The sequence below is a fragment of the Actinosynnema sp. NPDC049800 genome (assembly GCF_040656635.1).
Taxonomy (GTDB): Bacteria; Actinomycetota; Actinomycetes; order Mycobacteriales; family Pseudonocardiaceae; genus Actinosynnema.
Genome location: NZ_JBFAMT010000006.1, coordinates 57,672 through 115,342 on the forward strand (window position 1 = coordinate 57,672; position 57,671 = coordinate 115,342).

The 57,671-nt window shown below is 72.7% G+C and carries 46 protein-coding genes (2 of these 46 cut by a window edge); 28 read left to right on the forward strand and 18 right to left on the reverse strand.

Annotated elements, in window-relative coordinates:
- A protein-coding gene (locus tag AB0I91_RS10310; RefSeq protein ID WP_499636408.1) for a sigma-70 family RNA polymerase sigma factor crosses the window boundary here: on the reverse strand, positions 1 to 1,023 show its beginning. It extends 1,059 nt beyond the left edge of the window; 1,023 of the gene's 2,082 nt are visible here — the first part of the coding sequence; it begins with the start codon at positions 1,021 to 1,023; its stop codon lies off the left edge, out of view.
- A 249-nt stretch (positions 1,024 to 1,272) separates the two neighbouring features.
- Here AB0I91_RS10310 and AB0I91_RS10315 point away from each other — a divergent pair, with 249 nt between their 5' ends.
- The 6 genes from AB0I91_RS10315 to AB0I91_RS10340 all read left to right on the forward strand — a co-directional run bounded on the left by AB0I91_RS10315 (position 1,273) and on the right by AB0I91_RS10340 (position 11,022).
- Entirely contained in the window at positions 1,273 to 2,733 is a 1,461-nt protein-coding gene (locus tag AB0I91_RS10315; RefSeq protein ID WP_499636410.1) for a pectinesterase family protein, read from the forward strand.
- Between the two features lie 187 nt (positions 2,734 to 2,920).
- Entirely contained in the window at positions 2,921 to 4,183 is a 1,263-nt protein-coding gene (locus tag AB0I91_RS10320; RefSeq protein ID WP_499636412.1) for an RICIN domain-containing protein, read from the forward strand.
- A gap of 191 nt (positions 4,184 to 4,374) precedes the next feature.
- Positions 4,375 to 4,869, forward strand: a complete 495-nt coding sequence (locus AB0I91_RS10325; protein ID WP_499636414.1) for a (2Fe-2S)-binding protein — start codon at positions 4,375 to 4,377, stop codon at positions 4,867 to 4,869.
- A complete protein-coding gene (locus tag AB0I91_RS10330; protein WP_499615375.1) occupies positions 4,866 to 6,881 on the forward strand; it encodes a xanthine dehydrogenase family protein molybdopterin-binding subunit in 2,016 nt (671 codons plus the stop codon). Before AB0I91_RS10325 ends, AB0I91_RS10330 begins: the two co-directional genes overlap by 4 nt.
- A 58-nt stretch (positions 6,882 to 6,939) precedes the next feature.
- Positions 6,940 to 7,620, forward strand: coding sequence for a hypothetical protein (locus AB0I91_RS10335; RefSeq protein WP_498773058.1), 681 nt, complete (start codon positions 6,940 to 6,942; stop codon positions 7,618 to 7,620).
- A gap of 189 nt (positions 7,621 to 7,809) precedes the next feature.
- A complete protein-coding gene (locus AB0I91_RS10340) occupies positions 7,810 to 11,022 on the forward strand; it encodes a S8 family serine peptidase (protein WP_499636416.1) in 3,213 nt (1,070 codons plus the stop codon).
- A gap of 63 nt (positions 11,023 to 11,085) precedes the next feature.
- Here the strand turns inward: AB0I91_RS10340 and AB0I91_RS10345 are convergent, their stop codons facing one another.
- On the reverse strand, positions 11,086 to 11,496 hold the full coding sequence (locus AB0I91_RS10345) for an SSI family serine proteinase inhibitor (protein WP_499617880.1): 411 nt from the start codon (positions 11,494 to 11,496) through the stop codon (positions 11,086 to 11,088).
- A 201-nt stretch (positions 11,497 to 11,697) separates the two neighbouring features.
- On the opposite strand from AB0I91_RS10345, the gene AB0I91_RS10350 reads away from it, so the two are divergent.
- The gene (locus AB0I91_RS10350; protein WP_498773052.1) at positions 11,698 to 12,483 is read left to right on the forward strand and encodes an AAC(3) family N-acetyltransferase; all 786 of its coding nucleotides are present in this window, start codon (positions 11,698 to 11,700) and stop codon (positions 12,481 to 12,483) included.
- Between the two features lie 18 nt (positions 12,484 to 12,501).
- Here the strand turns inward: AB0I91_RS10350 and AB0I91_RS10355 are convergent, their stop codons facing one another.
- Positions 12,502 to 13,302 (reverse strand): hypothetical protein, encoded by an 801-nt coding sequence (locus AB0I91_RS10355; RefSeq protein WP_499636418.1) that lies wholly within the window; start codon positions 13,300 to 13,302, stop codon positions 12,502 to 12,504.
- Positions 13,289 to 14,149 carry a LysR family transcriptional regulator gene (locus tag AB0I91_RS10360; protein WP_498773048.1) on the reverse strand — a complete coding sequence of 287 codons (861 nt, stop codon included), beginning with the start codon at positions 14,147 to 14,149 and terminating at the stop codon, positions 13,289 to 13,291. Before AB0I91_RS10360 ends, AB0I91_RS10355 begins: the two co-directional genes overlap by 14 nt.
- Before the next feature lie 70 nt (positions 14,150 to 14,219).
- Between AB0I91_RS10360 and AB0I91_RS10365 the strand changes: the two genes are divergently transcribed.
- The 5 genes from AB0I91_RS10365 to AB0I91_RS10385 all read left to right on the forward strand — a co-directional run bounded on the left by AB0I91_RS10365 (position 14,220) and on the right by AB0I91_RS10385 (position 19,565).
- Positions 14,220 to 15,104 carry a DMT family transporter gene (locus AB0I91_RS10365; RefSeq protein ID WP_498773046.1) on the forward strand — a complete coding sequence of 295 codons (885 nt, stop codon included), beginning with the start codon at positions 14,220 to 14,222 and terminating at the stop codon, positions 15,102 to 15,104.
- The gene (locus AB0I91_RS10370; protein WP_499617882.1) at positions 15,101 to 15,937 is read left to right on the forward strand and encodes an alpha/beta hydrolase; all 837 of its coding nucleotides are present in this window, start codon (positions 15,101 to 15,103) and stop codon (positions 15,935 to 15,937) included. Before AB0I91_RS10365 ends, AB0I91_RS10370 begins: the two co-directional genes overlap by 4 nt.
- Before the next feature lie 97 nt (positions 15,938 to 16,034).
- Entirely contained in the window at positions 16,035 to 17,699 is a 1,665-nt protein-coding gene (locus tag AB0I91_RS10375) for a glycoside hydrolase family 99 protein (protein WP_499636419.1), read from the forward strand.
- Between the two features lie 35 nt (positions 17,700 to 17,734).
- Positions 17,735 to 18,502 (forward strand): SDR family NAD(P)-dependent oxidoreductase, encoded by a 768-nt coding sequence (locus tag AB0I91_RS10380; RefSeq protein WP_498773040.1) that lies wholly within the window; start codon positions 17,735 to 17,737, stop codon positions 18,500 to 18,502.
- 247 nt (positions 18,503 to 18,749) lie between these two features.
- Positions 18,750 to 19,565, forward strand: a complete 816-nt coding sequence (locus AB0I91_RS10385; RefSeq protein ID WP_498773038.1) for a TIGR02569 family protein — start codon at positions 18,750 to 18,752, stop codon at positions 19,563 to 19,565.
- Here the strand turns inward: AB0I91_RS10385 and AB0I91_RS10390 are convergent.
- Positions 19,540 to 20,463, reverse strand: coding sequence for an SDR family NAD(P)-dependent oxidoreductase (locus AB0I91_RS10390; protein WP_498773036.1), 924 nt, complete (start codon positions 20,461 to 20,463; stop codon positions 19,540 to 19,542). The genes AB0I91_RS10385 and AB0I91_RS10390 overlap by 26 nt on opposite strands.
- Before the next feature lie 112 nt (positions 20,464 to 20,575).
- On the opposite strand from AB0I91_RS10390, the gene AB0I91_RS10395 reads away from it, so the two are divergent.
- Entirely contained in the window at positions 20,576 to 21,115 is a 540-nt protein-coding gene (locus tag AB0I91_RS10395) for a TetR/AcrR family transcriptional regulator (protein WP_498773034.1), read from the forward strand.
- Between the two features lie 138 nt (positions 21,116 to 21,253).
- Complete coding sequence (locus AB0I91_RS10400) at positions 21,254 to 21,826, forward strand: hypothetical protein (RefSeq protein WP_498773032.1); 573 nt, start codon at positions 21,254 to 21,256, stop codon at positions 21,824 to 21,826.
- A 5-nt stretch (positions 21,827 to 21,831) separates the two neighbouring features.
- Here AB0I91_RS10400 and AB0I91_RS10405 read toward each other — a convergent pair whose 3' ends face one another.
- Complete coding sequence (locus AB0I91_RS10405; protein ID WP_498773030.1) at positions 21,832 to 23,334, reverse strand: flavin-containing monooxygenase; 1,503 nt, start codon at positions 23,332 to 23,334, stop codon at positions 21,832 to 21,834.
- Positions 23,335 to 23,403: 69 nt separating this feature from the next.
- On the opposite strand from AB0I91_RS10405, the gene AB0I91_RS10410 reads away from it, so the two are divergent.
- Together AB0I91_RS10410 and AB0I91_RS10415 are read left to right on the forward strand one after the other, a co-directional pair.
- Positions 23,404 to 24,405, forward strand: a complete 1,002-nt coding sequence (locus AB0I91_RS10410) for an AraC family transcriptional regulator (protein WP_498773028.1) — start codon at positions 23,404 to 23,406, stop codon at positions 24,403 to 24,405.
- 180 nt (positions 24,406 to 24,585) lie between these two features.
- Complete coding sequence (locus tag AB0I91_RS10415) at positions 24,586 to 25,452, forward strand: SDR family NAD(P)-dependent oxidoreductase (protein ID WP_499636423.1); 867 nt, start codon at positions 24,586 to 24,588, stop codon at positions 25,450 to 25,452.
- On the opposite strand, the gene AB0I91_RS10420 is transcribed toward AB0I91_RS10415, so the two are convergent.
- Both AB0I91_RS10420 and AB0I91_RS10425 read right to left on the reverse strand, forming a co-directional pair.
- Positions 25,422 to 26,276: a transglutaminase-like domain-containing protein gene (locus tag AB0I91_RS10420; protein ID WP_499636425.1), complete on the reverse strand. Its 855-nt coding sequence runs from the start codon at positions 26,274 to 26,276 to the stop codon at positions 25,422 to 25,424. The genes AB0I91_RS10415 and AB0I91_RS10420 overlap by 31 nt on opposite strands.
- Before the next feature lie 56 nt (positions 26,277 to 26,332).
- Positions 26,333 to 27,016: a class I SAM-dependent methyltransferase gene (locus AB0I91_RS10425; protein WP_498773022.1), complete on the reverse strand. Its 684-nt coding sequence runs from the start codon at positions 27,014 to 27,016 to the stop codon at positions 26,333 to 26,335.
- 82 nt (positions 27,017 to 27,098) lie between these two features.
- On the opposite strand from AB0I91_RS10425, the gene AB0I91_RS10430 reads away from it, so the two are divergent.
- Complete coding sequence (locus tag AB0I91_RS10430) at positions 27,099 to 30,497, forward strand: NACHT domain-containing protein (RefSeq protein ID WP_499636427.1); 3,399 nt, start codon at positions 27,099 to 27,101, stop codon at positions 30,495 to 30,497.
- A 219-nt stretch (positions 30,498 to 30,716) separates the two neighbouring features.
- On the forward strand, positions 30,717 to 32,381 hold the full coding sequence (locus AB0I91_RS10435; protein WP_498773018.1) for a peroxidase family protein: 1,665 nt from the start codon (positions 30,717 to 30,719) through the stop codon (positions 32,379 to 32,381).
- 72 nt (positions 32,382 to 32,453) lie between these two features.
- Here the strand turns inward: AB0I91_RS10435 and AB0I91_RS10440 are convergent, their stop codons facing one another.
- Entirely contained in the window at positions 32,454 to 33,146 is a 693-nt protein-coding gene (locus tag AB0I91_RS10440; RefSeq protein WP_498773016.1) for a FadR/GntR family transcriptional regulator, read from the reverse strand.
- 68 nt (positions 33,147 to 33,214) lie between these two features.
- On the opposite strand from AB0I91_RS10440, the gene AB0I91_RS10445 reads away from it, so the two are divergent.
- From AB0I91_RS10445 to AB0I91_RS10465, 5 genes are all read left to right on the forward strand, one after another.
- A complete protein-coding gene (locus tag AB0I91_RS10445) occupies positions 33,215 to 33,943 on the forward strand; it encodes a (Fe-S)-binding protein (RefSeq protein ID WP_498773014.1) in 729 nt (242 codons plus the stop codon).
- Positions 33,940 to 35,337 carry a LutB/LldF family L-lactate oxidation iron-sulfur protein gene (locus tag AB0I91_RS10450; protein WP_498773012.1) on the forward strand — a complete coding sequence of 466 codons (1,398 nt, stop codon included), beginning with the start codon at positions 33,940 to 33,942 and terminating at the stop codon, positions 35,335 to 35,337. Before AB0I91_RS10445 ends, AB0I91_RS10450 begins: the two co-directional genes overlap by 4 nt.
- Entirely contained in the window at positions 35,334 to 36,257 is a 924-nt protein-coding gene (locus tag AB0I91_RS10455) for a LutC/YkgG family protein (protein WP_499636430.1), read from the forward strand. Before AB0I91_RS10450 ends, AB0I91_RS10455 begins: the two co-directional genes overlap by 4 nt.
- A 163-nt stretch (positions 36,258 to 36,420) precedes the next feature.
- Entirely contained in the window at positions 36,421 to 40,008 is a 3,588-nt protein-coding gene (gene metH, locus AB0I91_RS10460; RefSeq protein ID WP_498773010.1) for a methionine synthase, read from the forward strand.
- Between the two features lie 152 nt (positions 40,009 to 40,160).
- Positions 40,161 to 40,544: a hypothetical protein gene (locus tag AB0I91_RS10465; RefSeq protein ID WP_498773008.1), complete on the forward strand. Its 384-nt coding sequence runs from the start codon at positions 40,161 to 40,163 to the stop codon at positions 40,542 to 40,544.
- A gap of 119 nt (positions 40,545 to 40,663) precedes the next feature.
- Here AB0I91_RS10465 and AB0I91_RS10470 read toward each other — a convergent pair whose 3' ends face one another.
- The gene (locus AB0I91_RS10470; protein ID WP_498773006.1) at positions 40,664 to 41,692 is read right to left on the reverse strand and encodes an aldo/keto reductase; all 1,029 of its coding nucleotides are present in this window, start codon (positions 41,690 to 41,692) and stop codon (positions 40,664 to 40,666) included.
- Between the two features lie 113 nt (positions 41,693 to 41,805).
- On the opposite strand from AB0I91_RS10470, the gene AB0I91_RS10475 reads away from it, so the two are divergent.
- Positions 41,806 to 42,423, forward strand: a complete 618-nt coding sequence (locus tag AB0I91_RS10475) for a TetR/AcrR family transcriptional regulator (RefSeq protein ID WP_499617896.1) — start codon at positions 41,806 to 41,808, stop codon at positions 42,421 to 42,423.
- Here the strand turns inward: AB0I91_RS10475 and AB0I91_RS10480 are convergent.
- Positions 42,407 to 43,018 (reverse strand): hypothetical protein, encoded by a 612-nt coding sequence (locus AB0I91_RS10480; RefSeq protein ID WP_499636432.1) that lies wholly within the window; start codon positions 43,016 to 43,018, stop codon positions 42,407 to 42,409. The genes AB0I91_RS10475 and AB0I91_RS10480 overlap by 17 nt on opposite strands.
- Positions 43,019 to 43,249: 231 nt before the next feature.
- On the opposite strand from AB0I91_RS10480, the gene AB0I91_RS10485 reads away from it, so the two are divergent.
- Positions 43,250 to 44,239 carry a methyltransferase gene (locus AB0I91_RS10485; protein WP_498773000.1) on the forward strand — a complete coding sequence of 330 codons (990 nt, stop codon included), beginning with the start codon at positions 43,250 to 43,252 and terminating at the stop codon, positions 44,237 to 44,239.
- A 78-nt stretch (positions 44,240 to 44,317) separates the two neighbouring features.
- On the opposite strand, the gene AB0I91_RS10490 is transcribed toward AB0I91_RS10485, so the two are convergent.
- The 5 genes from AB0I91_RS10490 to AB0I91_RS10510 all read right to left on the reverse strand — a co-directional run bounded on the left by AB0I91_RS10490 (position 44,318) and on the right by AB0I91_RS10510 (position 49,691).
- Positions 44,318 to 47,407: an efflux RND transporter permease subunit gene (locus AB0I91_RS10490; protein ID WP_499618351.1), complete on the reverse strand. Its 3,090-nt coding sequence runs from the start codon at positions 47,405 to 47,407 to the stop codon at positions 44,318 to 44,320.
- A gap of 339 nt (positions 47,408 to 47,746) precedes the next feature.
- On the reverse strand, positions 47,747 to 48,172 hold the full coding sequence (locus AB0I91_RS10495) for a hypothetical protein (protein WP_499636434.1): 426 nt from the start codon (positions 48,170 to 48,172) through the stop codon (positions 47,747 to 47,749).
- The gene (locus tag AB0I91_RS10500; protein WP_499636436.1) at positions 48,165 to 48,548 is read right to left on the reverse strand and encodes a hypothetical protein; all 384 of its coding nucleotides are present in this window, start codon (positions 48,546 to 48,548) and stop codon (positions 48,165 to 48,167) included. Before AB0I91_RS10500 ends, AB0I91_RS10495 begins: the two co-directional genes overlap by 8 nt.
- A 46-nt stretch (positions 48,549 to 48,594) precedes the next feature.
- Positions 48,595 to 49,041, reverse strand: coding sequence for a GNAT family N-acetyltransferase (locus tag AB0I91_RS10505; protein ID WP_498773456.1), 447 nt, complete (start codon positions 49,039 to 49,041; stop codon positions 48,595 to 48,597).
- 80 nt (positions 49,042 to 49,121) lie between these two features.
- Entirely contained in the window at positions 49,122 to 49,691 is a 570-nt protein-coding gene (locus tag AB0I91_RS10510; RefSeq protein WP_499618353.1) for a TetR/AcrR family transcriptional regulator, read from the reverse strand.
- A 121-nt stretch (positions 49,692 to 49,812) separates the two neighbouring features.
- Between AB0I91_RS10510 and AB0I91_RS10515 the strand changes: the two genes are divergently transcribed.
- Entirely contained in the window at positions 49,813 to 50,589 is a 777-nt protein-coding gene (locus AB0I91_RS10515; RefSeq protein WP_498772990.1) for an SDR family NAD(P)-dependent oxidoreductase, read from the forward strand.
- Positions 50,590 to 50,592: 3 nt separating this feature from the next.
- Here the strand turns inward: AB0I91_RS10515 and AB0I91_RS10520 are convergent, their stop codons facing one another.
- Positions 50,593 to 53,094, reverse strand: a complete 2,502-nt coding sequence (locus tag AB0I91_RS10520; RefSeq protein WP_498772988.1) for a hypothetical protein — start codon at positions 53,092 to 53,094, stop codon at positions 50,593 to 50,595.
- Positions 53,095 to 53,278: 184 nt separating this feature from the next.
- Between AB0I91_RS10520 and AB0I91_RS10525 the strand changes: the two genes are divergently transcribed.
- Positions 53,279 to 54,694: an aminopeptidase P family protein gene (locus AB0I91_RS10525; protein WP_498772987.1), complete on the forward strand. Its 1,416-nt coding sequence runs from the start codon at positions 53,279 to 53,281 to the stop codon at positions 54,692 to 54,694.
- Positions 54,695 to 54,783: 89 nt separating this feature from the next.
- Entirely contained in the window at positions 54,784 to 56,871 is a 2,088-nt protein-coding gene (locus AB0I91_RS10530; RefSeq protein ID WP_499636439.1) for an ATP-binding protein, read from the forward strand.
- On the opposite strand, the gene AB0I91_RS10535 is transcribed toward AB0I91_RS10530, so the two are convergent.
- On the reverse strand, positions 56,868 to 57,671 hold the 3' portion of the coding sequence (locus AB0I91_RS10535) for a glycosyltransferase family 4 protein (RefSeq protein WP_499636441.1). The gene runs 597 nt beyond the window's last position; the window shows 804 of its 1,401 coding nt (coding positions 598–1,401); the start codon falls outside the window, past its right edge; its stop codon occupies positions 56,868 to 56,870. The genes AB0I91_RS10530 and AB0I91_RS10535 overlap by 4 nt on opposite strands.

The following is a 57,671-nucleotide window of genomic DNA, read 5'->3' on the forward strand; positions in this document are numbered from 1 at the left end:
CACCGGGACGTCCGTGACCACCGCCGACGTCGTGGTCGCGGTGGCCGGCCCGGTCGTCGCGGCCGCCGTGGTCGAGAGGGTGGGCAGGGCGATCTCCTCGCGCCGCTCGTCCGGCGGCGTCGGCGTGACCCACACCGTCAACGCCACGGCCGTGCCGCCGACGATGGGCACGGCGGCCAGGACCGGTTTCGTCCACACCAGGTCGAAGAACCGCCGCACCGCCTCGACCACGCCGGCGTGCGCGGGCACGTGCGGCAGCACCGACGGCACCGCCAGCAGGCCGATGCCCAGCGCCAGCTGGTCGGACGAGGTCCGCGGGACGCCGACCGCCGCGCACACGGCGCAGCCGCGCACGTGGCGGGCCAGGCGCTTGAGCCACCGCCGCTCGGGGACGCCGGCCCAGCCCCGGCCGGTGTCGGCCAAGCCGGGGCACCGCGGTGTGGCCCGCCACGCGCGCAGCACGGTGCGGGCGGTCAGCAGCCGTTCCTTCACGCGCCGCACCCGCACCGCGGCGTGCGCGGGGCTGACCGACAGCGCCTCGGCCACCTCGGCCCTGGTCAGCTCCCCGTTGACCTCCTGCCACCACAGCGCCAGCACGCGTTGCTCGTCCGGCTCGAGCCACCGGGTCGCGGCGAGCATGTCCCGCCGCTCCTGCTGCGCCATCACCCGGTCGACCGCGTCGTCGGCGACCCGCGCGCCGAGGTCGGAGGGGTCCGCGAGGCCGTCGAGCGGCAGTCGGCGCGCGAGCGCGGCACGGCGGCCCCGGGCGTGGTTGCGGACCTGCCGGATGGCGGTGGTGACGACCCACGCGCGGAACCGCTCCGGGTCGTCGAGCGCGGGCAGGCCCCGCACCACCCGCAGCATCGTCTCCTGCACCACGTCGTCCGCCTCCGGGTCGCCGGGCAGCGCGCGGTGGACCACGTTGGCGACCAGGGGCAGGTAGGCCGCGAGCAGGTCGTCCAGCGCGCGCCGGTCACCGGACCTGGCCGCCGCGACCACCTCGGCGTCGACCGTCGTGCGCACTCGTGGCCTCCCCTCGACCGGCCGCACGCTGCGCGCGCGACGCGGGCGCAAGAGGCTCGCACAGGTGGTGAAACGTTGTAAAGATCGTCGAACCGTTCGACGCCCCGGCCCGTGCCGCTCGTCCGAACGAGTGAACCCGGCCCGTTTCTGTTATCGCTAACAAGCCGCTGTGTCTGTGCACCGGAGCCTCGTCCCCGGTCGGGACGGGGCCTCACCGTCATCGATGCCGGTCCGAGGAAGGAACCCCCTGTGCAGGGCAGCAGAAGTGAAGGAGCCGACGGCGTTCGGCGGACGTGGTGGCCGGTGTGGTCGCCGGTGGTCGCCGTGCTGGCGTTGGCCCTCGGCGCGACGGTCCTGACGTCGCCCTCCGCCACCGCGGCCACCCCCGTGGCCAACACCACCTACACGGTCGCGGTGAAGAACAGCGGCAAGTGCCTCGACGTGCCCTACGGCGAACCCGTCGACGAACTCAAAGTCCAGCAGTGGACCTGCTCCAACGGCACCATGCAGCAATGGACCCTCCGCGACGCCGGGTCCGGCCTGTTCACCATGACCAACGTCGCCAGCGGCAAGTGCCTCGACATCCCCCACGGCGAAGCCACCCTGTTCCTCCAAGCCCAGCAATACACCTGCTGGGACGGCCAGATGCAGAAATGGCGCCTCACCCCCTCCGGCACCGGCACCTACCAGATCACCAACGCCCAAACCGGACTCTGCCTCGCCAACAAGGACGCCGCCCAGGACAACGGCATCGCCATCGTCCAGGAAACCTGCACCGCCAACAGCAACAAGCAATGGCTCTTCACCCCGGTCGGCTCGACCGCGCAGCCGACCGTGGCCGCGGACGGCACGGGCCGGTACCGGACGGTGCAGGAGGCGGTCAACGCCGCGCCGACCAACAGCTCCGCCCGGACCGTGATCACCATCAAGGCGGGCACGTACCGCCAGGTCGTGACGGTGCCCTCGACCAAGACCAACATCACGTTCCAGGGCCTGGGCTCGTCGCCGTCGCAGACCGTGCTGGTGTTCAACAACAGCGCCTACACGCACGGAACGTTCAACAGCGCCAGTGTGTTCGTGCAAGGCAAGGGCTTCGAGGCGCACAACCTGACGATCTCGAACGACTTCGACGAGAACTCGACGTCGAGCGGTCACCAGGCGGTGGCGCTGCACCTCAACGCCGACCGCGCGGTGTTCAAGAACGTCCGGCTGCTCGGCGACCAGGACACCTTCCTGGTCAACGACAACACCCGCGCCTACATGGCGGACTCCTACGTCGAGGGCACCGTCGACTTCATCTTCGGCGGCGGCACCATGGTCTTCCACCGCACCACCGCGCACGAGAAGCGCACCAGCGGCGGGCCGATCACCGCGGCCAGCACCCCGGCGGCGAAGAAGTACGGCTTCCTGTTCTACCGGTCGACCGTCACCGGCACGGCGAACAACGTCACGCAGCTGGGCCGCCCGTGGCGCCCGGACGCGCAGGTGCTGTACCGGGAGTCGACCCTGAACGCGACCGTGAAGACGGCGCAGCCGTGGACCGACATGTCCGGCAACTCGTGGAAGAACGCGCGGTTCCTCGAATACCGCAACACCGGCTCGGGCTCGGGGGTCAACAGCAACCGGCCGCAGCTGTCGGACGCCCAGGCGGCCGAGTACACCCCGCAGAAGTACCTCGCGGGCAGCGACGGCTGGAACCCCGTGAGCTGACGTCGACCACCACCCCTCCGTTCCCCACAGAAGGACTACCGATGCGCAAGAAGATCCTCGCGCTGCTCGCGGCCTCGGTCGCGGTGGCGGGCGCGGTCGTCGTGGGCGGATCGTCCGCCCAGGCCGCCGTGCCGGGCGCGAACACCACCTACACGGTCGCGGTGAAGAACAGCGGCAAGTGCCTCACGTGCCCTACGGCGAACCCGTCGACGAACTCAAAGTCCAGCAGTGGACCTGCTCCAACGGCACCATGCAGCAATGGACCCTCCGCGACGCCGGGTCCGGCCTGTTCACCATGACCAACGTCGCCAGCGGGAAATGCCTCGACATCCCCCACGGCGAAGCCACCCTGTTCCTCCAAGCCCAGCAATACACCTGCTGGGACGGCCAGATGCAGAAATGGCGCCTCACCCCCTCCGGCACCGGCACCTACCAGATCATCAACGCCCAAACCGGACTCTGCCTCGCCAACAAGGACGCCGCCCAGGACAACGGCATCGCCATCGTCCAGGAAACCTGCACCGCCAACAGCAACAAGCAATGGCTCTTCACCCCGGTGGGCGGCCGGTCCTGGTCCGACACCGCCGACGGGTTCGCCACCGGGACCACCGGCGGCGCGGGCGGCCAGACGGTGACCGCGACGAACTACGCCGACCTGGTGCGGTACGCCGGGTCGAGCACCGCCCACACCATCCGGGTCGACCGGGCGATCACCGTGACCCCGTACGGCACCGAGATCAAGGTCGCCTCCAACAAGACGATCATCGGCGTCGGCACGGCCGGCCAGATCGTGAACGGCGGGTTCAACCTCAACGGCGTGTCCAACGTGATCATCCGGAACCTGACCATCCGCGACACCCGGATGAGCGATGACGACCCGGGGGACGACGGGTACGACTACGACGGCATCCAGGTCGACGCCTCCCGCAACGTCTGGATCGACCACAACACCATCCTGCGCATGAACGACGGCCTCGTGGACCTGCGCAAGGACAGCACCAACGTGACGGTGTCGTGGAACCGCCTCGGCGAGAACAACAAGGCCTTCGGCATCGGCTGGACGACCAACGTCACCGCGCGCATGACCATCCACCACAACTGGATGCACAACAACAACTCGCGCAACCCCAGCACCGACAACGTGGCCAACGCCCACCTCTACAACAACTACCTGCAGAACATCACCGGCTACGGCAACTACGCCCGCGGCAGCACGAAGATGGTCATCGAGAACTCCTACTACGACTCGGTGAAGGACCCGTACTACCGCGACGACGCCGCCCAGCTGCGCCAGTCCGGCAGCATCGTGGTCAACTCGACGGGTCAGCGGGAGACCGGCGGCTCCGCCTTCGACCCGCGGTCGTTCTACCCCTACACCCTCGACGCGGCCGGGGACGTGCCGAACCTGGTGCGCACCTACGCCGGTCCGCAGGCCACCATCGGCCGGTGACCCCGCGCCGGGCGGGCCGGCCCTCCGCCCCCGGCCCGCTCGGCGATCGGCCCGCCCGCAGCACCCCTCGCACCGGCGCGCAACCGCCTGTCGGCCGTACCCGAGCGATGCTCAGTCGGCTGAACGATTGATTGCCTGCTGGTCCTCGCGCCACCACGATGGGGTCGAGCCGAACGTGAAGGGGTGTCCTGGTGGGGCGATACCGGTTGCACGTCAACGGCGAGCGGCGGGACGTGGACGTTCCCGGGCAGACGCCGCTGTTGTGGGCGTTGCGGGAACAGCTGGGCGTGCTCGGACCCAAGTACGGCTGCGGGGTCGGTGCGTGCGGCGCCTGCACGTCCCTTGTGGACGGTCAGGCGGCACGGCCCTGCATCACGCCCGTCAGCGAGGCGCAGGGCAAGCGCGTCACCACCATCGAGGGCCTGTCGGAGGACGGCGACCACCCGGTGCAGCGGGCGTGGCTGGAGCTGAACGTCGCGCAGTGCGGCTACTGCCAGGCCGGCCAGATCATGTCGACGGTCGCGCTGCTGGCCGCCAACCCAGACCCGGACGACGCCGAGATCGACGCCGCCCTGCGCGACAACGTGTGCCGCTGCGGCACCTACACGCGGGTGCGGGCGGCCGTCCGACGTGCCGCCCGACTGGCTTCGGAGCAGCAGCGACCGACCACCGGGGATGAGCGATGAAGATCAGCCGGCGCACGTTCCTGGGTGGCGTGCTGGTCGTCTCCGTCCCGGTCGCGCTGCCCGGTCCGGCCGAGGCGGTCGAGGAGTTCGCGCCCAACGTCTTCGTCCGGTTGGACGACCGCGGCCGGATCACCGCGACCGCGCCCAAGCCCGACTCCGGGCAGGGCGTGCGCACCGTGGTCGCCCTGCTGGTCGCCGAGGAGCTGGCGGTCGGCCTGGACGACGTCCGGCTGGAGCAGGCGCACGGCGACACGGCCCGGTTCGGCTCGCAGGGCGTCGGCAACTCCTTCTCCGCCCGGCAGCTCTACGAGCCGATGCGCCGTGCCGCCGCGACCGCACGTTGCCTGCTGGTCGCGGCCGCCGCGCAACGGTGGGGCGTGCCGGTCGAGGAGTGCGCCGCCCGGGACGGCGCGGTCCACCACGGGCGGCGCGTGCTGCGGTACGGGAGCCTGGTGCGGGACGCGGCGGCGTTGGACCCGGCGACCGTGCCCGTGACGACGACGCCGCCGCAGCGGTGGCGCCTGCTCGGCCGCACGCGGGCCGGCGGGGTGGACGCGAAGGCGATCGTGACCGGCCGGGCCCGGTACGGCATCGACACCCGGCCGCCGGGCGCGCTGGTCGCCGTCGTGCTCCGCCCGCAGTGGATCGGAGCGCTGGTCGACGCGGTCGACGACAGCGCGGCCCGAGCGGTGCCGGGAGTGGTCGCGGTGACGGCGCTGGACCCGGCGACGTCCGGCCAGGGCGGGGTCGCGGTGATCGCCCGGTCGATGCCCGAGGCGCTGCGCGGGCGGGAGGCGCTGCGCGTGACGTGGCGCGGCGGCACGCCGACCGCGGACAGCAGGCAGTGGCTCGCGGACCTGGAGGCCGCGCTGCCCGCCGTGCCGACCGCGCCGGGCCCGGTGGCGTTCGAGGCCACCTACAAGCTGCCGCTGCTGGCGCACGCGCCGATGGAACCGATGAACGCCACCGCGCACCTCACCGACACCGGCCTCACCGTGTGGACGCCGACGCAGGACCCGGGCTCGTTGCGGCAGGCCCTGGCCGGTCAGCTCGGGCTCGACCCGGCGACCGTGCGGGTCGAGCCCACGTTGAGCGGCGGCGCGTTCGGCCGGCGCATCGAGTCCGACCCGGTGCTGGAGGCCGTCGCCTGCTCACGGGTGGCGGGCGCGCCGGTGAGCGTGCTGTGGACCCGTGACGACGACATGCGGCACGACTCGTACCGACCGATGTCGGTGCACCGGCTGTCCGCGGTCCTCGACGCGTCGGGCGTGCCGACGTGGCGGGCGCACGGCATCGCGACCTGGCCGCTGACCGTCCTGCCGTTCTTCAACAACCCCGCCATCGTCAAGGCCAGCGGCGACCACTTCCCGTACTCGGTGCCCGGCCGGGTGGACGTGGCCCTGCGGGAAGCGCCGCTGCGCACCGGGTTCTGGCGCGCGGTCTACGCCGGGCACTTCCAGTACGCCGAGGAGAACTTCCTGAGCGAACTCGGCCACCGCGCCGGGCTCGACCAGGTCGACCTGCGACGCCGACTGCTGCCCGCCGACTCGCGGCTGCGACGGGCGCTGGACGCGGCGGCGGCCCGCGCGGGCGCCGTCCGACCGGGCTCCACCCGGGGAGTCGCGTGCCACGACGACTACGGCTCGGTGATCGCGGTGATCGCCGACGCCGCCGAGGGCAAGGTCCGCCGCGTCACCGCGGCCGTCGACGTGGGCCCGGTGCTGCACCCGTCCGGGGTGCGCGCGCAGGTCGAGGGCGGCGTGATGGACGCGTTGTCCACGGTGTCGGGCGCGCAGATCACCGTGCGGGACGGGCGGGTCGTGCAGTCGTCGTTCCGGGACTACGCGTGGGCGCGCATCGACCAGGCGCCGGACGTCGACGTGGTGCTCGTGCGGTCGGACGCGCCCATCGGCGGCCTGGGCGAACTGGCCTTCCCGCCCGCGGCGGCGGCGATCGCGTCCGCCACCGGGCGGCCCGTCACCGGCATGCCGGTGAACGCGGAGGTGGGCTGAACCGCGGCTCGCCGAAAATCCGGTGGTGCCGCGGGGAGGCCCACCTACTCTCTGCGCCATGGACATGGTGGACCTGTGGCGCCCGACCGGACGTGCCGAGCTGGACCTCGTCGCGGCGGCGGGGTGGCGGGCGTGGCCGCCGCGGCTGCCCGACCAGCCGATCTTCTACCCGGTGGCGAACCGCTGGTACGCCACCAAGATCGCGCGCGAGTGGAACGTGCCCGACAAGGGCGTCGGTTTCGTCACGCGGTTCCGCGTGCGGCGCGACTTCCTCGACCGGTACCCCGTGCAGCAGGCCGGCGGGCGTGACGTGCTGGAGCACTGGGTGCCCGCCGAGGACCTGGAGGAGTTCAACGCCAACATCGTCGGCGAGATCGTGTGCGAGGCCGAGTACCGGGGCCCGGTGGCGGACGAGGAGTTCGACCGCGCCGAGGCCGCGCTGGGACGTCCGCTGCCGGCCGCGTGGCGGCGCTACCTCCAGGGCGAGTCGTGGTTCCGAAGTGGGTGGCGTGGCGACACGTTCGTCACCCTCTACCCGCCAAGCGAGACGCTGGCGGCCACCGAGCACGCGGGCGCGGCGGTCATCGGCGACGACGGCGCACGGGGACGGCTCGCGTTCGACCTGACCGCGGACCCCGCTCCCGTGTCGCTGCTGGGGGCCAGGTCGGACGCCGTGCCGGTGGCGCCGGACGCCGACGCGTTCACCGCGCGGGTGGAGTCCGGCGACCTCTCCTGGTGACCGCGCACGAGCCGCCGGTAGTGCATTCGGGTGGCCGAACACCCTTCCAAAAGACGCTGACCGCACCGTGACGGGTGGCTAGCGTCGAGGCGTCGGGGGCTTCGTCACCTTCCGGTTCCACCGCCACCGCGGGTCTGCGACGCCCCCGGACCGCGCGATCCTCGCGCGCGCCGAATCCGGGAGGTACGTGTGTTCAGACCACGAAAGCGCGGTAAAGCCCTGGGAGCCGCCGTCCTGGCGTTGGGGCTCGTCGCCGCACCGACCACGGGGGTGGCCGGTGCGGACACCGCGGGCGCGGAGCCCGCGGCGGGCATCCAGCCGCGGACCGTCACCCTCGTCACCGGCGACCGGGTCGTGGTGACCGGCGAGGCGGTCGGGTCGCTGCGGCCCGGTCCGGGTCGCGACGACGTCACCTTCCACTCGACCTATCGGGACGGTCGGCTCAACGTCGTCCCCGAAGACGCGCTCAAGGGCATCGCCGCGGGCAAGCTCGACCCGCGGCTGTTCGACGTGACGGGCCTGATCGAGGCCGGCTACGACGACGCGGGCAGCGACCACGTGCCGCTCATCGTCACCGGCACGCCGACCACCGGGCTGCGCTCCGCCCGCGCGCTGCCCGGCGCCGTCGCCACCCTGGCGCCCAAGGCGGACGCCGGGGCCGTGTTCCGCGACCTGCTCGCCGACCCCGGCGTCACCAGGGTGTGGCTCGACGGCGTGCTGCGCCCGTCCCTCGACCGCTCGACCGCCCAGATCGGCGCGCCGACCGCGTGGCAGGCGGGCCTGACCGGCAAGGGCGTCCGGGTCGCCGTGCTCGACGGCGGCGTCGACGGCGAGCACCCCGACCTCAGGGGCAAGGAGGTCGCCGAGCGCAACTTCACCGCCGACCCGGACACCACCGACCGCACCGGGCACGGCACGCACGTCGCCGCGACCATCGCCAGCGGCAACCGGACCTACCGGGGTGTCGCGCCCGACGCCCGCATCCTCGACGGCAAGGTCTGCGGTGACAACGGCTGCCCCGAGTCCTCGATCCTGGCCGGCGTGCAGTGGGCCGTCGACGAGGGCGCGGACGTCGTCAACCTCAGCCTCGGCGGCTACGACTCACCGGGCGTCGACCCCCTCGAGGAGGCGATCAACCAGCTGACAGAGAAGACCGGCACCCTGTTCGTCGTCGCCGCGGGCAACGGCGGGCGGTCCAAGTCGATCGACTCGCCGGGCAGCGCCGACGCCGCGCTCACCGTCGGCGCGGTCCGGCACGACGACGACCTCGCCCACTTCTCCAGCCGCGGCCCGCGCAACGGCGACGACGCGGTGAAACCCGACATCACCGCGCCCGGCCTGAACATCGTCGCCGCCAAGGCCGCCGAGGGCACCCTCGGCACCCCCGTCGGCAGGCGGCACGCGGCCCTGTCCGGCACCTCGATGGCCACACCGCACGTCGCGGGGGCGGCCGCCCTGCTCGCCCAGCAGCACCCCGACTGGACCGGCGCGCAGCTCAAGGCCGTCCTGATGGCCTCCGCCAAGCCGAACCCGGGGCTGTCCGTGTTCGACCAGGGCACCGGCCGGGTGGACCTGCCGCGCGCGATCACGGCGAACGTCGGCGCCACGCCGGTGAGCGTCACGTTCGAAGAGCAGCTGTGGCCCCACCACGACGACACCCCCGTCACCAAGACCGTCACCTACCGCAACAGCGGTTCCGAGGCCGTCACGTTCGACCTCACCGCCGAGCTCCGCGGCCCGAACGGCGCCGCCGCGCCCGCCGGCCTGCTCACCGTGGCCCCGGCGAAGGTCACCGTGCCCGCGGGCGGCACGACCGCCGTGGCCGTCACGGCGGACACCAGGGTCGGCACGCTCGACGGCGTCTACTCCGGCGCGCTGGTCGGCGGACCGACCCGCGTCCCGGTCAGCCTCGCCCGCGAGGTCGAGAGCTACGACATCGCGATCGAGAACATCGACGCCGACGGCAACCCGGCCCTGGACAACTCGACCGCGCTCGTCGGCATGGACAACGACGTCTACGAGACCTTGTACGGCCCCGACGGCACCGCTACCGCACGCGTGCCCAAGGGCGAGTACATGGCGCGGGCGGTCATCCGCTCCTGGCCCAAGACCTGGGTGCTCGCCCGGCCGACCCTGACCGTCGACGCCGAGCGCACCCGCTACACCTTCGACGCCCGCGTCGCGAAACCGGTGCAGGTCACCGCGCCCGATCCCACCGCGGCGCCGATGATCGGCGACATCAACGTGTCCCGGCTCCTCAACGGCAGGCGCGTCGTGCTCAACACGGCGTTCCTCGGCGGTTTCGGGGACATGGCGCTCGGTCACGTCGGCCCGACCCTGACCGACCAGGAGCTGACCGTCTCGATCGGCGCGCAGTTCCAGAGCCCGCCGGTCGACGGCACGCCGACGCACTACCGGTTCCGCTGGATGGAGCAGGGCGCGGTGCCCACCGGGTACACCCGCGCGCCGACCAAGGCCGAGCTGGCCGAGGTGCGGACCACGTTCGCGCCCGGCCCGGCCGACCGCCAGTACCTGCACAGCGGCAACGCCAGCCCGCCGGACGGCTCGGGCGGCTGGTCGGTGGGCCTGCCCGTGCCCTCGGGCGGCGCGGTGGTCGACCTGGTCACGCCCGACCGGCTCACCTGGAGCTGGGGCTTCCAGCGGCTGTCGCCGCAGTACCGGACCGAGGCCGACTACTCCTCGTTCAACCGCACCTACCGGCTGGGCGAGAAGCACACGGAGCGGTTCGGGCACCCGGTGCTCGGGCCCGGCCTGTCCGGCTACTCGGCCACCTACCTCGGCGTGCACGAGGACCGCGTCACGGCGCAGGTCCCGCTGATCAACGACCGCGACGGCAACCTCGGCCGCGGCAGCCACGAGTCCGCGCGCACCTCGGTGTACCGGGACGGGCGGCTGGTCGGCCAGATCCGCGACCAGTGGGGCGAGTTCACCGTGCCGGAGGGCGAGGGCCGGTACCGGGTGGAGCACGACGTGGTCCGCGATCCGACGGCGCACGAGCTGACCACGCGGGTCAGCGGCGCGTGGACGTTCCGGATGGCGACCCTGCCCGACGGGCACGGCCGCCGGCTGCCGATGTCGGTGGTGCGGTTCAACCCGGAGCTGGACGCGGCCGGCGGCACGCCCGCCGGACGGCTGCTGAGCGTGCCGCTGGTGGTGGAGCAGCAGGACGGCGCGGACAACGGCGAGGTGGGCCAGGTCCGGGTGGACGTGTCGTTCGACGACGGCAAGACCTGGCGGCGCGTGCCGGTGGCAGGAGGGGCGGCCCTCGTGCGGCACCCCGACGCGGCCGGGTACGTCTCGCTCAAGGCGTCCGGCGCCGACAGCGACGGCAACACGTTCGAGCACACCGTGATCCGCGCTTACAAGATCACCCGCGGGTAGCGCCCCGCGCTGACGCCCCGGGTCGGTCGACCACCGGCCCGGGGCGTCGGCCAGGCGGGAGGGTCAGCCCCAGACCGGGAGCCACGCCTGCCAGCGGTCCTCCTCGCAGGAGTTGCGGCGGTTGAACTCGGCGGCCACCTCGACCCCGAACAGCAGGCCGCTCACCTTGGCGTACTCCGGCCCGAAGACGCGGTCGTAGCAGTGCGCCGTCGGCGGTGGCGGCTTGATCGTGCCCGGCGACTTCCGGATCGCCTCGCACGCCGCCTTGGGCTGCGGGTGCGTGCCGCCGTCCGGGTCGCAGGTGAGGCGGAACTCCCGGACGACCGGCGTCAACCGGCCGTACACGGAGATCGTGAGGTGGGTGGTCGGGTCGGCGGTCGGGGCCGCGGTCGCGGCGGGTGCGAGCACCGCGGCGAGAGCGGTCACGACGGACAGCAGGGACAGCGCCCCGCGGAGCGAGCTGATGACGGACACGTCGGTCTCCTCCAACTGATCTGCGTTGACCAAGGTGGAACCCGGTACGGGCGGCGGCGGTGCCCGCACCAGTAAACCACCTGTCCACTGTGGACGGACTTCGGCAGGCCGCAGGGCCCCGCCCACCCCCGCCGGCCCGCGTGCCGCCGCCGCCGGGCACCATCTGGGTCGACCCCGGACGACGATCGAGGACGACCGACGATGACCCTGGCGCACGCGACGCTGACCGAGAGCTGGCGGAAGACCGGCGTCACCGAGGGCATGACGCTGATCGTGCACTCGTCGCTGTCCGCGCTGGGCCCGGTGGACGGCGGCGCGCCCGCCGTGGTCGACAGCCTGCTCACGGCCGTCGGACCCGCCGGCACGGTCGTCGTCCCGGCGTTCACGCCGCAGGTCGCCGACCCGGAACCGCACCGCCGTGGCGTGCCCGACGAGGACCTGCGGGCCCGGCGCGCCGCCGTGCCGCTGTTCCACCCCGGTCTGCCCAGCCCGATGGGCGCGATCGCGGAGGCGCTGCGCACCCGCCCGGACAGCGCGCGCAGCACCCACCCGCAGGCGTCGGTCGCCGCCGTCGGCAGGCACGCGCGGGACGTCGTGGCGCACCAGCCGCTGAACTTCGCGCTGGGCGCGGACTCGCCGTTCGGCCGGCTGCACGACCTCGACGCGCGCATCCTGCTGATCGGCGTGCGGCACAACCGCGACAGCTTCCTGCACCACGCCGAGACCCTGACCCCTCGGCCGAGGCTGAAGCTGCGCCGGTTCCCGACCCTGGTGGCCGGCGAGCGGGTGTGGCTGGAGGCGTTGGACGTGGGCGACGACAACAACACCCACTTCCCCACCGTCGGCGACGAGTTCGAGCGGCGGGCGGGCGTCGAGCGGACCGAGGTGGGCCGGGCGTCCTGCGTGCTGATCCCCGCGCGGCCGTTCGTGGAGTTCGCGGTCGGACGGCTCACCGAACTGCTGGCCGGCGTGCCGGCCGCCCGGTAGCGCCGCACCTCGGCACGGTCAGGCGCGGTCGAGGACCACCGTGTGGTCGACCCGGTCCCTTGGTGGCGCGCCAAGCCGCCACCGCGCGGACGTGGCGGTCAGGTTCACCGTCACCGAGTCCGCCGACACCCGGTCCACCGCGCCGACCCAGTGCGCGTTGCGCGTGACCAGGTCCGCCACGAGCGCGCCGTCGGGTTCCGCCACGGCGTCGTCCAGCGCGGTGCCGGCCAGGAGCGCGAGGAGCCGGCCCAGCACCGCGGCGGGCAGGGCCGGATCGGTCGACTCCAGGGCCACGTAGCAGTCGTCGTGGCCGGAGAACCACACGCGCGAACCGACGAGGGCGGGCAGCACCGGGTCGTGGTGGGCGGCGGTGCCGAGGGCGAGGGCGATCTCGTCCAGCCGCTCGGCGCTCGGCGGGGCGGGCAGGTCGACCAGGGTCAGCTCGTACGGCGACCACCCGGCGAGGAAGCGGGGCAGGTCGTCACGCCGCAGCACGAGGACCTCCTCGCTGAGGCCGACCACGCCCGACGCCAGAGTCCCCAACTGGTGCGCCCGCCCGTCGACGCCCTGCTCGGCCGCGATGCGCGACGGCGGCCACTGCCGGTACTCATCGTCCAGGAAGCTGGTAGTCGCCAGGTCGACGACCACGATCGTCTCGTTCGCCGCGGCCACGAAGAGGTCGGCAAGCTCGGCGGCCGTCGCCGCGGTCGCGTCGAGGCGCCAGGAGCCGTCGACCTCGCGAGCGCTGAAGCTCAACGGGAACGGCGTGCCGCCGAACCCGAGGCGGTTCACCCCGAACGCGCTGTCACGCACGATCACCGCCCGGCAGGGACCCCGCGAGCGCGGTGACGGCCGGGTGCCACTCGCGCCCCGGCGGGCCGCTGACCACCAGCCGGCGCACCACCCGCGGCCGCAACGGCACCAGCGCCAGCCCCGGCACCAGCATCGACGCCACCAGGCCGGGCACGATCGAGACGCCGACACCGGCCCGCACCATGGCCAGCAGCGTCCCCAGCTCGCGCACCCGGTGCAGCGGGTCGAACGGCAGGCCCGCGTGCACCTGCCGCACGTGCCGCTCGCACCCGCCGCACGAGAGCAGGAACGGGTCGTCCGCCAGGTCCGCCACGTGCACCTCGCCGACACCGGCCAACGGGTGGTCGGTGCGCAGCAGGGCGTGGAACGCGTCCTCGCCCACCGGCACGCCGTGACCGGGCGGCGGGTCGACCACGACGGCCATCTCCACCGTGCCGTTGGCCAGCCACTCGGCCACCTCGTCGTCCTCGCCCTCGAACACCCGCACCCGCACGTGCGGGAACTCCGCCTCCCACCGGGACATCAGGTCCGGCAGCAGCCCCTGGCACACGGTCGGCGGCGCGGCCAGCTTGATCGTGCCGCGAGCCGCCCCACCGTGCCGCGCGGCCAGGTCCGTGATCGCCACCGAGGCGGCCACCGCGGCACGGGCGTGCGCCACGACCTCCGCGCCGAACGCCGTCGGCCGCGGCCTGCCGCGCCGGACCAGCACCGGGTGGCCGAGGGTGCGTTCCAGCGCGGCCACGGCGTGCGACACGGCGGACTGCGTGAGGCCCAACGCGTCGGCGGCCGTGCCGAAACCGCCCTCGTCCACGACGGCGAGGAACGCGCGGAGCTGCGCGAGGTTCAGGGCCATGAACAACTCTCATGGGTTGGCGGACGTGACTTGTTGGACTCATCATCGCAGGTGCGGAGATCCTCACCCGGTGCAGACGTCCGGGAAGTTCGTGCTGCTGTCCGTGATCTGGGGCGGCAGCTTCGCGTTGATCAAGGTGGCGGTGGACGCGGGCGTGCCCGCGGTGTGGGTGGCGTTGTCCCGCTGCCTGTTCGGCGCGCTCACGCTGTGGGCGATCTGCCTGGCGCAGGGCGCGGCCGTGCCGCGGGACCGGCGCACGTGGGGCCACGCGGCGGTGGTCGCGCTGCTGCTCAACGCGGTGCCGTTCACGCTGCTGGCGCACGGCGAGACGCAGGTCAGCTCGGTGCTGGCCGGTGTCTTCAACGCCACCACGCCGTTGATGACGCTGGTGTTCGTGCTGCTGATCGTGCCGGGCGAGCGGACGACGGGGACGCGGGTCGCCGGGCTGCTGGTCGGCTTCACGGGCGTGCTCGTGGTGCTGGGCGCGTGGCGCGGGTTGGCGGGCGGTGTGCTCGAAGGCAGCCTCGCCTGCCTGGCCGCGACCGCGTGCTACGGCGCGGGTTTCGCCTACACCCGCCGGTTCTTCTCCGGTGGCGACCACAGCGCGAGCGCGTTGTCGGCCGTGCAGATCACCTGCGCGACGCTGCAACTGGCGCTGGTCGCGCCCGCCTCGGGCGGCTTGCCGTCGTGGCCGGGGATGTCGGCGGCGGTGGCGCTGGTCGTGCTCGGCGCGGCGGGGACGGGCCTGGCGTACGTGCTCAACCTGGACGTGATCCGGGCGGCCGGGCCGGCGGTGGCGTCGACCGTCACCTACGTCGCGCCGCTGTGGTCGACGGCGATCGGCGCGGTGCTGCTCGGCGAGCCGGTGGGGTGGACCACGCTGGTCGGCGGCGTGGTCGTGATCGGTGGTGTGCTGCTGGCCCGATCCCGGCCGAATGTGAGGATCACTGCATGAACGCGATCTACGTCTTCGTGCCGGGCTCCAACAGCAACTCGTTCCACTGGTCACCCCTGCTCCGCGAACTCACCCTGCTCGGCCGCCGCGCGCTCGCCGTCGACCTGCCCGGACACGGCTTCGACGCCCCGTTCTCCCCGTCGTACCAAGCACCTCAGGACCTGGCCGCGCTGGCCACCGCGCCGTCCGGGCTCGCCGGCGCGAGCCACGCCGACAACGTCGCGCACGTGATCGACGTGGTGCGGCGCGCGGGCGAGCACGGCCCGGTGGTCCTCGTCGGGCACAGCCGGGGCGGGATGACCGTGACCGGCGTGGCGAACGCCGTGCCCGACCTGCTGCACCGGGTCGTGTACGTGTCCGCGTGGTGCTGCGTCGACGTGACCGCGGGCGGGTACATGGAGGGGCCGGAGTGGGCGTCGAGCGCGCTCAACGACCTCCCGGGCCTGCTCGCGGGCAATCCGGCCGACCTCGGCGCGCTCCGGATGAACTGGCGCACCGCCGACCCGGACCTGCTGGCCAAGCTCAAGGCCGCGATGCTGGCCGACGGCACGGACGCGGAGTTCCTGGCGGCGCTGAACACCCTGGAGCCGGACGAGAGCCTGGACGGCGGCAGCGACCGCGTCGACCCGGCGGCCTGGGCCCGCCTGCCGCACACCTACGTCCGGCTCGCCGACGACCGCTCGGTCCCGGTCGGGCTGCAGGACCGGTTCATCCGCGAGGCCGACGCGCTGCTCCCGGACAACCCGTTCGACGTGCACACCCTCGACACCAGCCACATGGGCTTCCTGGTCCGCCCCCGGCGCGCGGCGGAACTGCTCGCCGGACTCGCGTAGTCCCGGTCCGCCGCCAGAATCCCGGTTTGTCGAGTTATTGCGTGACGCTGCTCACTTCTTGCATGCTGATGCCGTCCCTCCAACGAAGGAGCGTGCGGTGCCCCTGTCACGCAGGACATTCCTCGGGTCGGCCCTGGCCGCCTCCGCCCTGACCACCACCACGTCGACCCCGGCGGGCGCGGCCAGCCCGCCGGGCGACGTGGTCGGCAAGATCACCGTCGGCTACCAGGGCTGGTTCGCCGCCCGGGGCGACAACTCGCCGATCGACGGCTGGTGGCACTGGAGCGACAACTGGGGTCAGCCGCCGTCGCCGACCAACCACGCGCTCATGTCGTGGCCGGACATGACGGACTACGCGAACAAGTACCCGACGGCGTTCGGCGCCCTGGGGAACGGTCAACCGGCGACCGTGTTCTCCAACCACGACTACCAGACCGTGGACGTGCACTTCCGCTGGATGCGCGAGTACGGCTGCGACACCGCCGCCCTCCAGCGGTTCAACCCGACCGGCGGCGAGGGCCCGATCCGCGACGCCGTCACCGCGCACGTCCGGCGGGCCGCCGAGGCGCACGGCGTGAAGTTCTACCTCATGTACGACGTCACGAACTGGACGAACATGCAGTCGGAGATCAAGGCCGACTGGACGGCGAAGATGAGCGCCTACACCTCGTCCCCCATGTACGCGCGCCAGAACGGCAAGCCGGTGGTCTGCGTCTGGGGCTTCGGCTTCAACGACCCCGGCCGCCCGTTCACCCCGCAGCAGTGCCAGGACGTGGTCGACTGGTTCAAGGGCCAGGGCGTGTACCTGATCGGCGGCGTGCCGACGCACTGGCGGCGCGAGATCGAGGACTCCCGCCCCGGGTTCGCGCAGGTCTACCGCAGCTTCGACATGCTCTCGCCGTGGATGGTCGGCCGGATCGGGACCGTGGCCGACGCCGACCACTTCCACGCCAACGTGAACTCGCCGGACCTGGCGGAGTGCGCCCGGCTCGGCATCGACTACCAGCCGTGCGTGCTGCCCGGCGACCTGTCCCGGCGGCACCGGGCGCACGGCGACTTCATGTGGCGGCAGTTCTACAACATGTGCCGCCTCGGCGTGCAGGGCATCTACATCTCGATGTTCGACGAGTACAACGAGGCCAACCAGATCGCCAAGACGCCGGAGACGCAGGCGGGCATCCCGGTCGGCTCGGGCTTCCTCGCCCTGGACGAGGACGGCACGCGGTGCTCGTCGGACTACTACCTGCGGCTCACCGGCGACGGCGGCCGGATGCTGAAGGGCCAACTCGCGTTGACGTCCCTGCGCCCGACCAAGCCGATGCTCACCGACACACCGCCCGTCGAGCGCGACCTGGCGGCGGGCAGGCCGACCACGCAGAGCAGCCAGACCCAGCACTACGGCAGCCACTTCGCGGTGGACGCCGACCCGCACAGCTACTGGGAGAGCGCGAACGGCGCGTTCCCGCAGTGGATCGGGGTCGACCTGGGCGCGGTGGCCGCGCCGCGCCGGATGGTGCTGAGCCTGCCGCCGAACCCGGCTTGGGGACGCCGCACGCAGACCATCGCGGTGGAGGCGAGCACGGACGGCTCGGCGTTCACGACGGTGGTCGGCGCGGCCGGCCACGTGTTCGACCCGGCCACCGGCAACGCGGTCACCCTCGCGCTGCCCGCCGGGGTGAGCGCCCGGCACGTGCGGCTGCGGTTCAGCGGCAACACGGGCTGGCCGGCCGGGCAGCTGGCCCGGTGGCAGGTCTTCGGCTGAGCGCCTGGGAGCGCTCCCACGGTACGCTGCCGCGCATGACGAGCGTTCTGGTCACGGGTTCGGCGGACGGCATCGGTCGGGAGACGGCGGCGACGCTGGTCTCGCTCGGGCACCGGGTGGTGCTGCACGCGCGCGACGAGGCGCGGGCCGGGCAGGCGCTGGCCGCCGTGCCGGGCGCGGCCGGCGTGCTGGTGGGCGACCTCGCGTCGCTGGCCCGGACCAGGGAGCTGGCGGCGGCGGCCTCCGCCGAGCCCTTCGACGTGGTGATCCACAACGCGGGGCTGGGCGGCGGCCTGCCCGAGCGGACGGTCACCGAGGACGGCCTGGAGCTGTTGTTCCAGGTCAACGTGCTGGCGCCGTACCTGCTCACGGCCCTGATGCCCCGGCCGCGGCGGCTGGTCTACCTGACGTCGGGCCTGGAGTCGCAGGGCGTGGCGGACCTGGACGACCTCCAGCACGAGCGCGGCCCGTGGCACGGCATGCAGGCCTACTCGGACTCCAAGCTGCTGGACGTGGTGCTGGCGTTCGCGGTGGCCCGGCGGTGGCCGGACGTGCTCAGCAACGCCGTCGACCCGGGCTGGATCAAGACCAAGCTGGGCGGCCCGAACGCCACCGACGACCTGCCGACGGGCGCCGACACCCAGGTGTGGCTCGCGACGAGCGACGAGCCGGCCGCCACCGTCACCGGCCGCTACTTCAAGTGGCGCGAGGACCTGCGGGCCAACCCCGCCGCCTACGACGTGGCGATCCAGGAACGCCTGCTCGGCGCCTGCGCGGAGCTCACCGGCGTCGCGCTGACCTGATCACGGCGTCGCCACGACCGGGGTGAAGCCTCCTCGACCAGGTCCGCGAGTCGTGCGGCAGCCAGTCCACTCGCGCACCACCGCCGTGCCGAGCAGCCACGGCGAGAGCACCGGGTGGTGGCCGGGGCGCCGATCGCCCAGCCCTGCCCACGCCGCGCGGTAGTGGTTGGCCCGGTCGTGCGGCCCTTCCGCGGAGCCTGCCGAAAAGGACCCGTCACCGCCGGGCCGGGTTGCCTACGATCCCGGCGTGCCAAGACCGCCGCGGACCGTGCTGTCCGCGTTCGGCGTGACGGCCGAGCCCGTCGTGCTGCCCGGCGGCCGGGGCGGCACGTGGCGCGCCGGCGGGGTGGTGCTCAAGCCGGTGGACTTCGAGCCCGAGACGCGGTGGCGGTCCGACGTGCTCGCCGCCCTGCCGCCGTCGCCCGCGTTCCGGGTCGCCCCTCCCGTGCGGTCCGCGTCCGGCGACTGGGTGGTCGACGGGTGGGAGGCGTGCCGCTTCGTGGCGGGTGAGCCGGACGTCGGCAGGCCGGACGACGTGCTGCGGGCCGGGATCGCGTTCCACGAGGCCGTGCGCGACGTGTCCCGACCCGCGTACCTCGACCTCCGCGACGACCCCTGGTCGGTCGGCGACCGGGTCGCCTGGGAGGAGTCGCCGGCCGACGTCGGCCCCGCGGCGCTCGACCTGCTGGAACCGCTGCTCGCGGCGCGGGCTCCGGTGGACCTGCCGGCCCAGGTCGTGCACGGCGACCTGGCGGGCAACGTGCTGTTCGCCGCCGGCCTGCCGCCCGCGGTGATCGACTGGCCGCCGTACTGGCGGCCCGCGTCGTGGGCGGCGGCGGTCGCGGTGGTGGACTGCCTGTGCTGGCACGGCGCCCCGCCCGACCTCGCCGACCGGTGGTCGCACCTGCCGGCGTGGGACCAGGTGCTGCTCCGGGCGTTGATCTACCGGATCGTGACCCGGGACCGTGCCGCCGGGGACTGGCCGGCGGACCAGGTCCGCGCCTACCGGCCCGTGATCGACCTGGTGGCGGCCCGGGTCAGCGGGCGAGCATCTCCTCGGTGACCTGCCACAGCCGGGTGGCCGCCTCCGGGTCGAGCGCGTAGGCCGCGACACCGCGGACCAGCGTGTCGCCCCGGCTCGGCAGGGCTTCGGCGCAGTCCTCGAAGTACCGGCCGCCGACGCCCTCCAGCAGCGGTGACGTCGCCAGCAGCACCGAGGTGGCCGCGCCCTGCTCCGGCGTCTTCAGCTGGTAGCCGTCCGCGGCGGCCCGGTCCCTCATCGCCCGCAACTGCTCGCCGTCGACGTGGCGCTGCAGGTTGGTGTCGATCCCGCCGGGCATCAGGGCGTTCACCGTGATGCCGTCGGCCGCCCAGCGCTTGTTCGCCTCCACGGCGAACAGGATGTTCGCGGTCTTCGACTGGCCGTACGCCGTCCACGGGTCGTAGGGGCGCTCGGTGTAGTGGATGTCGTCGAAGACGACCGGCGACATGAGGTGCGCGCTGGAGCTGACGGACACGACCCGTGCGCCCTCCAGGGCCAGGAACCGGTGCAGGCCCGTGGTCAGCGCGAAGTGGCCCAGGTGGTTGGTGGCGAACTGGAGTTCCCAGCCCTCCGGCGTGCGGGTCTCCGGCGCGGCCATCACGCCCGCGTTGGCGACCAGGATGTGGAGGGGGCCGTCCCAGCCGGCGACGAACGCCGCCACGGACGCCTGGTCGGCCAGGTCGAGTCGGGCGACCCGGACGTCGCCGCCGATCTCGTCGGCCACCCGCCGCCCCGCCTCGGTGTCGCGGACCGCCAGGGTGACCTCGGCCCCGGCCGACGCCAGCGCTCGCGCGGTCTCGACGCCGATGCCGGACGCGCCGCCGGTGACCACCGCGCGCTTGCCCGTCAGGTCGATGCCCGCGACGACCTGCGCCGCGGTGGACTCCGCGCCGAACGGCGTGGTGATGTGCTCGCTCATGCCCTGCTCCCCTGTCGTACACTGAAGCGGAGGTTCCTCCGTTACGTTCGACATTAACCGGAGGACCCTCCGCTTAGCACCGAGAGCCGCGTCACACCCGTATGGAGGCACCGTGTCCCGCCCGCTGCGCGCGGACGCCCAGCGCAACCGCGACCGCTTGATCGAGACCGCGCTGGAGGCGTTCACCAACGAGGGCGCGGACGCCACGCTGGACGCGATCGCCAAGCGCGCCGGCGTCGGCATCGGCACCCTCTACCGCCACTTCCCCACCCGCGAGGCGCTGGTGGAGGCGGTCTACCGCAACGAACTGGCCAAGCTGTGCGACGCCGTGCCCGAGTTGTTGCGCACGCTGCCGCCGCACGAGGCGACCAGGGCGTGGATGGACCGGTTCGTCGAGTACATGGCCACCAAGCAGGGCATGGGTGACGCGTTGCGCGCGGTGATCGCGTCCGGCGGCAACCCGTACGCGCAGAGCAAGGACCGGCTGACCGAGGCGATGGCCACGCTGCTGGAGGCCGTCGGCCGCCCCGACGTCGCGCCGCTGGACGTGGTCGCCACGCTCGCCGGCATCGCGCACACGGTGCCCGACGTCGGCCCGGCGGACGGCATGCTCGACCTGGTGATGGACGGCCTGCGCTACCGGCGGCCCTGACACCGCCCGCTCGTGAACGTCGCTCGTTCGTGAACGCTGCCCGCTCGCGTACGTCGCCCGAACGGGCTACGTGCCGTAACGCACCCGCCCCGCCCGGCGAGTCCCGAACAGGTGGAGCCGAGCGGAGTGGAGCGGGAGATGGTGAACCGTCGGGTGTTCCTCGGTGCGGCGGGCGGCGCGGTGGTGGCGACCGCCGCGGGTCAGCTCGTCGCCCCGGCCACGGCGCACGCCGCCCAGGGCGGGTGGTCGAGGTGCCGGAAGTGCCGGAGCCTGTACTTCCCCAACGTGGCGGCGGTGTCGCTGTGCGCCGGGGGCGGGGTCCACGAGCGCGACCCGTTCGACGGCCTGGTGTACAAGGTGCTGCTGGAGCACGAAGGTGTGGCGGAGCAGGTGGGGTGGCGCTCCTGCGCGGCGTGCCAGTGCCTGTGGTGGGCCGGCGGCTTCTCCGGCCACTGCCCCGGCGACCCCAACGGCCACCGGGTGAACAGCCGGACCGTCCGGGCGTCGTTCGCCTACGTCGTCGAGCACGACCTGAGCACCCCCGAGCACTGGCACCACCGGGGCTGGCGCTCGTGCTTCAAGTGCGCCACCATGTTCCGGCCCGCCTACGGGACCATCCCGGTGGACAACGGCCGGTGCACGGCCCCCTACAGCTCGGGCCACGACGCCACCAACTCGTTCGACTACGCGTTGCAGGTGCAGTCCCCCTAACCGCGCTACCGGCCCCGCACCGCCGACAGCGCGCCGTCGACGGCCGCCCGCCGCGTGCCGACGAGCTGCCGGCCCAGGTCGCCGCGCAACGTGGACAAGGCGTCGAGCGGGTAGTTCTGCCGCACCCGCCACGGGCCGCGGTCGCCCTGGCGCGGGAACGCGTCGATCGCCCGCTGGATGTAGCCGGACGCGAGGTCGAGCATCGGGCGGCGGGTCAGCGGGCGGTCCGGGGTGGGCACGACGGAGGCGTAGCCGTGCCGGTCCATGTGGTTGACCACCCGGCACACCAGGCGCGAGGTCAGGTCGGCGCGCAACGTCCACGACGCGTTCGTGTAGCCGACGCACACGGCGAAGTTCGGCAGCCCCGTGATCATCGCGCCGCGCCAGACGAACTGCTCGGACAGCTCCACCCGCCGCCCGTCCACGCTCGGCGCGATGCCGCCGAAGGCCAGCAGCCGCAGACCGGTCGCCGTGACCACGACGTCGGCCGGCAGCTCACGCCCGGACCGCAGCCGCACGCCGTCGGGCGTGAACGTGTCGACGTGGTCGGTGACGACCGACGCGCGACCGCGCTTGAGGGCCTTGAACAGGTCGGCGTCCGGGATCGCGCACAGCCGCTGGTCCCAGGGGTCGTAGGTGGGGGTGAAGTGCTCGCGGACCGCGGCCTCGTCCTCCAGCACCTTGGTCGACAGCCCGGTGAGCACCTTGCGCGCGGCCTTCGGCCAGCGGCGGCAGAACTGGTAGAAGGCCACGCCGAACAGGATGTTCTTGGTCCGGATCAGCCGGTGCGCGACGGCGGCGGGCAGCAGCTCCCGGACCTTGTCGGCGAGCTTGTCGCGGCCGGGCACCACGCCGACCCACGTCGGCGAGCGTTGCAGCATGGTGACGTGCGCGGCGGTCTCGGCCATCGCCGGCACCAACGTCACGGCGGTCGCACCGCTGCCGATCACGACCACCCGCTTGCCCGCGTAGTCCAGGTCGTCGGGCCAGAACTGCGGTCGCACCACGTCGCCGCGGAACGACTCGACACCGGGGAACACCGGGTCGTGCCCCTGGTCGTAGTCGTAGTAGCCGGCGCAGGAGTAGAGGAAGTCGCAGGTGATCACGCTGTCCACGACGGCGCCGTGCTCGTCGCGGCGGCTGGTCGTCACCGTCCAGCGGGCGGTCTCGGTGGAGAAGTCGGCGGCGAGCACCTTGGTCCGGTAGCGCACCAGCCGGTCGATGCCGAACTGCGCGGCCGTGGCCCGGATGTAGCGGAGGATCGACGGGCCGTCCGCGATCGACTTCGCCTCGCGCCAGGGCTTGAACGGGTAGCCGAGGGTGAACATGTCCGAGTCCGACCGGATGCCCGGGTACCGGAAGAGGTCCCACGTCCCGCCCATCGTGTCGCGGGCTTCGAGGATCGCGACGGACTTGCCGGGGCACTCGGTGCGCAGCCGGTAGGCCGCGCCGACACCGGACAGTCCGGCGCCCACGATCACGACGTCGAGGTGCTCGGGAGTGGTCATGCGCCCAGTGTGCTGGAGGCGCCGGCGGGGTTCTTGACCGGGGACGACAAGTATTTGACCCTGTACGACATGTCGGTGGTCCGGTCTGCGGGGTTGCGGGGGTTCCGGGCGACCGTGGCCGAGCTGGGCGGCCGGGCCGAGGACTACGCGCGCGCGGCGGGCCTGCCGGTGGCCGCGCTGGACGTGGACGACCTGCTGGTGTCCGACCGGGTGCTGGCGGCCGTGCTGGAGGTCGCCGCCGACGGGCTGGGCTGCCCGGACCTCGGCCTGCGGGTGGCCGCGCGGCAGGACTTCGGCATGCTCGGGCCGCTGGCGCTGGCGATCCAGAACTCGCCGACCGTGGCCGACGCGCTGGAGTGCACGTCGCGCTACCTGTTCGTGCACGCGCGGTCGTTGAGCCTGTCGCTGGTGGACGACCCGTACGGCGCGCCGGACCTCGGCGCGCTGCACTACGGCGTGCCGCCGGGCCTGCCGATCTCGGTGCAGGCGATCGACCTGGGCCTCGGGTTCCTGCACCGGTCGATCACCTACCTGGTGGGCGGCTCGTACGGGTTGCGCAGCGTGGAGCTGCCGTACACGCCCGTCGCGCCGCTCGCGGTGTACGAGGAGTTCTTCGGCGCGACCGTCCACACCCGGCAGGACGCGCCCTTGCTGCGGATGCCGCGCGCCCTGCTGGACCGGCGGCTGGCGGGCGGTGACGAGCGGGTGTGGCGGTTGGCGCTGGCGTTCCTGGCCGAGCAGACCGCGGGCGACGGCGCGACCATGACGGCCCGGGTGCGCGGCGTGCTGACCCGGTCGCTGGGCACGGTCCCTCCGGAGATCGGTGCGGTGGCCCGGCTGGTCGACCTGCACCCGCGCACGGTGCAGCGGCGGTTGGCCGCCGAGGGCACCACGTTCGCCACCGTGCTGGACGAGGTGCGGCGTGAGGCGGCCAAGCGCTACCTGACCACGACGGACATCCCGATGAGCCAGGTGGCGGGGATGCTGGGGCTGTCCGAGCAGTCCGCCCTGAGCCGCTGCTGCCGCCGGTGGTGGGGTATCACGCCGAGCGCCGTCCGCCGCGGGGCGTGACGTCGCATGAAGCCGACGCGGGGCGTGAGGTCGAAGAGGTCCGGCCGCCGGGGCGTGAGGTCGACGAGGTGCGGCGGCCCTGGTGTCGTGCCGGGTCAAGTTCCTGTCGCGTCAGGTCAAGCCCGGCCGGGCGGGTCGGGCCAGACTGGTGGTGTCCACCGACGTCCTCCAGGAGGCCCCATGTCCCAGCTCTCGCCCTACCGGTTCGCAGGCGGCACGGCGGTGGTGACCGGCGCGGCCGGCGGGATCGGCGAGCAGGTCGCGTACGGGTTGGCGCGGCGCGGCAGCGACCTCGTGCTGATCGACCGGGACGCCGAGCGGCTCGCCGCCGTGGCCGGGAGGATCCGGGGTGTGCGGGTCGAGGCGATCGTGGCCGACCTGTCCGACATCGCCGGGCTGGCCGACCTCGCGGCACGCGTGCTGGCCGCCGCGCCGCGGACCACCCTGCTGGTCAACAACGCGGGCGTGGCGCTCGGCGGTACGTTCGACCAGGTCAGCGCGGACGAGTTCGACTGGGTCATGGACATCAACTTCCGCGCGCCGGTGGCGTTGACCCGGCTGCTGCTGCCGACGTTGCTGGCCTCGCCCGGCAGCCACGTGGTCAACGTGTCGAGCCTGTTCGGGCTCATCGGGCCACCCGGCCAGACGGCGTACTCGGCCAGCAAGTTCGCCCTGCGCGGGTTCAGCGAGTCGTTGCGCCACGAGCTGGCCGACCGGGGCGTCGGCGTGACCTGCGTCCACCCGGGCGGCATCCGCACCAGGATCGCGGAGAACGCGCGGGTGGCGGCCGGGGTCGACGAAGCCGAGGCGGCGGAGGGCAAGGCGAGCTTCGCGAAGCTCCTCACCTACCCCGCGGACAAGGCGGCCGAGCGCATCCTGGCCGGCGTGGCGAAGCGCAAGGGCCGGGTGCTGATCGCGTGGACCGCCGTCGCGCCCGACGTCCTGGCCCGCCTCTTCCCCACCTCGTACCTGGCCGTGATGAACCGCCTCAGCCCGGCCACCACCCGCAACGCCGCTCAGCGCAACACGACCTCCACCGGCAACTGAGTCACCTGGTCGTGCGAGGTGATCACCGGCGACACGCGGTAGGCGTCGGTGTCGAAGAGCGCCCCCAGGTCGGCGCCGGGGTCCTGCATCGAGGCCGCCAGCTCGTCCGCGGCCTCGACGTCCTCTTCGGACAGTTCCGGTTCGTCGCTCAGCAGGCCCCAAAGGTCCCACAGGATCATCTCGTGCTTGTTCAACGACGCCAGGTCCTGCACGAGGTCGTGCCGCACCTGCGTGAGACCGCGCGTGCCGGGGATCATCAGCTCGGGCGAGACCACGAACCGCTCGGGCTCGACCGCACCCGAACGGCACGCCCGCCACGCGTCCGCGCCGACCAGGAACCGGTCCCTCGGCACGTCCATCAGGTCGACCCGGCCGTCGAGGAACTGCGGGTCGACCAACCGCCACCGCCGCCCGTCCCACACCTCGGCGACCACGTGGTCCAGGTACCAGCCGTCCGCGAGGTACCCGGCGAACCCGACCCGCGACCGCGCCGGGACGCCGTGGTGCCGCGCCATCGACACGAACAGCAGCGTGAAGTCGCGGCAACAGCCCACGATCCGCTCCGTCGGCGCACGCTCCTCGCCCAGCGGCGCGGGGTTGAGCTCGCGCAGCCGGGCGAACATGTCCGCCGCGTACCGCAGGTCGACCTCCGCCAGCCGCTCCGCCGGGAACCCGTGGTCGGTGATGTCCCCGTTGGCCCAGTAGTGGAACACCAGCCCCGCGGCGGCCCGCCGCAGCTGCGCCAGGTCCGGCCCGACGCCGTCCAGCCACCCGGCCGCCGGACCGGGATCGGTGAACCGGCTGTGCGTGGTGTAGTCGATCATGTGGGCTCCCCTCGGCCTGTGTGCCGCCCTGTCTAGGGCCTGCCCCAGGGGCACGGTCAAGCGGTCACGGTGAACAGGACGTAGCCGTAGCTCAACTCCCGCCGACCGGGGTTGGCCCGGACCCAGCCGTCCACGACGTCGCCGGGGAACTCGATGCGCAGCACGGCTTCCAGCTCCGCCGCGTCACGGCACCGCCAGGACGCCATCACCTCGGTCCGCTCGGCGCCCCGCTCCCGCCACCACGCGTCGGTCGTGTCGGCGGTCCCCTGCGCGGACGCCCAGGGCGAGGCGGCGAGCAGGTCGGCGAACTCGCCGTGCCGCCAGTCGTTGTCGATCACGACCAGCGTGCCGCCGGGCCGCAGCACGCGCCGCACCTCGGCGAGCCCCGGTGCGCAGTCCGGCGGGAAGAAGTAGGCGAACCGGGCGTGCGCCACGTCCACGCTCGCGTCGGGCAGCGGGACGTGCTCCGCCGAACCGTGCCGCACGTCCCCGCGCTCCCGGGCCCTGACGAGCAGCTCCGGGTCGGGCTCGACACCGATCACCGCGCCCGCGTCGACCGCGTAGCGGGGCAGCCAGAAGCCCGTGCCGCAGCCGAGGTCGAGCACCGTGCGCCCGGCCCAGTCGGCCTGCTCGCGCAGCGCGCGCCACAGCCGTCCGTCGGGGTCGATCGCCTCGTTCTCCCGCTCGTACAGGTCGGGGTGGTCGGCGATGTTGGGCGCGCGGTGGAAGTCGGGGAACACGCCGTCACCGTAGGCGGGGCGGTGTCGGCATTCCACCCGTTTGTGCGGTGACCACGGCCATGATCACGCGTACAACACAGGCATGGCGGACTGGCACAACGAGATCAGCGGCGGTCACATCACCGGTCCGGTCGTGCAGGCGGGCACCATCGACCAGCTGACCGTGCAGCTCGGCGCCGCCCCCGCCGACCCGATCCCGCCGTTGACCTCCTGGTCGGGACGCCCCGAGCTGACACCGGAGCTGCGGGACCTGCTGGAAGCGCAACGCCGGGCGACCGAGTCGATGCCGTACAAGCTGCTCGGCGTGAAGCAGCCCGAGCTGACCCAGGTCTACGTCGAGCAGACCATGCGCCCGCAGGCGCCGGAGCGCTCCCCCGAGCCGGACCGCAAGCCGTCGGCGGAGTCGACCGAGCGCACCCTCGCCGTGGCCGCGGCGCTCGACCGCAACGGGCACCTGCTGATCACCGGTGAGCCGGGCAGCGGCAAGTCCACCGTCGGCTACCTGTACGTGCAGCAGATCGCCGAGTTCTGGCTCAGCGGGGGCACCGGCTCACCGCCCCTCTCCGAACCGGTGCTGCCGCTGCGGGTGCCGGCCCGCGCGTTGGCCGCCAACAAGGCGTGGGCCGACCTGCTCGCCGCGGGCGCGGCCGAAGCGCTGGGCCGGTTGCTCGGCGAACGCCCGCCGTCCGCGCTGCTCGCCCGCCGCGCCCTCGGCGCCCGGTGGCTGGTGTTCGTCGACGGCCTGGACGAGATCATAGAGCCGGACACCAGGGCGCAGGTCATCGACGCGATAGCGCACCAGGTGCGCCGGGACTCGGACCACCGGCTGGTGATCACCACCCGGCCGCTGCCCGGCGACGAGCTCAAGCCGCTGGAGCAGGCGGGCGTCGACGGCTACGCGATCCAGCCGTTCGGCCGGGTCGAGCTCGAGGAGTTCGCGCGGGCGTGGTTCCGGGCGCAGTCCCTGATGACCGCGAAGAGCGCCGCCGAGACGTTCGTCCGCCAGGTGCGGGACGGCCGGTTGCGCGAGTTGGTGCGCAACCCCCTGCTGGCCACGATCGCGGCCATCGCCAAGACCCTCGAACCGGACCGCCCGCTGCCCAACAGCCGGGTCGACCTCTACGGCCGGTTCATGGAGTACCTGCTGGACGACGGCGCGAGCCGGCGCACCACCATCGCCGAACTGCGCCGCTCGGTGCACGGCGACCCGGAGCGGGAGGCGTTGGTCGAGTGGATGCGCCGGCACCGGACCGGGATCGTGGAGCGGCTGGCGACCCACCGGTTGGAGAGCGAGTCGCCGCTGTTCGAGGCCGCGTGCGCGTGGGTGGAGGAGAACCACTCGCCCCTGCCCGACCAGTGGCAGGACGACCTGCACGCGCTCCTGTCCGGCACCGGGGTCTTCGTCCAGACCGACGACGACCTCCGGTTCCGGCACCACTCGTTCGCGGAGTTCCTGGCCGCCCGCCGGCGTGCGGGCGAGATCCCGGCGGACTTCCCGGACCTGGACGAGTGGATCGAACACGGCCTGACCGAGAGCAAGCGGGCGTTCGCGCTGTTCACCTTCGCCCTGTGGGGACGGGACGACCGCGATCTCGGCCGGGTGCTGTCGGTGCTGCTCGCGGGCACGAAACCGGAGGTGCTCCTGGCGGGTCGGCTCCTCGCGGAGGGCGTGGCGGTCGACGAGTCGCTGACCGCCGCGGTCGTGGACCGCGTCGTGGAGCTGATCCTGGCCAACGGCGTGCTGCCAGACCCGTGGAAGGACGTCGAGGAAGCGGGCGACGTGCTGGTGTCCCTTCCGCCTGAAGCGGTGCCGCCTCCCGTGATGGACCGACTGCGCGCCCTGCGCGACCGCCCGGAGCTCGCCGAGGCCGTGCGCGTCGAGGCGGCGATCGTGCTCGGCAAGCTCGAAGACCCGGACTCGGCGGCCCGGTGGCTGGAGGAGTTCGCCGACCGGGCCAGTCCCGCCGGGCTCAAGCGGGCCGTCGTGGCGTTGAAGGACCTCGTCCCGGAAGGAGCGGATCGCGCGGAACACCTCCTCGTCCGGCTGGCCGCGGCCGGACACGACCACGCTCGGGCGATGGCGATCGTCTCGATCATGGTGGACACCGGGATGACCGAGGCCGCAGGCCCCTTGTTGCGCAGGCTCGTCCGGCGGCTGCGCGATGACCCCGCGCTGACGGGCGACGGGGCGCTCCCCCTGCAGTCGGTCGGCTGGGCCACCGCGGACGTGTCCGGCGCGAACCCGGCCGGCTGGGCCGCGCTGGCGATGCTCGCCGCCAGGACCAAGTCCCGGGATGAAACGCTGTGGGCCGCCGACCGGGCGTTCACCGCGGATGCTTCGAGTGTGGACGAGTTCGGCGAAGCCGTCTCGGCGGTCCTGTCGGCGCTCGATTCCGCGGGAGTGCCGATCGTGCTGGCCGCCGCGGCGGCGAAACCGGTCAAGTACCTGGCCAAGGCAGCGACGGCACTCCAGGAGGCACTGCACCACGACGCGGCGCTCGAGGCGGCTCGGAAGGTGTTGTCGAAGCCACATGGCGACGGCCACGCCGTCCACCTGGCCGCCCGCGTCTTCGTCAACTGCGACGCCATCCCCGAGCTGCTGCGGATCTTGGAGGAGGAGTCGTGGTGGAGCGACCAGCACCGGGGGCAGCTCACCTCCGCGCTGTCGGATTCGAAGAACCCGGAGGCCACCCGCCGGTTCACCCGGCCCGCGTTGACCGACCCCTCGGTCGACAGGTGGGACTTCGAGAGGGTCGTCCGCGCGTTGTTCGACCCCGAGGACCCGACGACCGCGGCGGACATCTACGCCGCGGCCCGTTCGCGCAGCCCTGAACACCAGGCAGCGGCTATCAAGGTGCTCAGCGGTGCGGACCACGACGAACCCGTCCGGAGGTTGGTCGAAGGTCTGCTCGACCGCGACACGGAGCCCGGCGTGCTGGCGGCGATCGCGCTGGACCTGATCCACCTCCGAAAGTTCGACCTCACCGACGAGCTGTTGACGGCCGTAGCGGAGAGGTCGCCCTACGGCGACGACTACCAGCAGCACCGAGTCGTCAAAGCGCTCGCCGCCGGCGGGCGCAAGGCGGAAGCCGTCGCCGTGGCGCGGCGCGCGGCCACCATGTCCGACGGCTTCTGGCTCAGGTACCTCATCCAGGAGTGGACGACAGCCGGTGGCGTCGCCTGTGCCGATGCGATCGTCGCCGCGTCGTTGGCGCGAGGCCTTCTGACGGCTCGCCGCCGCATGGCGGTGGCGGACGCGCTCGCCTCGGCGGGGTTGCTGCACGCTGCGGCGACCCTGTGGTCGGCGGTGGTCCGGCATCACGGTGAGGCGATCGACCAGGGTGTGTCGGCGGCGTCGCGCCTGATCCGCTGCGGCCGTCGCGACGACGTGCTCGCCGTGCTCGACCGCGCGCTGGAGGAGCAGCGGACGGAACCCGAGAACGCCCGGTTGCGGGCGTTGCGGGCGTGGGCGGCGGTGTGACGGTCACGACGAAAACGGTGTGGCGCGGGATTCACAGGCTTTCTCAGGAAGCGTCCTACCTGCCGGTTGCCCGCCCACTTGGACTAGCGCAACCGGACCAGCGGATTGGGCCACGTATCTGATCGACAAGTGCTGGTACATGTGTAGTTGAGGGCGGCCACAGGGGGTGCGTTCGTCCCACCCGGGTTTTCCCGGGCCACACCAGACCTGGGGGGGTCTATGAAGCAGCACGGCACGAACAGCTTCTTCGTCGTGGGCGAGGGAGTGCTGGAGTTCGACCGCGACGGCCAGGCCACGACCCGTCGGCCGCTCACGGTGGAGGAGTTGCGGCGGTTCCGGTTCTCGCGGCTGGGGCCGGAGGGGACGCCGCTGGACGAGGAGACCAGGGTCGCCCTGGCCACCGCCATGACCGCAGACGTGCCGCAGCCCGACTCGGCGGACCCGTCGATCCCGGCGGGCTTCACCTACCTCGGTCAGTTCGTCGACCACGACCTGACCATGGACCGCACCGAGTCGCAGCTCGGCGAGGACGTCACGCTCGACGAGCTGGTGCAAGGCCGCTCGCCCGCGCTGGACCTCGACTCGGTGTACGGACGGGGTCCCCGCGACCGCAACGACCGGATCTTCTACGCCGCGGACGGCGTGAAGCTGAAGGTCGGCACCACCTCGCCGACGCCGTTCCCCGACGAGCGGGTCAACGTCGCGTTGGAGGGGTTCGACCTGCCGAGGTTCGGCGCGGCGGGCACGACCGGGGCGGACCGGCGCAGACCGCTGATCCCGGACGCACGCAACGACGAGAACCTGGTCGTCGCCCAGACCCACCTGGCGTTCATCAGGTTCCACAACCGGGTCGTGGACGAGCTGGCGCTGCGCGGGCTGACCGGGCAGCGGCTGTTCGCCGCGGCGCGCGAGCAGGTGGTGCGCCACTACCAGTGGATGCTGCGCACCGACTTCCTGCCGCGGATCGTGGACCCGGCGATCGTGGACGACGTGTTCGCCAACGGTCGGCGGTTCTTCGAGGCGCCGGGCCGGGGCAAGTCGCCGCACGGGCTCGAGCCGACCATGCCGCTGGAGTTCTCGGTGGCGGCGTACCGGTTGGGCCACAGCATGATCCGGGGCGCGTACCAGTGGAACCGGGTGTTCGCCTCGACCGGGCCGGGCGGCGCCGCCACCCTGTTCCTGCTGTTCGTCTTCACCGGCACGTCGGGCAACTTCGACCCCGGGTCGCAGCTGCCGGACCTGGACAACCCCAACTCGGGCACGGTCGACACGCTGCCCACCAACTGGATCGCCGACTTCCGCAGGCTGTTCGACTTCACCGAGGCCGACCGGCCGGACCTCGCGCCGCCGACCGCCGACGGCGGGAACGTCACCAAGCGGGTCGACAGCCTCTTGGTGAACCCGCTGACGCAGCTCCCGGCGGGCACGTTCGACGGGCGCGGCTCCACGTTCCCGGAGATCGAGCGCAACCTGGCGTTCCGCAACCTGACCCGGGCGAACATGGTCCGGCTGGCGAGCGGTCAGCAGATGGCGGAGTTCCTCGGCGTGGAGCCGTTGACCGACGAGCAGGTCCTGCTCGGCGACGGGGGCGTCACGCTGGACTCGCTGACCGACGCGCAGAAGGCCGCGGTGACCGCCGCGACCCCGTTGTGGTTCTACGTGCTGCGCGAGGCGGAGTTCAACCGCGGCAGGCTGGGGCCGGTGGGTGGCCGGATCGTGGCCGAGGTGTTCCACCGCGCCATCGAGGGCAGCCGCACGTCGATCGTCCGCGAACCGTCGTGGCGGCCGACGTTCGGGCCGGACTCGCAGACGTTCCGGATGACGGACCTGCTGCTGTTCGCGTTCGAGGGCAAGGCGGACCTGCTCAACCCGCTCGGCGACTGACGACCGGTCCGGTCCCCGGTCCTCCCGGGGACCGGGCCGGTCACCTCCTCGACCGCGCTTCGGGCGGACCGCTCAAGCGTGCCGGGCCCACTCGCGGTGGAAGCCCTCGACGTGGCGGGTGACCCTGGTGGCGGCCAGCTCGCCGTTCCCCGCCTGGACGGCGCGCAGGATCGACCGGTGCTCGCGGCGCAGCCGCACGGCGGTCCGCGACCAGTCCGGCAACGCCTGCACGGCGTCCAGCACGGTCCGGTGGATCGCGTCGCGCAGCGCCGCCATGATCGCGGTGTTCACGGCGTTGCCCGCCGCGGCGGTCAGGGCGACGTGGAAGTCCGCGTCGAGCAGGTGGAACGTGTCGGCGTCCAGGTCGGGCGCGTCCATGCGGGCCAGCAGGTCGGCGGCCCGCGCGAGGTCGGGGTGGTCGGGGCGGACCGCCGCCGCGCGCACGGAGTGGCTCTCGATCATCACCCTGGTGCCGACGAGGTCGGCCATCGGGAGCCGGCGCGTGGCCAGGTGCAGGCGCAGGGCCGCCCCGAGCCCGCCCGCCGGGTCGGCGATGACGGTGGTGCCCGCGTCCGGACCCGACCCGACGCCGCTGCGCACCACGCCCATCGCCTGCAACACCCGGATCGCCTCGCGCACCGTGGCCCGGCTGACGCCGAGGTCCTCGGCCAGCTTCCGCTCGGCGGGCAGCTGCTGCCCCACCCCGAGCCGACCCGCGCTCAGCTCCGACTCGACGTGCCGCAGCACCGCGCCGTACCCGGACAAAGGAGCACCTCCACTGTGGTCTGACCACAGTCTGGTGTGGTCAGACCACACAGTCTAGAGTCAGCGCGGTGAGAGTCGCGCTGTTCGTCACGTGCCTGGTCGACGGCCTGTTCCCGGACGTCGGCAAGGCCACCGTCCGACTGCTGGAACGGCTCGGCCACGAGGTGGTCGTCCCGTCCGCCCAGACCTGCTGCGGCCAGATGCACGTGAACACCGGCTACCCGGGCCAGGCGATGCCGGTGATCCGCAACCACGTCGACGCGTTCGAGCACGCCGACGTGATCGTCGTGCCTTCCGGGTCGTGCGCGGGATCGGTGCGGCACCAGCACGCCGACGTCGCCCGCGCGCACGGTGACGCGAAGCTGGCCGAGGCCGCCGCGGACACCGCCCGGCGCACGTACGAGCTGTCGGAGTTCCTGGTGGACGTCCTCGGCGTCACCGACGTGGGCGCGTACTTCCCGCACCGGGTCACCTACCACCCCACGTGCCACTCGTTGCGCGTGCTGAAGGTGCGGGACCGGCCGTTGCGGCTGCTCCGCGCGGTCGAGGGCATCGACCTGGTGGAGCTGCCGTCCGCCGAGACGTGCTGCGGCTTCGGCGGCACGTTCGCGCTGAAGAACTCCGACACCTCCACCGCCATGCTCGGCGACAAGATGAGCGCGGTGCTGAGCACGAAGGCGGGCGTGCTCACGGCGGGCGACTCGTCGTGCCTGATGCACATCGGCGGCGGCCTGAGCAGGCTGCGCAGCGGCGTGCGACCGCTGCACCTGGCCCAGATCCTGGAGCACACGCGATGACGACGTTCCTGGGCATGCCCGCCGGCGGCGGGAACCTGACCGGCGAGCCGTTCCCGAAGGCCGCGCGCGAGTCCTTGGGCAACGCCCAACTGCGCCGCAACCTCGCCAAGGCCACCGGCACGATCCGGGCCAAGCGGGCGAACGTCGTCGGCGAGCTGCCGGACTGGGAGCAGCTGCGCGCGGCGGGCGCGGCGATCAAGGACGAGGTGCTGGCGAACCTCGACGAGTACCTGGTGCGGTTCGAGGAGGCGTTGACGAGCCGCGGCACGCACGTGCACTGGGCGCGGGACGCCGACGAGGCCAACCGCATCGTCACCGACCTGGTGCGGGCGACCGGCACGCGTGAGGTGATCAAGGTCAAGTCGATGGCCACGGTCGAGATCGGGTTGAACGAGGCGCTGGCCGACATCGGCGTGCACGCGGTGGAGACCGACCTGGCCGAGCTGATCGTCCAGCTGGGCAAGGACAAGTCGAGCCACATCCTGGTGCCCGCGATCCACCGCAACCGCACGGAGATCCGGGAGATCTTCCGGCGCGAGATGCCGGGCGTTGACCCGGACCTGACCGACGACCCGAACGCGTTGGCCGAGGCGGCGCGCAAGCACCTGCGGCACAAGTTCATGACGGTGGACGTGGCCGTCTCGGGCGCGAACTTCGGCGTGGCCGAGACCGGGTCGCTGGTGGTGGTCGAGTCCGAGGGCAACGGCCGGATGTGCCTGACGTTGCCGCGCACGCTGATCAGCGTGGTCGGCATCGAGAAGCTGGTGCCGTCGTGGCGCGATCTCGAGGTGTTCCTGCAACTGCTGCCGCGGTCGTCGACCGGTGAGCGGATGAACCCGTACACGTCGGTGTGGACGGGGCCGACCGAGGGGCAGACCAGCCACGTGGTGCTGGTGGACAACGGCCGCACGGCCACGCTCGCCGACCCGGGCGGGCGGGCGGCGTTGCGCTGCATCCGGTGTTCGGCGTGCCTGAACTCGTGCCCGGTGTACGAGCGCACCGGCGGGCACGCGTACGGCTCGACGTACCCCGGCCCGATCGGCGCGGTGCTGTCGCCGCAGCTGACCGGTGTCGACCGCAACCCGACGCTGCCGTTCGCGTCGTCGCTGTGCGGTGTCTGCTACGACGTGTGCCCGGTGGCGATCGACATCCCGTCGATGCTGGTGCACCTGCGGGAGCGGGTCACCTCGGCGAAGCCGACCACGCCGGAGTCGACGGCGATGCGCGCGTTGGCGTGGGCGATGTCGGACGCGCGGCGGTGGCGGCGGCTGGTGCGGTTGGGCAGGTTCGGGCGGGTGGCGAGCCGGCACGTGCCGCTGCCGGGCTGGTCGACGGCGCGCGACCTGCCGGAACCGCCGAAGCAGACGTTCCGCGACTGGTGGGAGACCCGGTGAGCGCTCGTGACGAGGTCCTGGCGAGGGTGCGGCGCGCGAAGGGCCCGCGCGAGGTGGCGCCCGTGCCGCGCGACTACCGGGCGGCCGGCACGCGGGGACCGGGTGACCTGGAGCTGTTCGCCGAACGCCTGCGCGACTACCGGGCGCTGGTCCGCGTGGTGGCCGCCGACGAGGTGGCCGGAGCGATCGCCGCCGCCCTGACCGAGCGGGGCGCGCACCACGTCGTGACCGCGCCCGGCACGCCGCCCGAGTGGACGGCGGCGTGGGTCGGGTCGGCGGTGCAATCGGACCCGGTGGCCGGGGGCACCGAACCGGCCGGAACCGGGGCTGAACCGGCGGCGGGAGCGGGACCGGGAGCCGGAACCGGAGTGCAATCGGCGGGTGGACTCAGGGCGGAATCGGCGGCGGGACCGGGAGCGGAACGAGCCGCCGGACCGGGCGCGGAACGGGCCGGCACCGGGATCCCACCAGCGGCCGAGCCCGGTGCCGAAGCGGGCGAACCGGGGGCGGAACCCGGCGGGCGGCCGTGGGAGCACCAGGAACTGTCGGACCCCGTCGGTAGAATCGAATCAAGGGTTCCCCTTGGCGGGGACGCTCGCGAAGCGCTTCGCGGAATCGTCGAAGCGGCCGATGCCGTCGTCACGGCCTGTCACGTGGCGGTCGCGGAAACCGGCACGATCGTGCTCGACCACGACGCCGCCGACCAAGGCCCCCGGGCCCTCACCCTCGTGCCGGACTACCACCTGGTGGTCGTGCGGGCCGACCAGGTCGTGGCCGGCGTGCCGGACGCGGTCGCGGCGTTGGCCGGGGTGCGCACCCAGACGTGGATCAGCGGACCGTCCGCGACCAGCGACATCGAGCTGGAACGCGTCGAAGGCGTGCACGGGCCGCGCACGCTGGAGGTCGTGATCACGCGCTGAAACACCGGTGATCGTGTTCTCACCCTTTGGGCGGATCCGCCCACGATCGCGTGGTTCGCTAGGATCGGACTCCCGATCGAGAGGCGCTGCAACGGGCGACGAGCCCGCCACGCTCGGCCGGGGCTCGACGATCCGAAGGGCGCCTCCCAACCTGGGAGGCCGCGTGTCGGAAAACGCCCTGCGAGAGCTGCTGGACCAGCGCGTCGCGGTGCTGGACGGCGCTTGGGGCACGATGCTCCAAGCCGCCGGGCTCACCCCGGCCGACTACCGCGGCGACCTGCTCGGCGACCACGCGCACGACGTCACCGGCGACCCGGACCTGCTCAACCTGACCCGCCCGGACGTCGTCCTCGACGTCCACCGGCAGTACTTGGCCGCGGGCGCGGACATCACCACCACCAACACGTTCACCGCGACGAGCATCGCGCAGGCCGACTACGGCCTGGAGAAGCTCGTGCGCGAGATGAACGTGCGCGGCGCGCAGCTCGCCCGCCAGGCCGCCGACGAGGCGGGCGGCCGGTTCGTGGCGGGCTCGGTCGGCCCGCTCAACGTCACCCTGTCCCTGTCGCCGCGGGTCGAGGACCCGGCGTACCGGACGGTCACGTTCGACCAGGTCAAGGACGCCTACGCGGAGCAGATCAGCGCGCTCGCCGAGGGCGGCGTCGACCTGCTGCTCATCGAGACGATCTTCGACACGCTCAACGCCAAGGCCGCCGTCGCCGCGGCCCGCGAGGTTGCGCCCCACCTGCCGCTGTGGATCTCGGTCACCATCGTGGACCTGAGCGGGCGGACGCTGTCCGGGCAGACGGTCGAGGCGTTCTGGAACTCCGTCGCGCACGCCGAGCCGCTGGTCGTGGGCGTGAACTGCTCACTGGGCGCGGCCGAGATGCGACCGCACGTCACCGAGATGTCCCGGATCGCCGGGACGTACACCGCGAGCCACCCCAACGCCGGGCTGCCCAACGCGTTCGGCGGCTACGACGAGACCCCGGAGCAGACGGCCGCGCTGCTGCACGGCTTCGCCGAGGAGGGCGTGGTCAACATCGTCGGCGGCTGCTGCGGCACGACGCCCGCGCACATCGCGCGGATCGCGGCGGCGGTCAAGGACCTGCCGCCGCGGTCGGTGGCGCGGGTGCCGGACCGGACCAGGTTCAGCGGCCTGGAGCCGTTCGAGATCAGCGCGGACACCGGGTTCGTGATGATCGGCGAGCGCACCAACGTGACCGGGTCGGCGAAGTTCCGCCGGCTGATCGAGGGCGACAACTACCAGGCGGCGGTGGACGTCGCGCTGGAGCAGGTGCGCGGCGGCGCGAACCTGCTCGACGTGAACATGGACGCCGACCTGCTCGACAGCGAGCGGGCGATGACCACGTTCCTCAACCTGGTCGCCACCGAGCCGGAGATCGCCCGCGTCCCGATCATGGTCGACAGCTCGCGGTGGAGCGTGCTGGAGGCCGGGCTGAAGTGCGTGCAGGGCAAGGGCGTGGTCAACTCGATCAGCCTCAAGGAGGGCGAGGAGTCGTTCCTGACCCAGGCCCGCCGCATCCGCGACTTCGGCGCGGGCGTCGTGGTGATGGCGTTCGACGAGCTCGGCCAGGCCGACACCGCCGAGCGCAAGGTCGAGATCTGCGCCCGCGCGTACGACCTGCTGACGCAGAAGGCGGACTTCCCGGCCGAGGACATCATCTTCGACCCGAACGTGCTCGCGGTCGCGACCGGCATCGCCGAGCACAACGGGTACGCCAAGGCGTTCCTGGACGCGATCCCGCTGATCAAGCAGCGCTGTCCGGGCGTGCGGATCAGCGGCGGCATCTCGAACCTGTCGTTCTCGTTCCGCGGCAACGACACCGTGCGCGAGGCGATGCACTCCTCGTTCCTCTACCACGCCGTGCGCGCGGGCCTGGACATGGGCATCGTCAACGCCGGCCAGCTCGCGGTCTACGAGGACATCCCCAAGGACCTGCTGGAACTGGTCGAGGACGTGCTGTTCGACCGCCGCCCGGACGCCACGGACCGGCTGGTGTCCTTCGCCGAGACGGTGGCGAGCTCCGGCACCAAGCGCGTGGTCGACCTGGCGTGGCGCGAGGGCCCGGTGGCCAAGCGGCTCGAGCACGCGCTGGTGCACGGCATCGTCGACTTCATCATCGAGGACACCGAAGAGGCGCGGCTGGAGGCCGAGCGCCCGCTCGACGTGATCGAGGGTCCGCTGATGGACGGCATGAAGGTCGTCGGCGACCTGTTCGGCGCGGGCAAGATGTTCCTGCCGCAGGTGGTGAAGAGCGCGCGGGTGATGAAGCGCGCGGTGGCGCACCTGGAGCCGTACATGGACGCGGAGAAGGAAGCCTCCGGCTCCACCCGCGGCAACGGCAAGGTCGTGCTGGCCACGGTGAAGGGCGACGTGCACGACATCGGCAAGAACATCGTCGGCGTGGTGCTGGGCTGCAACAACTACGACGTGGTCGACCTGGGCGTGATGGTGCCCGCGGCGAAGATCCTGGACACCGCGATCGCCGAGGGCGCGGACGCGGTCGGCCTGTCCGGGCTGATCACGCCGTCGCTGGACGAGATGGTGTCGGTGGCGGCGGAGATGCAGCGGCGCGGGATGAAGCTGCCGCTGCTGATCGGCGGCGCGACCACGTCCCGCCAGCACACGGCGGTCCGGATCGCGCCCGTGTACGACCAGACCACCGTGCACGTGCTGGACGCGTCACGGGTGGCGGGCGTGGTGTCGGCGCTGCTGGACGAGGACCGCGCCGAGGAGCTGGCCGCGGCGACGCGGGTCGAGCAGCAGCGGTTGCGCGAGGAGCACGAGAACCGGCAGAGCACGCCGCTGTTGACGGTGGAGCAGGCGCGGGCGAACGCCGAGGTGGTGTCGTTCGAGGAGCTGCCGACGCCCGCGTTCACCGGGCTGCGGGTCGTGGAGCCGTCACTGGCCGAGCTGCGCGAGATGATCGACTGGACGTTCTTCTTCCTGGCCTGGGAGCTGAAGGGCAAGTTCCCGAAGATCCTGGAGACCAACCCGGCCGCGCAGGAGCTGTTCGACGACGCGAACGCGATGCTCGACCAGGTGATCGCGGACGGCTCGTTGCGGGCGAAGGGCGTGTACGGCTTCTGGCCCGCGCACTCCGAGGGCGACGACATCGTGGTGGACGGGCGGCGGCTGCCGATGCTGCGCCAGCAGACCCAGAAGCCGGCGAGCAGGCCCAACCGGAGCCTGGCGGACTACATCGCGCCGGCGGGCGATCACCTGGGCGGGTTCGCGGTGGCCATCCACGGCGCCGAGGAGCTGTCGGCGCGGTACGAGCGGGAGCAGGACGACTACAAGTCGATCATGGTGAAGGCGTTGGCGGACCGGCTGGCGGAGGCGTTCGCCGAGCACGTCCACCTGCGGGCGCGGCGGGACTGGTTCGAGCCGGACGCCGACCCGGAGTTGGCGGACCTGCACGCCGAGCGGTTCCGCGGCATCCGGCCCGCGTTCGGCTACCCGGCCAGCCCCGACCACAGCGAGAAGCAGGACCTGTTCGCGATGCTGGAGGCCGAGCAGGTGGGCCTGGCGTTGACCGACTCGTTCGCCATGACGCCGGCGGCGGCGGTGAGCGGCGTGATCTTCGCGCACCCGGAGGCCCGCTACTTCACCGTGGGTCGGATCGGCCGCGACCAGGTGGTCGACTACGCGCGCCGGCGCGGGATGCCGGTCGCGGAGGTCGAGCGCTGGCTCCGGCCGAACCTGGCCTACGAGCCGGAAGCCTGATGGCCTGACAAAGTCGGCGCGAATGCGCGAATAATGGATCAACAGTCCCTCGTCGGAGTGCCGTCGCATTCACACCGACGAGGGACTGCCAAACTCCGGCGGCCTGGCTATCGTCACCTTCGGGACCGTGAAAGGATCCCGAAGGGGGAGCTGTGAATAAGAATTCTCTGGCCGCGTGCCTCGGCGCGCTGATCGTTCTCGTCATGATGGCGCTGGCACCGTCCTCCGCGTCGGCGGCGTCGATCGCCGCGCCGGCGCCGGCCGCGCACGCGGTGGACCGGTCGGACGTGCCCGCCTGTTACGTCACACCCAAATCCGGCGTGAGCGGCGTGAACGTCCGCCTGCGCACCAACGAGGACTCCACCCGCCTCGGCATCATCCAGCCCGGCCAACGCGCCGCGGCGTCGTGCGACGCCACCTCGGGCAGCAGCTACACCGCGTGCGGCGGAACGAGCAGCTGGTGGATCCAGGTGCAGTGGGACGGCCGCACGGGTTACGTCGCCCACCTCTGCGTGAACTGGTACGAAGAAGTCTGATCCCGGTCACCGGCAATCGACGGTCCCGCACGTGAAGAATGGTGCCGCCCCCTTCTCCGCGGAAGAGGGCGGCACCATCTCGGGAATGAATCGGAAATCGCCGCGAAAAAGGCTTTTGGTCAGGCGGCGGAGCGTTCCTCGACCAGGCGGCGGCGCAGGCGGGCCTGCTGCACGGCGGGCGTGCGGTAGTCCATGTCGAGCGCCCCGACGCCGGTGCCGGGCGGCACGATGGCGTCGATCCGGTCGAGCACGTCGTCGTCCAGCACGGCGTCCACGCCGGCGAGCAGGTCGTCCAGCTGGGCCTCCGTGCGCGGGCCGATGATCGCGGACGTGACGCCGGGGTGGGCGATCGCGAAGGCCATCGCCAGGTGCGTCAGGGACATCCCGGCGTCCTGGGCGACGGGGATGAGCTGCTCGACGGCGTCGAGGCGGCGTTCGTCGGTCATGTGCTTGAAGCCGTAGCTCGCGCGCTTGCCCTCGGCCTGCACGCCCTTGCGGTAGCGACCGGTGAGCAGGCCCTGCGCGAGCGGGCTCCAGACGAGCGTGCCCATGCCGTAGCGCTCGCAGACGGGCAGCACCTCGTTCTCGATGCGCCGGTCGAGGATCGAGTACGGCGGCTGCTCGGTGCGGAACCGCGCGAGGCCGCGCCGTTCGGCGACCCACTGCGCCTCGACGATCTCCGAGGCGGGGAAGGTGGAGGAGCCGATGGCCCGGACCTTCCCGGCCCGCACGAGGTCGGTGAGCGCCGACAGCGTCTCCTCCACGTCGGTGTCGGGCGCGGGCCGGTGGACCTGGTAGAGGTCGACGTGATCGGTCCGGAGGCGGCGCAGGGAGTCGTCCAGGGCGCGGACCAGCCAGCGCCGCGAGTTGCCCTGGTGGTTCGGGTCCTCGCCCATCGGCAGGTGGGCCTTGGTGGCCAGCACGACGTCGTCGCGACGGCCCTCGATGGCCTTGCCGACGATCTCCTCGGACTCGCCGTGCGAGTAGATGTCGGCGGTGTCGATGAAGTTGACGCCCGCGTCCAGCGCCTTGTGGATCATGCGGGCGGCGTCGTCGTGGTCGGGGTTGCCCGCGGCGCCGAACATCATCGCGCCCAGGGCGTAGGGGCTGACCTTGATGCCGGTGCGGCCCAGCGTGCGGTACTTCATGGTGCTCCTCGTGCATTGGCGGGTGCCCGGCGCAGCGCTACGCTCGACACAAACGGAACAACGTTCGACTTCGACAATACGGAACGATGTTCCGCTTAGCAAGGAGGGGTGCCGTGAGCGAGCAAGTCGACGCGGGCGAGACCGAGGAGCGGCCGGGCAAGCGCGTGCGGGCGGACGCGCAGCGCAACACCGACGCGCTGCTCAGCGCCGCCGCGGAGGTCTTCGCCACCTCGGGCGTGGACGCGCCCGTGCGCCAGATCACCGCCAAGGCCGGGGTGGGCGCGGGCACGCTGTACCGCCACTTCCCGCAACGCTCGGACCTCATCGCCGCGGTGTTCCGCCACGAGGTGGACGCCTGCGCCGACGCCGCCCCCGTCCTCGCCGCCCAGCACGAACCGCTCGAAGCGCTGATCAGGTGGTTGCGGCGCTTCACGGGCTTCATCGGCACGAAGCACGGGCTCAGCGCCGCCCTGCACTCCGGCGACCCGGCCTACGCCGCCCTGCCCGCCTACTTCCAGCAGCGCTTCGTGCCGGTCCTGCGCGGCCTGCTCGACCGCGCCGCGGAGGCCGGCGAGGTCCGCGCCGACGTCGACCCCTACGACCTGCTGCGCGCCACCGCCAACCTGACCCTGCCCGCCCGGGAGGACGACGGCCACACGGAGCGGATGGTCGCGCTGCTCGTCGACGGCCTCCGCTTCGGGGCACGCCGACCGGTCAGAGGGGCGGGCTGATCCCCAACCGCCGGTCCACGGCCGCGACGAACCGGTCGGCCCGGTCGGGCACGGTGGAGCGCGCCCACGTGCCCAGCGCGTCGAGGAACCCGACCAGGTCCGCCCGGACCTCCCGGAGGTGCCCGAGCAGGGCGTCACGGGCGATGTCGACGTGCGGACCGGTGAACCGGGGGTTCGCCAGGTCCTCGTTCGGCCAGATCCGGACCACCTCGCCCCGGTGCTGCACCACGGTGTCGGGGCTGTGGCCGAGCCAGATCGCCTCGCCGTCGAGGACCTCCAGCCAGGTGCGCCACTCGTCCAGCCCGAAGCAGCACCCCGGGTCGGCCACGACGTCGCCCGCCACGATCCGCAGACCGCCGGGCACGTGCCGCTCGTCCTCGGCGGCCAGGAAGGCGTCGACGGCCCCGACCGCGTCCGACACGTCGGCGTGCAGGTCGACGTCGTCGACGCCGTGCGCGACCAGCGCCCACGCCAGGACGGCGACGCGGCTCGGCGTGGGCGAGCGCGGAACCTCCACGTGGTACTCCCCCGGCTCGACCGACCAGAACGGGCAGTCACCGACCGGTCGCTCCACCACCGGGGTCATCGTGATCACCCGGCCATTGTGGGACCCGCGGCCGGCGGGACGAAGCGGTTTCCCGTCCCGACGGACGCCGACCGGATCCAGTCGCACGGGGCGAGCGGTGGGTCGGGGGCCGGTGGTACCGCACGACAGAAGGTGCAGCCGGTCGCCGCACCGGTCGAGGATGGCCGTGGAAATCCGATCGGCGGCGACTGGAGTGAATTCGTGCACAACAGCGGTGCGACAAATCCTTCCGACAGGGAATTGGCCGGTATTCGCCTGTTCGACGAGATGTTGGGCTACGTCTACTCCGCGGCGCTGCGTGCGGCCGCCATCGCCGGCGTGGCCGACCACCTGGTCGACGGTCCGAAGACGCCGGCCGAGCTGGCGGCGGACACCGGGACCAAGGCGGACCACCTGTTCCGCGTGCTCCGGTTGCTGGCCATGCGTGGTGTGTTCCGCGAGGACGACCACGGCCGGTTCGAGCTGACCCCGGAAGCGCACCTGCTGCGCACGGACGCGGAGGGGTCGCTGCGGGCGGCCGTCGTGACGTTCACGGACAAGGCGTTCTGGGCCTCGCACGGCGAACTGGTCGAGAGCCTGCGCAGCGGGAGTCCCAGCTTCGACCACGTTTTCGGCACGTCGTTCTTCGAGTACTTCCGGGACGTGGCCTCCCCGGAGGTCTTCTACTCCGGGATGCAGGCGAAATCCGACTCCGAGAACCCGTCCATCATGCGCAACTACCGGTTCCCGCCGGGCGCCACGGTCGTCGACGTCGGCGGCGGGTACGGCGGGTTGCTGCTGGACGTCCTGCGGCAGGATCCCAGCCTGCGCGGCATCCTGCTCGACCTCGGCGAGCACGTCGTGTCCGACCACCGGCTGGGCGAGCTGGGCGACGACAGCCGCTGGGAGCTGGTCGCGGGCGACTTCTTCGAGGAGTGCCCGCCCGCGGACGTGTACCTGCTCAAGCACATCATCCACGACTGGAACGACGAGCAGTGCGTGCGCATCCTCCGCAACTGCCGCAAGGCCATGTCCCCCGGTGGCCGGGTGCTGGTGCTGGACGCGGTGATCCCGCCGAAGAACGCCCCGCACACGGGCAAGCTGTACGACATCGTCGTCATGTCCCTGCTGCCCGGCCGCGAGCGGACCGAGGAGGAGTTCAGGGCGCTGCTGGCCAAGGCCGACCTGGAGGTGACGAGGGTCATCGACACCGGCTTCGTCGCCTCGATCGTGGAAGCCGTCGCCCGCTGACGGGCCGAACGGCCTCGTCGGAGTCACCGAACGCCCCGCCGCCCACCCACGGGCGGCGGGGCGTCCGACCCCCCGGGCTCAGACGCCGACCGGCTCCCGGGCCTCGACGGTCCGCTCGGCCTTGCGCGCCCGGCGGCGTTCCTTGCGGCCCTCCACCATCGAGTACAGCGTGGGCACCAGCACCAGGGTCAGCAGCGTCGAGCTGATCAGGCCGCCGATCACCACGATCGCCAGCGGCTTGCCGATGAACGCGCCCTCGCCGGTGATGCCCAGCGCCATCGGCAGCAGCGCGAAGATCGTGGCCGCGGCGGTCATCAGAATCGGTCGCAGCCGCCGCCTGCCGCCCTCGACCACGGCCTCCCGCACCGGCATGCCGTCCCGCCGGTACTGGTTGACCAGGTCGATCAGCACGATCGCGTTGGTCACCACGATCCCGACGAGCATCAGCATGCCGATCAACGCGGGCAGGCCGAGCGGGGTCCCGGTGAGCAGCAGCAGGCCGATCGCGCCGGTCGCGGCGAACGGGATGGACACCAGCAGGATCAGCGGCTGCACCAGGCTGCGGAACGTCGCCACCATGATCAGGAACACGATCGCGATGGCCGCGAGCATGGCCAGGCCCAGGTCGGCGAACGTCTCGGCCTGGTCGGCGCTGACGCCGCCGATGCTGTGCGCGGCGCCCGCGGGCAGGTCCAGCGCGTCCAGCCGCGACGTCAGGTCGGCCGTCACCGCGCCCAGGTCGGACCCGGTGGCCTTCGCCGACACGGTGGCGCTGCGCGCGCCGTCGGTGCGCCGCACCTGAACCGGACCGTCCACCACGGCCACGTCGGCGACCTGGCCGAGCGTGACGCCACCCGGCAGCGGCAACGCGCGCAGCGCGGCCACGTCGGTCGGCGTCGTGCCCGTGCGCAGCAGGACCTGCTGCGACCGGCCGTCGATCGGCAGCTGCGCCACCGGCACGCCGCGCAGCGCCTGCGCGGCGAACTGGCCGATGGTCTGGCCGGTGAGCCCGCGCGCCGCCGCGGCGGCCTGGTTCACCGTCACCTGCACGCGCGGCGCGCTCACCGACAGGTCGTCGGTGACCTCGCCGACGCCGGGCGTGCCGGACACGACCTGCCGCACGCGGTCGGCGGCGTCGCGCAGCGTGGCCGCGTCGGGCGCGGTGACCAGCACGTCGATGGTGTCCGAGCCGAAGCCGGACGCCGCCGCGCCGAACGCCACCTCGCCCGCGCCGGGCGTGTTCGCCAACCGCTCGGTCAGCCGGTCCTGCAACGCCTCCAGGTCCGTGCCCTCGCGGACGGTGGCGCGCACGCTGGTGTCGCCGTCACCGCCGAAGCCGAACGCGGCCAGGCTGTTGTCCGTGCCGACGGTGACCTGGTAGGTCTCCACCTCCTCGGTCTCCGCCAGCACGCCTTCGAGCTTGCGCGCCGCGTCGTCCCGGGCGGTGAGGCTGCTGCCCGGCGGCAGCTTCTGGGTGCCCTGCAACGCGGTGCCGCCCGCGTTGTCGATGAAGTTGGTCTCCAGCGAGCCGGCCAGGCCGAGCGTGCCGCCGAAGATGAGCGCGGCGATCAGCAACGTCACCCAACGGCGCGTGGTCGCGAACTTGAGCACGGGCACGTATGCGCGCTGCAACGGGCTGCGCTTCTCCTTCTCCAGCGCCGCTTCGCGCGCCTTCGCCGCCTCGTCCGGGTCGGTCGGCACGGCCGGGCGCTTGAGGAACCAGTACGCCAGCACCGGCACGATCGTCAGCGACACCAACAGCGAGGCCAGTAGCGCCACCGTGACCGTGATGGAGAACGGCCCGAACAGCTCGCCCGCGATGCCGCCGACGAACGCGATCGGCAGGAACACCGCGACCGTGGTCAACGTGGACGCGGTCACCGCGCCCGCCACCTCGCGCACGCCGTCCAGCACGGCCCGTTGCTTCTCCTCGCCGTACCCGAGGTGCCGCTTGATGTTCTCCAGCACCACGATCGAGTCGTCCACCACCCGGCCGACCGCGATGGTGAGCGCGCCGAGGGTGAGCAGGTTCAACGACAGGTCGCCGGTGTAGAGCGCGATCAGCGCGACCACCACCGACAGCGGGATCGACACCGCCGTCACCAGCGTGGACCGCACCGACAGCAGGAACAGCAGGATCACGACCACCGCGAACAGCAAGCCGAGCAGGCCCTCGGTGGTCAGGCCGCTGATCGCCTTCTCGACCTGCGGGCCCTGGTCGAACGCGACGGTGAGGGTGGAGCCCGCCGCCTCGCCCCACTCGCCGAGCTTGTCGCGGACCTGCCGGGAGATCTCGACCGCGTTGCCGTCGGCGGCCATGGTGACGCTGACGCCCAGCGTCGCCTCGCCGTTGGTGCGGGTGAGCACGGTCGCCGCCGCCGGCGCGGACTCGACCTTGGCCACGTCGCCGAGCTTCACCGGGCCCGCGGGCGAGGCGAGCAGCAGGTTGCGCAGGTCGTCGACGGTGCCGACCGGGCTGCCGACCTGCACGGTCAGCGTCTTGTCCGCGTCCGGCACGGTGCCCGCGGGCATGACCGCGCCGGCCGTGGTCAGGGCGGCGGTCAGCGCCTGCGGGTCCACCCGGGCCGCGCCGAGGCGGGCGTAGTCGACGGTGACGCTGACCTGGCGGTCGCGCTCACCGCTGACGCTGGCCTCCCGCACACCGGGGATGGCCTCCAGGCCGGGCACGACCTCGGCGCGCAGCCGGGCCGCGGCGGCGATGTCGTCGTCGCCGGAGGTCGCGGCGAGCGCGATCACCGGGATGTCGTCGGTGCTGCCCTGCGCGACGGTCGGCTCCACGCCCTGCGGCAGGCGCGGCTGGAGCCGGTTCACCGCCTGCTGCATCTGGGCCACGGCGGCGTCGATGTCGGTGCCGTAGGTGAACATCACCTGGACCGTCGCGGAGCTCTCGGCGGAGCGGGTGAACACCTGCTCGACACCGTCGACACCGCGCACGGCCGACTGGATCGGCTCGGCCACCTGGCTGTCCACCAGGTCCGGCGACGCGCCCGGGAAGGGCGCGATGACCACCGCGGCGGGCAACTCGATGGACGGGAAGAGCTGCTGCTTGATCGAGGGCAGCGTGAACGCGCCGAAACCGATCACGAGCAGGCTGAGCAGCCCGACGAGACTTCGGTTGGCCAGGCTCAGTCGAGCCAGCACGGACATCGTGGGAATCTCCTTGGTGAGCGGACCGGCCGGCAGGCGACTGCACGGGGTACCGCGGGCGGATGTGCGAACGCTGGCACACGCCACCTGAGAACGGGCTCAGACATGGGTTGACCGCACGCCCGTCGAACGGGCTCTGACCTGCGCGAACGGCATCCGCCACCGGATCGCGCGGACGTGGTGATCTTTGTCACGGAGGCCGGGGACGCGTGCCCCCGGCCTCCTGCACCCACGACGGCGTGCCCTGCCGGACGCCCTTGGTCTCGGCCGCCGCCACGGACCGGCCGCCGGTTGTAGGCCCGGCGACTGCATGCTTTACGAGATGGGCGGCCGGTTCGTTCAACGCGCCTGTTCGGAATACCGCAGTCCGGTGTGGCGCAACCAGAGCAGACCGAGCACGGGCAGCACGAGCGGGACGAACCCGTAGCCGCCGCCGAAGTCCGACCACACCGTGGCGTCCGGGAACGCGTCGGCGAACACCAGGCTCGCCGCGCCGACCACGAGCACCCCGGCCAGCTCGACGCCGCACGCGAGGTAGGCGACCCGCCGCGACACGACACCGGCCAGCGCGGCGGTGGCCACGACGTACACGACCGCCGCGAACGCCGACAGCACGTACGCCAGCGGCGCCTGCTCGAACCGGGTGGCGAGCTGCACCGCGGAGCGCGCGGTGGCGGCGACCGCGAAGATCCCGTACACCGCGATGAGCATCCGACCGGGCCCGGACCGGGTGGTCTCCTCCAGCTCGTCGCGCCGCTCACCCATGGGTCGCCCAGAGCTGGTTGAGCCGCAGGATCATCACCGGCACGCTCAGGCACGCCACCGCCAACACCCCGGCGCCCCACCGCGACCGGTCGCCCAGGGCCCAGAACGCGCCGACCGGCAGCACGGCGACCGCCGCGACCAGGTAGCCGAAGAACGTGGGCGCGTCCAGGCCGGCCCGGTCGGAGCCCAGCACGGCGACCGTCGCGGCCACCGCCTGCACGAGCAGCCCGGCTTCGAGCAGCACGACGACCGCGGCGAGGCCGAGGGTGGGCTTGGTGGCGAGCGTGATGGGCCGGTCGCCGACGACCAGCACCAGCGACCACGCGGCCGCGACGAGCGCCACGACCGTCAACGCGGTCGCGAGGACTTGGATCATCAGCACTTCCCGGTCGAGCGGACTTACCGCGGCAACCTACCCGGCGTCACGACAGCGGCAGCTTGAAGCCCTCGTGGGACTGGACGAAGCCGAGGCGGCGGTAGAAGCGGTGCGCGTCCACGCGGGTCTTGTCCGACGTGAACTGGACGATGACGCAACCGCGGGCCCTGGCCTCGTCGATCGCCCAGCGCATCAACTCCTCCCCCAGCCCTTGCCCGCGCATCGAGGACGCCACCCGCACGGCCTCGACCTGCGCCCGTGCCGCGCCCCGCCGCGACAGGCCGCGCAACACCGTGAGCTGCAACGTGCCCACGACCTCACCGCCGCGTTCCGCGACCGCCAGCACCTCGTGCCCGGCCGCGTCGATCGCCTCGAACGCCCGCAGGTAGGGCGCCAGGTCCTCCGGCGACTCGCGCCGCGCGCCCAACTCGTCGTCGGCGAGCATGGCCACGATGGCGGGGACGTCCTCGGCGGTGGCGCGACGGATGATCACTGGCACGGTCCTCCCCGGTCATCGGCGACTCCACCTCATCACAGAAGGGGATCAGCGGCCCGCGCACCCGGCGGCCCGGGCTAAGGCGGCCCGGCGCCGTGCAGGAGGGTGTCGACCACCCGCTGCGCCAGCGCGTCGGGTTCGAGGCCGCTGTCCGGCCCGTGCACCGCCTCGCCGATCAACGCGTAGAACACCCGGCGCGTCCAGTCGAGGTCGGCGGAGGCGTCGAGCAGCCCCTCGTCCCGCGCCCGGCGCAGCAGCACCAGGCAGCGGTCGTCCACCCGGCGCTTGCCCTCGGCGGCGGGCGAGTCGGCGGCGGTGAAGACGACGCCCATCGCGAACGGCCACCCGATCTTGACCCGCAGCACGTTCGCGGTGATCTCGTGCAGCGCGACCAGCGGCGGCGAGGTCTCCGGCCGGCCGGCGTCCATCACCTCGTCCAGCTGCCGCACGACGTCGGCCGTCATCGCCTCCACCAACGCCTGCCGGTTGGCGAACCGCCGGTGCACGGTGGTGCGCGCGACGCCCGCGGCCTCGGCGATCTGCTCCATGGACGCGCCGGGGTTCACCGACAGCAGCCGCTCGGCGGCTTCCAGGATCGTCCGCACGCTGCGTTCGGCGTCGGCGCGCAAGGGCCGCGTCGCTCCCAAGTCTGTCTCCTTCCGTGCACCACCGATGGTACAGCTACCGCGTTAACTGGAACATCACTGTTGCAGTTTGGGCGATAGCTGTGCCTAAGATGTCTCACATAACCGAGCCGATGGAGATGACATGACCCACCGCCCCACCGCCCTCGTCACCGGCGCGTCCGCCGGGCTGGGCGTCGAGTTCGCCGACCGGCTCGCCGCCCGCGGCCACGACCTCGTCCTCGTCGCCCGCTCCGCCGACCGCCTGGACGCCGTCGCCGACCGGCTCCGCCACGAGCACGGCGCGAAGGTCCACGTGGTCCCGCAGGACCTGTCCGCGCCGGACGCGGTCGACTCGGTCGTCGCACGGCTGCCCGGCCCCGTCCACACGCTGGTCAACAACGCGGGCTTCGGCACCGCCGGCCGGTTCGAGGAGATCCCCGACGGCCACGACCAGGAGCAGTTGATGGTCAACGTGGTCGCGCTGGTCGGCCTGACCCGGGCGCTCGTGCCCGGGATGCTCGAAGCGGGCTCCGGCGCCGTGGTCAACGTCGGTTCGACGGCCGGGTTCCAGCCCTCGCCGTACTTCGCCACCTACAGCGCGGGCAAGGGGTTCGTGCTGAACTTCAGCCTCGCGCTGCGCCGGGAGTACCGGGACCGGGGCATCAAGGTGCTCGCCCTGTGCCCCGGCCCGACCGAGACCAGCTTCTTCGACCGCGTCACCCCGCGCGCCGCGATCGGCGGCCGGATGATGAGCGCCGAGGCCGTCGTGCGGGCGGCCCTGGACGCCCTGGACCGCGGCCGGGCCTACGTCACGCCGGGCTTGGGCAACGCGCTCAACGCCCACCTCGTCCCGCGTCGCCCGCGCACGATGGTGGCCGCGATCGCCGAACGCGTCACGCGGTCCGTGCTCCAGGGCTGAGGGTCAGGACCCGCCCGACAGGGACAGGTCGCCGATCACGACGGTGGTGCGCGGCGGCGCGACGGCCGCCGCCACCCTGGCCACCACCTCGTCGAACACCGGGTCGTCGTAGTAGTCGCTGTGCCCGCGCAACGGCGAGGCGACCATGTCCGGGTCGGGGTCGAGGAACTCCGGGTCGCGCAGCCGCACGTCGTTGCCGCAGCGCACGCCCCACAGCTTCGGGCCGGCGAACACCTGCTCCTCGGCCGTCTCCGGCCACACCTGCACCGGCCCGCCCAACGGGTCGGTGAGCCGGTGCACGTTCCACCAGCGGTCGCCGAGCTCGTCGTGCAGGCGGACGAGCTCGGCGTGGCCCAGGTAGTGCGGGAACAGCCGCGAGTACGCCCACTGCAACTGCGAGCCGTACGTCACCAGGCCGACCCGGCGCAGCGCGGCGACCGCGTCCGCCTGCCTGATGTACCGCTCGCCGTCGGCCGGGTCGGGCCGCTCGCTCTCCCGGCGCAGCAACGACAACGCGGCGAAGCACACCACGCTGCCCTGGCTGTGCCCCGACAGCACGACCGCGCCCACGTCGTGGTGCCCGGCCAACCGGACCGCCCGGGAGGTCAGCTCGATGGTGGCGCGACCGCCGTAGGGCGGCGGGCAGATCGGGTGCGCCAACCTCGGCCAGAACGCCACCAGGTCCCACACGATCCCGACCGCCGTGCGCATCCGCGGGCTCTGCCACGTCCGCACGCCCAACAACAACAAGACCAGCACGAGCCCGGACACCACCAGGCTGCCCAACGCGCCCAGCTCCTGCGCCGGGAGGGTCGACAGCCAGTCGGCCAGGCCCGGCGGCGGGGCGGCCCGCCAGTCCGGGTGCGCGAGCCGGGCCAGCGCGAGCCCGCCACCCGCCGCCACCAGCACGCCGCCCAGCAACGCGACCGCGCCGAGCAGCCAGTGGTAGCGGTACTTCGCCGAGGCCAGGCGCTGGTTGAACGCCACCTTGCCGATGCCCGGCCGGTCCGGGCGCCCCGGGTAGTCGGTCACAATGCCCTCGCGGACCGCCGCACCGCTCGCGTGGCGCATCCAGGACACCGCGCCGACCGCGTACAGCAGACCGGCGGCCACCGCGGCGACCCAGAACGCCCAGCCGGGCATCGGCGTCCACCGCAGCACCACCGCCACCGCCGCGGTCACCGAACCCGCCGCGAACACCAGCGCGCTCGACACCTGCCGCACCATCGCCGCCACGATCGGTGCCACCAGCAGCGGGAACGCGATCGCCAGCACGCCCCAGAGCCCCGCGCCGACCAGGTAGCTCGTGCTCAGCACCAGCCCTTGACGCCCCGCCTCCGGCACCGGGTCGCCGACCCAGTCCACCACCCGGTAGGCCAGCCCGCCGCTGAACCCGACCGCCAGCGTGGTGGCGACCGCCGCGATCACCACGGCCGCGTACCCGTGCCACATCGGCCGGAACCGCTTGTCCGCCACCATCAGCTCGACACCGCGCGCGGAGTGCCGCAGGCGCACGCACGCCCCGAGCAGCACGACCAGCAGCAGCATCGCCGACGCGGCCAGGATGTTCGTGACCGCCTCGAAGCCGGCCAGCGGCGTCACCGACCCGGACGCGCCCGTCGGCGCCCGCCACAGGAACGCCGTCGCCAAGCCCGCCGCGAGCAGCAGGTACGCCGCCGACGCCCACTTGAGCGCCCGCGAGTTCACCTGCCGCCGGTCCGGCGACATCACCACGCACCCGAGGGCCCACGCCAGCACCGCCACGCCCAACCCGACCACCGTCCACGACAGCGCGTCCGACGGCCGGTCCGGCTGCGGGGTCCGCAACGCGCCCGCGTACAGCACCCCCACCACCACGCACGCCGCCGCCACGTGCGCGTCACGCAGCACCGGCGTGCGCGGCGACGTGTGCCAGAACGCGTAGTCGCCCAGGCTGCCCGTGCGGGTCTCCCACACGTGGTGCGTGCCCTTCGGCTCGTACAGGAACGTCTGCCGGCCGAACCACCACAGCACGGTGATCACCAGCCCGGGCGGGACCATGCCGACCAGCAGCATCGCCCCGAACGGCCAGCCGTCGAAGAACGCCAGGTGCGCCGACCGGCACGCCGCCGTGCCCGCGCACTGCCGCACCAGCAGCTCCAGCGACACGTACGCGGTCGCCGCGACGAGCATGCCCGTCAGCACGAGGCCGAGCAGCCGCAGCACCGCCTCGGCGAACCGGCCCGCGCCGAGCAGCGTGTACCGGGCCAGGTTGAGGATCGCGAACGGGATCAGCACCAGCCACAGCGCCCGGCTCGCGCCGCCCGAGGTGAACCGGCCCCAGTGGAACGCCTCCACCGTCCGCGTCCGCCCGCTGGACAGCGCCCGCGCGGGCTTGGCCGCCCGCAGGAACCGCGCGACGTCGTCACCGGCGACCGGGGTCGGGAACGGGTCGCCGAGCATCGCTTCCGGCGGGGTGCCGGACACGCCGTGCACCCGCAGTTCGACGACGTCCTCGGGACGCATGAGATCACCTGCCGTAGGTAGCCCTGGGCTGTTGCCTACCGGATCGCCCACGCGGGGTAGGCCGTTTCAGTGCGGGAGACACCCGGTTGGGCGATCCACGGGCTGGTGAGAGCATCCTGGGTGACGTCCGGTCGCCGATCGCGATCGGGCGTGCTCACGGCCCCGACCCGAAAGGCTGCCCACGGTGACCAAACCCGCCCGCCGCGACCCGAGCAAGCTCGTCGACGCCTCCGGGTTCCGCGAGTTCGTCCAGCACGGCTGGGGCCCGGCCGACCGCGCCGCCCGGGTCGCGCCCGGCGCCGCCGAGGCCGCCGCCGCGCACCGCGACCGGCTCAGCGCCGCACTGCCCGGCGCGCGCATCGCGGTGGCCGCCGGCTGGTCGCCGGTGCGGTCCAACGACACCGACTACGGCTTCCGGCCCGACAGCGATTTCTCCTGGTTGACGGGCTGCGCCGCAGAAGGCGCGGTGCTGGTGATGCACCCGGTCGCCGGCGGTCACGACGCGGAGCTGTTCCTGCGCCCGCCGGCCGGCCCGGACGAGCCGGACTTCTTCGCCAACGCGCGCGACGGCGAGCTGTGGATCGGCCCGGTGCCCGGCCTGGCCGAGTGGGGCGAGGCACTCGGCGTGCGCTGCCGCCCGCTGCACGAGCTGCCGTCGGCGCTGCGCGGCAGGCTGCCCGCCGTGCACGCGACGGCAGGCGTCGACCCGCTGCTGGACGCGCTGGCGGGCGCCGATTACACCGCCGGGCTGCGCACCGTGCTGGCCGAGCTGCGCCGGATCAAGGACGACTGGGAGGTCGGCCAGCTCCAGGCCGCCGTGGACGCCACGATCCTCGGTTTCGCCGACGTCGCCGCCGAGCTGGGAGCGGCCGTCAAGGGCGGTGGCGAGCGGTGGTTGCAGGGCACGTTCGACCGGCGCGCCCGCACCGCGGGCAACGGCCCGGGTTACGCCTCGATCGTGGCCGCCGGGCCGCACGCGCCGGTGCTGCACTGGGTGCGCAACGACGGTCCCGTGCCCGAGGACGCCGTGCTGCTGCTGGACGCGGGCGTCGAGCTGGACACCCTCTACACCGCCGACATCACCCGGACGTTGCCGGTGTCGGGCTCCTACAGCCCGGCGCAGCGGCAGGTGCACGAGCTGATCGAACGCGCGTCGGTGGCGGCGCTGGCGGTCGTGCGGCCGGGTGCGGCGTACCGGGACTTCCACCAGGAGGCCATGCGGGTGCTCGCCGAGGGCCTGCACGACTGGGGCCTGCTGCCCGTGTCGGTCGAGGAGTCGCTCGACCCGGACGGCCAGCACCACCGCCGCTACATCACGTGCGGCGTCGGCCACTTCCTGGGGCTGGACGTGCACGACTGCGCCAACTCCAGCTCCACCGCCTACCACGAGGGCACGCTGGAGGTCGGCATGGCGCTGGCCGTCGAGCCCGGCCTGTACTTCCACCCGAACGACGAGACCGTGCCGCCGGAGCTGCGCGGCATCGGCGTGCGGCTGGAGGAGAACGTCGTGGTGACCGAGGCGGGCAACCGGGTGCTGTCCTCCGCGCTGCCCCACGACGTGGCAGGTCTGGAGGCGTGGGTGGCGGCGGCGGGCCGGTAGTCAGCCGGACACGACACCCGAGCCGACGTCGTCGTCCCTCACCCCAGTGGTGGTCGAAGGTCAGACCCCCCTGCGGCCATCATCGATTCGTGGTGGAAGGCAACGTCGTCTCGGGATCCGTGCACGGATCGGTGGTGCAGGCGCACACGATCCACGGGGGCGTGCACCTGCACGCCCCCGCGCTCATGGTGCCCCGGCAACTGCCCTCCAGCGCGTCCCACCTCGTCGGCCGGTCGTCCGAGCTGGAGGCGTTGCACGCCAGGTTGGGGTCGCACAGCCGGATCACCGTGATCAGCGGTACCGCGGGGGTCGGCAAGACCGCGACGTGCCTGCACTGGGCGCGGTCGGTCGCCGACCGCTTCCCCGACGGCCAGTTGTACGTCGACTTGAGGGGGTTCGACCCGGCACACCCGCCGTTGTCGACCGCGGAGGCGGTGCGAGGGTTCCTCGACGGCTTCGGAGTACCGCCGGAGCGCATCCCTCCGGATGACGCCGCGCAGGTGAACCTGTACCGCACCGTGGTGGCCGACCGGAGGGTGCTGGTCGTGCTGGACAACGCCCGTGACGCCGACCAGGTCCGCGCGCTCCTGCCCGGAGGGGCCGAATGCGTGGTGGTGATCACCAGCCGCACCGAGTTGACCGGTCTGGCGGTGCGCGAGGGCGTCGTGCGGATCGCCCTGGGCGTGCTCGATGAGGTCGACGCGCGCCGACTCATCGCCGATCGCCTCGACGCCACGCAGGTCGACGACGAGGCGGTGGCCGAACTGGCGTCGAGGTGCGCGGGACTGCCGCTCGCCTTGGCCGTCGTGGCGGGACGCGCGGCGCAGCAGCGTTCGTTCCCGCTCAGCGTGCTGGTGGAAGAGTTGCGTTCGGCGGCGCAGCGACTGGACGCGCTCGACACCGGCGATCCCCACACCACCGTGCGCTCGGTCTTCTCCTGGTCCTACGAAGCGCTGCCCGACCCGGCACAAAGGGCGTTCCGCCTGCTCGGGGCCACCACGGGCGCCGACATCTCACTGCCCGCCGCCGCGTCCCTGCTCGGGTTGCCGCTTCCCCGAGCCCGCTCCGTGCTCACCCACCTGGTGCGGGCGAACCTGCTGGAGGAGCACGCCCCGAGCCGCTTCCGCTTCCACGACCTGTTGCGGGAGTACGCCGCCGAACAACTCACCGAGGAACCCGGGGATGAGCACACCGCGGCGGTGACCCGGATGGTCGAGTCGTACCTGCACACCGCCGTAGCGGCTGACGCGGTGCTCAGCCCTCATCGGCTGCGCGTCACCGTGCCGCCACCCCGTCCCGGGGTCAGCGTCGTCGAGGTGGCGGAGTACCACCAAGCGGTCGATTGGTTCGTCGCCGAGCACCAACTCGTCGTGGGCGCGGTGGCGCACGCGGTGCACATGGGTTTGGATCGGCACGCGTGGCAACTGACCTGGGCGATGGTCACCTACCTGCGACGTTTCAGCCACGTCCACGACCGGCTGCGGACCCAGCTGCAGGCCCTCGCCGCCGCCCGCAGGGTCGGTGACCGGTACGCGGAGGCCAAGATCTGCCGAGTGCTGGGCAAGACCCTCCTCCGCCACGGCAGGGAGTCCGAGGCGGAGGACTTCGTCGAACTCGCTGTCGTCCTCTTCCACCACTTGGAGGAGCGAGCCGAGGAGTCCGACGCGCTGCTGAGCCGGGCCGAGTTCCACCGGCGGCGCGGCAATCATGCCGACGCGCACACCGACGCGCACCAGGCCCTGGTCCTCGCCGAAGCCGCCGGTAGCACCAATCTGCGGGCCACCGCACTGAACTCGGCCGCACGCTGCGCGTTCCAGGCGGGTGCCCTCGACCAAGCGCTCACCTACTGCACCAACGCTCTCGCGCTCTACCGGGACATCGACAACGCCGAAGGGGCCGCCGACGCGCTGCGCGTCGCCGGATCGGTCCACAGCCAGCTCGGCCGGTGGGACGACGCGATCGCGCACTACGAGGAGTCGTTGGCACTGGACCTCGTCCTGAACGACGACTACTACGCCGCCCTCGTCCTCCACCAGATCGGGTACGCCCACCGAGCCGCCGGTCGGAACGACGACGCGATCGCAGCCTGGCAGCGTTCCCTGGCGCTCATGGAATACCTGGGTGCCCAGGAGGTCGAGGAGATACGCGGCTGCCTGCACGATGTCGAAGCACCCTAAGCCGGATCACCCGGCTGGATCGCCGTCTCCACGACCTTGACCGCATCGGCCCAGGTGTAACGCTCCGCCAGGAGGTTCCGCACCGTCCAAGCGGTGTCGAACGCGGCCTTGCGGTTCATCATCACCGCGTTGAGGTGGCTCGACCACAGTTCGACATCGCGGGCGTCGTCCTTCGACACGGACAGCACGACGTTCTTCGCCAAGTCCTCCGGCAGCGCAACCCGCAGGAGCTTGCCGACTCCGCTGCGGTCGCTGACCCGTACCGGTATCCCGAGGCGTAGGGCCTCCCACGCGACGAGCCCGAATCCCTCTTCACGGGAGGGCATCAACAGCAGGCTCATCGTCTTCAGGTCTTCGACGACATCCTCGGGATCGGACGCGTAGTTGCGCAGAGAAACGGTGAGACCCGGTACGCCAGACCACTGGAGGATCAGTTTGCGCAGGGGTCCGCCCTCCCCCGCCGGCACGCCTCGGACCAGGAAGTCCAGCTCGTGCTCGGAGACGTTGAGCCGACGGATCGCACGTCCGATCGCCTTGGCCGCCAGGTCGACGCCCTTGTTGTGGGCGTCGGCCACGCGCCCCACGACTGCGACGATCGCAGTCCCGGCCCGGCTCACCGGCCGTGCGTCGACATCGTTGAACCCCGGAATGATCTGGACCGCGTTCGGGACGTCGTCCCCGTAGGTCAACTTGCTGAGCGCGTAATCGTGCAGCTTCGGACCGACCGCGATCACGCGAGCCGCGCGTGCGCACAGATCACGCTCCTCTCTCGTGCGTTCCTCACTGGTCAACGCGGCGTC

What these genes read in the sequence shown, in the direction of transcription:
- AB0I91_RS10330 (WP_499615375.1), top strand. Translation starts at nt 4,866, where the DNA reads ATGAAGATCAGCCGGCGCACGTTCCTGGGTGGCGTGCTGGTCGTCTCC.
- AB0I91_RS10335 (WP_498773058.1), top strand. Translation starts at nt 6,940, where the DNA reads ATGGACATGGTGGACCTGTGGCGCCCGACCGGACGTGCCGAGCTGGAC.
- AB0I91_RS10350 (WP_498773052.1), top strand. Translation starts at nt 11,698, where the DNA reads ATGACCCTGGCGCACGCGACGCTGACCGAGAGCTGGCGGAAGACCGGC.
- AB0I91_RS10360 (WP_498773048.1), bottom strand. Translation starts at nt 14,149, where the DNA reads ATGGCCCTGAACCTCGCGCAGCTCCGCGCGTTCCTCGCCGTCGTGGAC.
- AB0I91_RS10370 (WP_499617882.1), top strand. Translation starts at nt 15,101, where the DNA reads ATGAACGCGATCTACGTCTTCGTGCCGGGCTCCAACAGCAACTCGTTC.
- AB0I91_RS10380 (WP_498773040.1), top strand. Translation starts at nt 17,735, where the DNA reads ATGACGAGCGTTCTGGTCACGGGTTCGGCGGACGGCATCGGTCGGGAG.
- AB0I91_RS10390 (WP_498773036.1), bottom strand. Translation starts at nt 20,463, where the DNA reads ATGAGCGAGCACATCACCACGCCGTTCGGCGCGGAGTCCACCGCGGCG.
- AB0I91_RS10400 (WP_498773032.1), top strand. Translation starts at nt 21,254, where the DNA reads ATGGTGAACCGTCGGGTGTTCCTCGGTGCGGCGGGCGGCGCGGTGGTG.
- AB0I91_RS10405 (WP_498773030.1), bottom strand. Translation starts at nt 23,334, where the DNA reads ATGACCACTCCCGAGCACCTCGACGTCGTGATCGTGGGCGCCGGACTG.
- AB0I91_RS10410 (WP_498773028.1), top strand. Translation starts at nt 23,404, where the DNA reads ATGTCGGTGGTCCGGTCTGCGGGGTTGCGGGGGTTCCGGGCGACCGTG.
- AB0I91_RS10415 (WP_499636423.1), top strand. Translation starts at nt 24,586, where the DNA reads ATGTCCCAGCTCTCGCCCTACCGGTTCGCAGGCGGCACGGCGGTGGTG.
- AB0I91_RS10420 (WP_499636425.1), bottom strand. Translation starts at nt 26,276, where the DNA reads ATGATCGACTACACCACGCACAGCCGGTTCACCGATCCCGGTCCGGCG.
- AB0I91_RS10430 (WP_499636427.1), top strand. Translation starts at nt 27,099, where the DNA reads ATGGCGGACTGGCACAACGAGATCAGCGGCGGTCACATCACCGGTCCG.
- AB0I91_RS10435 (WP_498773018.1), top strand. Translation starts at nt 30,717, where the DNA reads ATGAAGCAGCACGGCACGAACAGCTTCTTCGTCGTGGGCGAGGGAGTG.
- AB0I91_RS10450 (WP_498773012.1), top strand. Translation starts at nt 33,940, where the DNA reads ATGACGACGTTCCTGGGCATGCCCGCCGGCGGCGGGAACCTGACCGGC.
- AB0I91_RS10470 (WP_498773006.1), bottom strand. Translation starts at nt 41,692, where the DNA reads ATGAAGTACCGCACGCTGGGCCGCACCGGCATCAAGGTCAGCCCCTAC.
- AB0I91_RS10490 (WP_499618351.1), bottom strand. Translation starts at nt 47,407, where the DNA reads ATGTCCGTGCTGGCTCGACTGAGCCTGGCCAACCGAAGTCTCGTCGGG.
- AB0I91_RS10495 (WP_499636434.1), bottom strand. Translation starts at nt 48,172, where the DNA reads ATGGGTGAGCGGCGCGACGAGCTGGAGGAGACCACCCGGTCCGGGCCC.
- AB0I91_RS10500 (WP_499636436.1), bottom strand. Translation starts at nt 48,548, where the DNA reads ATGATCCAAGTCCTCGCGACCGCGTTGACGGTCGTGGCGCTCGTCGCG.
- AB0I91_RS10515 (WP_498772990.1), top strand. Translation starts at nt 49,813, where the DNA reads ATGACCCACCGCCCCACCGCCCTCGTCACCGGCGCGTCCGCCGGGCTG.
- AB0I91_RS10520 (WP_498772988.1), bottom strand. Translation starts at nt 53,094, where the DNA reads ATGCGTCCCGAGGACGTCGTCGAACTGCGGGTGCACGGCGTGTCCGGC.